The 55,076-nt window shown below is 72.2% G+C and carries 61 protein-coding genes and 3 pseudogenes (1 of these 64 cut by a window edge); 36 read left to right on the top strand and 28 right to left on the bottom strand.

Annotation, left to right across the window (positions count from 1 at the left end):
- From ACFYPG_RS21805 to ACFYPG_RS21820, 4 genes and pseudogenes are all read right to left on the bottom strand, one after another.
- Positions 1-750, bottom strand: the 5' portion of a protein-coding gene (locus ACFYPG_RS21805) for an amylo-alpha-1,6-glucosidase (RefSeq protein ID WP_387353936.1). 714 nt of this gene lie to the left of the window's left edge; only the first 750 of its 1,464 coding nucleotides appear in the window; its start codon is at positions 748-750; its stop codon lies off the left edge, out of view.
- An 81-nt stretch (positions 751-831) separates the two neighbouring features.
- A pseudogene (locus ACFYPG_RS21810) lies at positions 832-1,475 on the bottom strand (glycogen debranching N-terminal domain-containing protein); the annotation flags it as partial.
- A gap of 70 nt (positions 1,476-1,545) precedes the next feature.
- The gene (locus ACFYPG_RS21815; protein WP_355009037.1) at positions 1,546-2,073 is read right to left on the bottom strand and encodes a GNAT family protein; all 528 of its coding nucleotides are present in this window, start codon (positions 2,071-2,073) and stop codon (positions 1,546-1,548) included.
- Positions 2,074-2,143: 70 nt separating this feature from the next.
- Complete coding sequence (locus ACFYPG_RS21820) at positions 2,144-2,878, bottom strand: VOC family protein (protein ID WP_387353682.1); 735 nt, start codon at positions 2,876-2,878, stop codon at positions 2,144-2,146.
- A gap of 123 nt (positions 2,879-3,001) precedes the next feature.
- Between ACFYPG_RS21820 and ACFYPG_RS21825 the strand changes: the two genes are divergently transcribed.
- A complete protein-coding gene (locus tag ACFYPG_RS21825; protein WP_355009038.1) occupies positions 3,002-3,409 on the top strand; it encodes a pyridoxamine 5'-phosphate oxidase family protein in 408 nt (135 codons plus the stop codon).
- 225 nt (positions 3,410-3,634) lie between these two features.
- Here ACFYPG_RS21825 and ACFYPG_RS21830 read toward each other — a convergent pair whose 3' ends face one another.
- From ACFYPG_RS21830 to ACFYPG_RS21850, 5 genes are all read right to left on the bottom strand, one after another.
- Complete coding sequence (locus tag ACFYPG_RS21830; protein ID WP_355009041.1) at positions 3,635-3,928, bottom strand: DUF6510 family protein; 294 nt, start codon at positions 3,926-3,928, stop codon at positions 3,635-3,637.
- Between the two features lie 34 nt (positions 3,929-3,962).
- Positions 3,963-4,727, bottom strand: a complete 765-nt coding sequence (locus ACFYPG_RS21835; protein WP_387353937.1) for a ferredoxin reductase — start codon at positions 4,725-4,727, stop codon at positions 3,963-3,965.
- Positions 4,728-4,734: 7 nt separating this feature from the next.
- On the bottom strand, positions 4,735-5,334 hold the full coding sequence (locus tag ACFYPG_RS21840) for a sulfite oxidase-like oxidoreductase (protein WP_357206186.1): 600 nt from the start codon (positions 5,332-5,334) through the stop codon (positions 4,735-4,737).
- A 75-nt stretch (positions 5,335-5,409) separates the two neighbouring features.
- On the bottom strand, positions 5,410-6,435 hold the full coding sequence (locus tag ACFYPG_RS21845) for a TerC/Alx family metal homeostasis membrane protein (RefSeq protein ID WP_387353683.1): 1,026 nt from the start codon (positions 6,433-6,435) through the stop codon (positions 5,410-5,412).
- A 217-nt stretch (positions 6,436-6,652) separates the two neighbouring features.
- The gene (locus ACFYPG_RS21850; protein WP_355009044.1) at positions 6,653-7,063 is read right to left on the bottom strand and encodes a DUF2267 domain-containing protein; all 411 of its coding nucleotides are present in this window, start codon (positions 7,061-7,063) and stop codon (positions 6,653-6,655) included.
- A 155-nt stretch (positions 7,064-7,218) separates the two neighbouring features.
- On the opposite strand from ACFYPG_RS21850, the gene ACFYPG_RS21855 reads away from it, so the two are divergent.
- Together ACFYPG_RS21855 and ACFYPG_RS21860 are read left to right on the top strand one after the other, a co-directional pair.
- Entirely contained in the window at positions 7,219-7,491 is a 273-nt protein-coding gene (locus ACFYPG_RS21855) for a DUF2795 domain-containing protein (protein ID WP_184186396.1), read from the top strand.
- A gap of 42 nt (positions 7,492-7,533) precedes the next feature.
- Entirely contained in the window at positions 7,534-8,199 is a 666-nt protein-coding gene (locus ACFYPG_RS21860) for a DUF1345 domain-containing protein (protein ID WP_355009045.1), read from the top strand.
- A 407-nt stretch (positions 8,200-8,606) separates the two neighbouring features.
- Here ACFYPG_RS21860 and ACFYPG_RS21865 read toward each other — a convergent pair whose 3' ends face one another.
- The 4 genes from ACFYPG_RS21865 to ACFYPG_RS21880 all read right to left on the bottom strand — a co-directional run bounded on the left by ACFYPG_RS21865 (position 8,607) and on the right by ACFYPG_RS21880 (position 11,692).
- Entirely contained in the window at positions 8,607-9,581 is a 975-nt protein-coding gene (locus ACFYPG_RS21865; protein ID WP_355009046.1) for a pirin family protein, read from the bottom strand.
- Between the two features lie 112 nt (positions 9,582-9,693).
- On the bottom strand, positions 9,694-9,837 hold the full coding sequence (locus tag ACFYPG_RS21870) for a hypothetical protein (protein WP_355009047.1): 144 nt from the start codon (positions 9,835-9,837) through the stop codon (positions 9,694-9,696).
- 515 nt (positions 9,838-10,352) lie between these two features.
- Positions 10,353-10,937: a hypothetical protein gene (locus ACFYPG_RS21875; RefSeq protein WP_387353684.1), complete on the bottom strand. Its 585-nt coding sequence runs from the start codon at positions 10,935-10,937 to the stop codon at positions 10,353-10,355.
- Positions 10,938-11,377: 440 nt separating this feature from the next.
- The gene (locus ACFYPG_RS21880; protein WP_355009049.1) at positions 11,378-11,692 is read right to left on the bottom strand and encodes a MazG-like family protein; all 315 of its coding nucleotides are present in this window, start codon (positions 11,690-11,692) and stop codon (positions 11,378-11,380) included.
- A gap of 189 nt (positions 11,693-11,881) precedes the next feature.
- On the opposite strand from ACFYPG_RS21880, the gene ACFYPG_RS21885 reads away from it, so the two are divergent.
- On the top strand, positions 11,882-13,252 hold the full coding sequence (locus ACFYPG_RS21885) for an alpha/beta hydrolase family protein (protein ID WP_387353685.1): 1,371 nt from the start codon (positions 11,882-11,884) through the stop codon (positions 13,250-13,252).
- A 61-nt stretch (positions 13,253-13,313) separates the two neighbouring features.
- Here the strand turns inward: ACFYPG_RS21885 and ACFYPG_RS21890 are convergent, their stop codons facing one another.
- Entirely contained in the window at positions 13,314-14,027 is a 714-nt protein-coding gene (locus ACFYPG_RS21890; protein WP_355009051.1) for a hypothetical protein, read from the bottom strand.
- 462 nt (positions 14,028-14,489) lie between these two features.
- Positions 14,490-14,948 carry a VOC family protein gene (locus tag ACFYPG_RS21895; RefSeq protein WP_387353686.1) on the bottom strand — a complete coding sequence of 153 codons (459 nt, stop codon included), beginning with the start codon at positions 14,946-14,948 and terminating at the stop codon, positions 14,490-14,492.
- Positions 14,949-15,103: 155 nt separating this feature from the next.
- Between ACFYPG_RS21895 and ACFYPG_RS21900 the strand changes: the two are divergent.
- A pseudogene (locus tag ACFYPG_RS21900) lies at positions 15,104-15,271 on the top strand (TrmO family methyltransferase); the annotation flags it as partial.
- 37 nt (positions 15,272-15,308) lie between these two features.
- Here the strand turns inward: ACFYPG_RS21900 and ACFYPG_RS21905 are convergent.
- Together ACFYPG_RS21905 and ACFYPG_RS21910 are read right to left on the bottom strand one after the other, a co-directional pair.
- Positions 15,309-15,938: an MBL fold metallo-hydrolase gene (locus ACFYPG_RS21905; protein WP_355009054.1), complete on the bottom strand. Its 630-nt coding sequence runs from the start codon at positions 15,936-15,938 to the stop codon at positions 15,309-15,311.
- Positions 15,935-17,023 carry an S-(hydroxymethyl)mycothiol dehydrogenase gene (locus tag ACFYPG_RS21910; RefSeq protein WP_203117359.1) on the bottom strand — a complete coding sequence of 363 codons (1,089 nt, stop codon included), beginning with the start codon at positions 17,021-17,023 and terminating at the stop codon, positions 15,935-15,937. Before ACFYPG_RS21910 ends, ACFYPG_RS21905 begins: the two co-directional genes overlap by 4 nt.
- Before the next feature lie 184 nt (positions 17,024-17,207).
- Here ACFYPG_RS21910 and ACFYPG_RS21915 point away from each other — a divergent pair, with 184 nt between their 5' ends.
- Positions 17,208-17,627, top strand: a complete 420-nt coding sequence (locus ACFYPG_RS21915; protein ID WP_387353687.1) for a hypothetical protein — start codon at positions 17,208-17,210, stop codon at positions 17,625-17,627.
- Between the two features lie 26 nt (positions 17,628-17,653).
- Positions 17,654-18,826, top strand: coding sequence for a low temperature requirement protein A (locus tag ACFYPG_RS21920; RefSeq protein WP_387353688.1), 1,173 nt, complete (start codon positions 17,654-17,656; stop codon positions 18,824-18,826).
- A gap of 41 nt (positions 18,827-18,867) precedes the next feature.
- Here ACFYPG_RS21920 and ACFYPG_RS21925 read toward each other — a convergent pair whose 3' ends face one another.
- Together ACFYPG_RS21925 and ACFYPG_RS21930 are read right to left on the bottom strand one after the other, a co-directional pair.
- Positions 18,868-19,326, bottom strand: a complete 459-nt coding sequence (locus ACFYPG_RS21925) for a hypothetical protein (RefSeq protein WP_355009057.1) — start codon at positions 19,324-19,326, stop codon at positions 18,868-18,870.
- On the bottom strand, positions 19,326-19,805 hold the full coding sequence (locus ACFYPG_RS21930; protein WP_387353689.1) for a hypothetical protein: 480 nt from the start codon (positions 19,803-19,805) through the stop codon (positions 19,326-19,328). Before ACFYPG_RS21930 ends, ACFYPG_RS21925 begins: the two co-directional genes overlap by 1 nt.
- Before the next feature lie 44 nt (positions 19,806-19,849).
- Between ACFYPG_RS21930 and ACFYPG_RS21935 the strand changes: the two genes are divergently transcribed.
- The 8 genes from ACFYPG_RS21935 (at position 19,850) to ACFYPG_RS21970 (ending at position 29,780) form a co-directional block, all read left to right on the top strand.
- Entirely contained in the window at positions 19,850-20,827 is a 978-nt protein-coding gene (locus ACFYPG_RS21935) for a WYL domain-containing protein (protein WP_355009059.1), read from the top strand.
- A 92-nt stretch (positions 20,828-20,919) separates the two neighbouring features.
- Positions 20,920-21,552, top strand: coding sequence for an ATP-binding cassette domain-containing protein (locus ACFYPG_RS21940; protein ID WP_355009060.1), 633 nt, complete (start codon positions 20,920-20,922; stop codon positions 21,550-21,552).
- Positions 21,549-22,826, top strand: a complete 1,278-nt coding sequence (locus tag ACFYPG_RS21945) for an extracellular solute-binding protein (protein ID WP_387353690.1) — start codon at positions 21,549-21,551, stop codon at positions 22,824-22,826. Before ACFYPG_RS21940 ends, ACFYPG_RS21945 begins: the two co-directional genes overlap by 4 nt.
- Positions 22,823-24,589: a hypothetical protein gene (locus ACFYPG_RS21950; RefSeq protein ID WP_387353691.1), complete on the top strand. Its 1,767-nt coding sequence runs from the start codon at positions 22,823-22,825 to the stop codon at positions 24,587-24,589. Before ACFYPG_RS21945 ends, ACFYPG_RS21950 begins: the two co-directional genes overlap by 4 nt.
- Positions 24,586-26,970, top strand: coding sequence for a hypothetical protein (locus ACFYPG_RS21955; RefSeq protein WP_387353692.1), 2,385 nt, complete (start codon positions 24,586-24,588; stop codon positions 26,968-26,970). The genes ACFYPG_RS21950 and ACFYPG_RS21955 overlap by 4 nt, the downstream gene beginning before the upstream one ends.
- 40 nt (positions 26,971-27,010) lie before the next feature.
- Positions 27,011-27,634: an ABC transporter ATP-binding protein gene (locus tag ACFYPG_RS21960; RefSeq protein ID WP_112602474.1), complete on the top strand. Its 624-nt coding sequence runs from the start codon at positions 27,011-27,013 to the stop codon at positions 27,632-27,634.
- Entirely contained in the window at positions 27,631-29,052 is a 1,422-nt protein-coding gene (locus ACFYPG_RS21965) for a DUF6297 family protein (RefSeq protein WP_387353693.1), read from the top strand. The genes ACFYPG_RS21960 and ACFYPG_RS21965 overlap by 4 nt, the downstream gene beginning before the upstream one ends.
- Before the next feature lie 149 nt (positions 29,053-29,201).
- Positions 29,202-29,780: a dihydrofolate reductase family protein gene (locus tag ACFYPG_RS21970; RefSeq protein WP_387353694.1), complete on the top strand. Its 579-nt coding sequence runs from the start codon at positions 29,202-29,204 to the stop codon at positions 29,778-29,780.
- Here ACFYPG_RS21970 and ACFYPG_RS21975 read toward each other — a convergent pair.
- The gene (locus ACFYPG_RS21975; RefSeq protein ID WP_387353695.1) at positions 29,770-31,272 is read right to left on the bottom strand and encodes a PLP-dependent aminotransferase family protein; all 1,503 of its coding nucleotides are present in this window, start codon (positions 31,270-31,272) and stop codon (positions 29,770-29,772) included. The two genes, ACFYPG_RS21970 and ACFYPG_RS21975, sit on opposite strands and share 11 nt — an antisense overlap.
- A 62-nt stretch (positions 31,273-31,334) precedes the next feature.
- Between ACFYPG_RS21975 and ACFYPG_RS21980 the strand changes: the two genes are divergently transcribed.
- Positions 31,335-31,946: a LysE family translocator gene (locus ACFYPG_RS21980; protein ID WP_355009067.1), complete on the top strand. Its 612-nt coding sequence runs from the start codon at positions 31,335-31,337 to the stop codon at positions 31,944-31,946.
- A gap of 7 nt (positions 31,947-31,953) precedes the next feature.
- Entirely contained in the window at positions 31,954-32,694 is a 741-nt protein-coding gene (locus ACFYPG_RS21985; protein ID WP_387353696.1) for a B3/4 domain-containing protein, read from the top strand.
- Here the strand turns inward: ACFYPG_RS21985 and ACFYPG_RS21990 are convergent.
- Both ACFYPG_RS21990 and ACFYPG_RS21995 read right to left on the bottom strand, forming a co-directional pair.
- On the bottom strand, positions 32,667-33,269 hold the full coding sequence (locus tag ACFYPG_RS21990) for an MBL fold metallo-hydrolase (RefSeq protein ID WP_387353697.1): 603 nt from the start codon (positions 33,267-33,269) through the stop codon (positions 32,667-32,669). The genes ACFYPG_RS21985 and ACFYPG_RS21990 overlap by 28 nt on opposite strands.
- A 55-nt stretch (positions 33,270-33,324) precedes the next feature.
- Positions 33,325-33,933 (bottom strand): hypothetical protein, encoded by a 609-nt coding sequence (locus ACFYPG_RS21995; protein ID WP_387353698.1) that lies wholly within the window; start codon positions 33,931-33,933, stop codon positions 33,325-33,327.
- 43 nt (positions 33,934-33,976) lie between these two features.
- Between ACFYPG_RS21995 and ACFYPG_RS22000 the strand changes: the two genes are divergently transcribed.
- From ACFYPG_RS22000 to ACFYPG_RS22010, 3 genes are all read left to right on the top strand, one after another.
- Positions 33,977-35,104 (top strand): DUF5919 domain-containing protein, encoded by a 1,128-nt coding sequence (locus ACFYPG_RS22000; protein WP_387353699.1) that lies wholly within the window; start codon positions 33,977-33,979, stop codon positions 35,102-35,104.
- Positions 35,105-35,180: 76 nt separating this feature from the next.
- Positions 35,181-36,065: a pentapeptide repeat-containing protein gene (locus tag ACFYPG_RS22005; RefSeq protein ID WP_387353938.1), complete on the top strand. Its 885-nt coding sequence runs from the start codon at positions 35,181-35,183 to the stop codon at positions 36,063-36,065.
- 73 nt (positions 36,066-36,138) lie between these two features.
- On the top strand, positions 36,139-36,375 hold the full coding sequence (locus ACFYPG_RS22010) for a preprotein translocase YidC (RefSeq protein ID WP_355009073.1): 237 nt from the start codon (positions 36,139-36,141) through the stop codon (positions 36,373-36,375).
- A gap of 7 nt (positions 36,376-36,382) precedes the next feature.
- On the opposite strand, the gene rnhA is transcribed toward ACFYPG_RS22010, so the two are convergent.
- From rnhA to ACFYPG_RS22025, 3 genes are read right to left on the bottom strand one after another with little or no spacing between them, the layout of a single operon-like run.
- A complete protein-coding gene (gene rnhA / locus ACFYPG_RS22015) occupies positions 36,383-36,856 on the bottom strand; it encodes a ribonuclease HI (RefSeq protein ID WP_091406604.1) in 474 nt (157 codons plus the stop codon).
- A gap of 10 nt (positions 36,857-36,866) precedes the next feature.
- Positions 36,867-38,147 (bottom strand): lycopene cyclase family protein, encoded by a 1,281-nt coding sequence (locus tag ACFYPG_RS22020; protein ID WP_387353700.1) that lies wholly within the window; start codon positions 38,145-38,147, stop codon positions 36,867-36,869.
- 55 nt (positions 38,148-38,202) lie between these two features.
- Positions 38,203-38,424 (bottom strand): hypothetical protein, encoded by a 222-nt coding sequence (locus ACFYPG_RS22025; RefSeq protein ID WP_387353701.1) that lies wholly within the window; start codon positions 38,422-38,424, stop codon positions 38,203-38,205.
- Positions 38,425-38,536: 112 nt separating this feature from the next.
- On the opposite strand from ACFYPG_RS22025, the gene ACFYPG_RS22030 reads away from it, so the two are divergent.
- From ACFYPG_RS22030 to ACFYPG_RS22065, 8 genes are all read left to right on the top strand, one after another.
- Positions 38,537-39,364, top strand: coding sequence for an ArsR/SmtB family transcription factor (locus ACFYPG_RS22030; protein ID WP_387353702.1), 828 nt, complete (start codon positions 38,537-38,539; stop codon positions 39,362-39,364).
- Between the two features lie 303 nt (positions 39,365-39,667).
- The gene (locus ACFYPG_RS22035; protein WP_091406610.1) at positions 39,668-40,153 is read left to right on the top strand and encodes a hypothetical protein; all 486 of its coding nucleotides are present in this window, start codon (positions 39,668-39,670) and stop codon (positions 40,151-40,153) included.
- 86 nt (positions 40,154-40,239) lie between these two features.
- Positions 40,240-40,851, top strand: a complete 612-nt coding sequence (locus tag ACFYPG_RS22040) for a class F sortase (RefSeq protein WP_387353703.1) — start codon at positions 40,240-40,242, stop codon at positions 40,849-40,851.
- A gap of 133 nt (positions 40,852-40,984) precedes the next feature.
- Positions 40,985-42,085 (top strand): magnesium and cobalt transport protein CorA, encoded by a 1,101-nt coding sequence (locus ACFYPG_RS22045; protein ID WP_355009078.1) that lies wholly within the window; start codon positions 40,985-40,987, stop codon positions 42,083-42,085.
- A 47-nt stretch (positions 42,086-42,132) separates the two neighbouring features.
- Positions 42,133-42,900, top strand: coding sequence for an SGNH/GDSL hydrolase family protein (locus ACFYPG_RS22050; protein WP_355009141.1), 768 nt, complete (start codon positions 42,133-42,135; stop codon positions 42,898-42,900).
- A gap of 104 nt (positions 42,901-43,004) precedes the next feature.
- On the top strand, positions 43,005-43,421 hold the full coding sequence (locus tag ACFYPG_RS22055) for a YchJ family metal-binding protein (protein ID WP_355009079.1): 417 nt from the start codon (positions 43,005-43,007) through the stop codon (positions 43,419-43,421).
- 3 nt (positions 43,422-43,424) lie between these two features.
- The gene (locus tag ACFYPG_RS22060) at positions 43,425-43,595 is read left to right on the top strand and encodes a hypothetical protein (RefSeq protein ID WP_387353704.1); all 171 of its coding nucleotides are present in this window, start codon (positions 43,425-43,427) and stop codon (positions 43,593-43,595) included.
- Between the two features lie 31 nt (positions 43,596-43,626).
- Positions 43,627-44,013 (top strand): VOC family protein, encoded by a 387-nt coding sequence (locus ACFYPG_RS22065; protein ID WP_387353705.1) that lies wholly within the window; start codon positions 43,627-43,629, stop codon positions 44,011-44,013.
- 46 nt (positions 44,014-44,059) lie between these two features.
- Here ACFYPG_RS22065 and ACFYPG_RS22070 read toward each other — a convergent pair whose 3' ends face one another.
- Both ACFYPG_RS22070 and ACFYPG_RS22075 read right to left on the bottom strand, forming a co-directional pair.
- A complete protein-coding gene (locus ACFYPG_RS22070) occupies positions 44,060-45,385 on the bottom strand; it encodes an MFS transporter (RefSeq protein ID WP_355009082.1) in 1,326 nt (441 codons plus the stop codon).
- A 252-nt stretch (positions 45,386-45,637) separates the two neighbouring features.
- Positions 45,638-46,750 carry a hypothetical protein gene (locus ACFYPG_RS22075; RefSeq protein WP_355009083.1) on the bottom strand — a complete coding sequence of 371 codons (1,113 nt, stop codon included), beginning with the start codon at positions 46,748-46,750 and terminating at the stop codon, positions 45,638-45,640.
- Between the two features lie 195 nt (positions 46,751-46,945).
- On the opposite strand from ACFYPG_RS22075, the gene ACFYPG_RS22080 reads away from it, so the two are divergent.
- The 4 genes and pseudogenes from ACFYPG_RS22080 to ACFYPG_RS22095 all read left to right on the top strand — a co-directional run.
- On the top strand, positions 46,946-48,076 hold the full coding sequence (locus ACFYPG_RS22080) for an N-acetylmuramoyl-L-alanine amidase (RefSeq protein ID WP_355009084.1): 1,131 nt from the start codon (positions 46,946-46,948) through the stop codon (positions 48,074-48,076).
- A gap of 94 nt (positions 48,077-48,170) precedes the next feature.
- A complete protein-coding gene (locus tag ACFYPG_RS22085) occupies positions 48,171-49,745 on the top strand; it encodes an FMN-binding glutamate synthase family protein (RefSeq protein WP_387353706.1) in 1,575 nt (524 codons plus the stop codon).
- 361 nt (positions 49,746-50,106) lie between these two features.
- Entirely contained in the window at positions 50,107-50,631 is a 525-nt protein-coding gene (locus ACFYPG_RS22090) for a GNAT family N-acetyltransferase (protein WP_387353707.1), read from the top strand.
- Positions 50,628-51,029, top strand: a pseudogene (locus tag ACFYPG_RS22095) (GNAT family N-acetyltransferase); the annotation flags it as partial. The gene ACFYPG_RS22090 and the pseudogene ACFYPG_RS22095, both read left to right, overlap by 4 nt.
- A 74-nt stretch (positions 51,030-51,103) precedes the next feature.
- Here the strand turns inward: ACFYPG_RS22095 and ACFYPG_RS22100 are convergent.
- Complete coding sequence (locus ACFYPG_RS22100) at positions 51,104-52,093, bottom strand: helix-turn-helix transcriptional regulator (protein WP_387353708.1); 990 nt, start codon at positions 52,091-52,093, stop codon at positions 51,104-51,106.
- Positions 52,094-52,154: 61 nt separating this feature from the next.
- Between ACFYPG_RS22100 and ACFYPG_RS22105 the strand changes: the two genes are divergently transcribed.
- The 4 genes from ACFYPG_RS22105 (at position 52,155) to ACFYPG_RS22120 (ending at position 55,001) form a co-directional block, all read left to right on the top strand.
- Positions 52,155-52,625, top strand: coding sequence for a VOC family protein (locus ACFYPG_RS22105; RefSeq protein WP_355009088.1), 471 nt, complete (start codon positions 52,155-52,157; stop codon positions 52,623-52,625).
- A gap of 57 nt (positions 52,626-52,682) precedes the next feature.
- Positions 52,683-53,870: a DNA polymerase IV gene (gene dinB / locus ACFYPG_RS22110; protein WP_355009089.1), complete on the top strand. Its 1,188-nt coding sequence runs from the start codon at positions 52,683-52,685 to the stop codon at positions 53,868-53,870.
- 121 nt (positions 53,871-53,991) lie between these two features.
- Entirely contained in the window at positions 53,992-54,360 is a 369-nt protein-coding gene (locus tag ACFYPG_RS22115) for a hypothetical protein (RefSeq protein WP_387353709.1), read from the top strand.
- Between the two features lie 158 nt (positions 54,361-54,518).
- The gene (locus tag ACFYPG_RS22120; RefSeq protein WP_357203749.1) at positions 54,519-55,001 is read left to right on the top strand and encodes a peptidoglycan-binding domain-containing protein; all 483 of its coding nucleotides are present in this window, start codon (positions 54,519-54,521) and stop codon (positions 54,999-55,001) included.
- The last annotated feature ends 75 nt before the right edge of the window (positions 55,002-55,076 follow it).

Consider the following 55,076-nt stretch of genomic DNA (forward strand, 5'->3'; position numbering starts at 1 on the left):
CAACTCAGCCAGCCGCAGCTTGGCGTCGTAGGTGTAGCCCTGGAGGTCGCTGGTGGCCAGCGGGAGCACGGGGATTCGGCCGTCGGCGAAGCACACCCCGTCCGGGGAGTCCCGCCAGCACTGGTTGCCCAGCCCTTCGGGCGAGCGGGTCGCGTACTCGACGTAGCCGTCGCCGTCCCGGTCGCCGTACTCGTCGATCCAGCGCAACGCGGCCATCGCGTTGTCCCGCAGGTGCCGGACAGTTTCGTCGTCGCCGGTCCAGCGCCAGTACTCAGAGAGCAGGATCAGCCAGAGTTGGGTGGCATCGGCGCTGCCGTAGTACGGCCCGAACGGCTTCTCGCCACTGCGGGTCAACTCGCCGCTGCGCACCTCGTGCAGGATCTTTCCGGGCTCTTCGTCGGTAAAGTCGTCGCACGTCTCACCCTGTAGCCGGGCCAGGGCGAGCAAGGCCCCCTTCGCCAGCGCGGGTCCGGCGACCAGCGTCTGATACGCGGTGATCAGGGTGTCCCGGCCGAAGACGGCGAGAAACCAGGGCAGGCCGGCACCGGGCAGCATGATCCGCTGGCCCTTGACCTCCAGGTCGAGCCGCAGTGCCGCCAGGTCGTTGCGGGACTGCCGCACGGTGCGCTCCAACGCCGCGTTGTCACTGCGCAGCTCCGCCCGGTCCTCAACCCACCGGCGCAGCGGGTCGTCGGCCCGACCGTGGATGACGTCGGCGATGTCGCCCCGGACCGGCTCGACCACCCCCATACCGGACGGCAGTGGCACGTCCAGGTCGACGTGCCACTCCTCGCGAGGGCCCAGCTCCAGCTCCCAGACCAGGTCATCACCCTCGATGCGGTCAGCGGGCTTCGCGCAGCACACCCGGGTCTGCGCGGAGAAGTCACCGCGCTGGTAGGAGAAGCACAGCTCGGACCCGTCGGCGGCGTGGTTCCGGCTGATCTCGGCGGAGCGGTCCCGGACCCTCGACTTGACCTCGAACAGGTCGGCGAAGTCGGCGGCGACGGCCAGCCGCAGCTCCACCGGACCGGCTCCAGTCGGTAGGAGACTAGTTCCACGCGTTCGTGAAGCCCGTCGCCGACGTAGCGCAGGCGCCGCAGGCCCAGGGTGTTCGGCGGCAGCCCGGGCAGTTCCGGGTTGGTGAGCACGTACTGCGCCGAATAGTGTTCGATGGTCTTGGCGCGCAGCACCAGCAGCGCACTACCGTTGACGGTCAGGCTCCAGCCGCTGATCAGGCGGGTGTCCAGGTGGACGAGCCCACCGATGCTGCCCGTCGGTACGTCTCCGCACGCGTTGGAGTACAGGAACGTCGGTCCGCTGAGTACCGCGAGCGAGTCGGGGCCCAACTCGGGCGGGATGGCGCGCTGGTCGGCGCTGTCCGCGTCCGCGACGGACAGACCGGGCATGGGGTTGGTAGGGGTCGCGCGAACGGCAGCCATGAAACCCACCGTAGGAAGAAGGGTACGGATCGTCATCACCCGGTCCGGGTGAAAGGCCCGATGCTGACCCCCTGACTCGTCGGTCCGGCACGGCCGGGCCGACCACTCAGGTGGGGGTTGGTGCGGTGATCGCCCAACGCTCGTGGTCGCGCCAGGCGCCGTCGATGAACAGGTAGTCCGGCGAGAAACCCTCCAACCGGAAACCCAGCTTGCGGGCCACCCGCCGCGACGGCTCGTTGCCCGGTTGGATGTTCGCCTCCAGCCGGTGCAACCCGGCCGAGGTGAACGCGTGGTCGATCACCAGGGCGACGCCCGCCGAGGCGTGACCGGTCCCGCTGTACGGCAGGAACGCCGCGTACCCCAGGTAGCCACCGCGCAGCGCGCCGAGAACGATCCCGCTGATGTTCACGTAGCCGGCGATCTCGCCGCTGGCCCGGTCACAGATCAGGTAGCCGGCGCTGTCGCGGCGACGGATCCGGCGCAGATAGAGCTCGTACTCCTCCGGGCTGGCCGGCGCGGCCAACCAGGGATGGTGCAGGTCCCGACTGCGCAGCACGGCGGCGACGAACTCGTCCGAGTCGGTGGGCCGGGGTCGCCGGATCGCGGCGGCACCACCGGTACGCAGGTATCTCACGGCGGACCACTCTGACCGACCGGCGCCGCTGTTGTCCAACCGGCTGCCGCGTGACCGGGGCGTTTACGGGCTAACGGGACGTCCGCAGGCTGAACTCCTGACCATCGGGGTCAGCCAGCACCAGCCGGCCTGTCCCATCCTGGTCGGCGTCGACCCGGGTGGCCCCGAGCGACAGCAGACGGTCGACCTCGACCTGCCAGTCGACGCCAACACCCGGCGCGAGGTCGAAACGCACCCGGTCCCTGCCCCCGTTCGGCATGTACGGCGGACCACCCCAGGAGATCTTCGTGCCACCGTGCGGCGACTGGATCGCCGTCTCCTCGTCCTGGTCCCAGACGAGCGGCCAGCCCAGCGCGGCACTCCAGAAGTAGCCGACCTTCTGCGAACCGTCGCAGGCCAGCGCACCAACGAAGCCGCAGCCGTCGAGGAAGTTGTTGCCCGGCCCGATCACGTCGAACTCGTTGCCCTCGGGATCGGCGAGCACCACATGATCGATCTCCGGGCCCTGCCCGATGTCGGCGTGCCGCGCGCCCAGCTCCAACGCCCGGGCCACCGTCTGCCGCTGGTCCTCCAGCGAACTGCTGGTCAGATCGAAGTGCATCCGGTTCTGGACGACCTTCGGCTGGTCAGACGGCACGAAGCGCAGCCGGAGCTCGGGGTCGGCCCCCGGCAGGACCAGGACGCCGTCGCGCGGATCCTCCACCATGTCCCGACCAAGAAGCCCGGACCAGAACCGACCGAGGCGTACGGGCTGGGCTGCGTCATAGGTGATCGCGAACAGGTGAGCCGTCATCGCGCGGGTCATCTCCGATCCGACCGGATGCCATACGGTCCTTGGGGCGCAAAGCCTAGGGACGAGCCGGGCCAGCCGCATCCGAGTATTCGACGGCCACCGCCGGCACAGGCAGGCTCGTGATCCACTTGCCCGATGAACCGAACCCCCTCGCCCCCTTCAGCCGACGTCGAGGAACGACTGTCACGGGAGCTGAACATCTGGCTGTGCACGGTCCGACGCGACGGGTCCCCGCACCTCACGCCCGTCTGGTTCGTCTACCTCTCCGCGACGTTCTGGGTCGGTTGCGGGAGCCGCAGCGTCAAGGCCCGCAATGTCCTGGCCGACCCACGGGTGTCCCTGGCTCTGGAAAGCGGCAACGCTCCGGTGGTGGCGGAGGGCGCCGCCCACCTGCACCGAAGTGGATTCCCGGGCACGGTCGTCGAGGCGTTCGCGGGCAAGTACGACGGCTGGGCCGTCGGCCGGCAGGTCGGCCCGGACGGCGAGCGGGTACTGCTGGAGATTCCCGTCCGGCGGTGGCTGCTCGCGGGCACCGCCCAGTGAGTCGTCGATGAGAGAATCGGCCGGTGGAGAACGAGCTGACGACGGCCCTGGCCGGCGTACGGGAGGCGTTCGCCAGGTATCCGCGCCGCGCGGTGCTCGACGGCTGCCCGCACTGTGACGGCTCGGTGCTGGTCGACGAGGACGACCTGTTCTCGCTGACCATCAGCCTCACGCCATCGTCCGGCGCTCATCCGGCCATCCTGCCTCAGCCGGGCGAGCGTTTCGTCAGAGCGGGCCGGGGAACGTCTGCTCCATCGGCATCGGCACCTGGAGGAAGGTGGTGCCACGCATGTCCAGCCAGGCCCGGTCCGGCCCGCGCACCAGGCGCACCATCACCTCCTCGCAGGAGGGGCAGCGGGCGACGAGGCCCGGGGCGTTCGAGTAGACGTGCAGGCTGGCCATCGAACCGGTCGTCCCGCAGTTCTCACAGCGGCCCATCGCGCTGCTCAGGTCGACGGTGAACAGCTCACGCATCGGGCCGTCGAGCATGTTGCCGTCCAGGTACGACATCTCGGTCATCGAATCTCCTCGACACTGCGTGAGTGAGCGGTGGTCAGCCGGTGGGGCCGAACCGTTCGGTCTTGACCCGACGCGACGGGTGACCCAGCCCCACCAGCAGGTCGGCCACGGTCTCCACGAACGCGGTCGGGCCACAGACGTAGGTGAGTGGTTCCAGGTCCGGTGGCCACCCGTGCGTGTTGACGTCGGCCAGCCCGATCCGGTGCGGCTCGCCGCGCCAACCCTCGGGCGCCTCCCGGGTGTAGACGTACGCGACGTCGAGGCCGAAGTCGTCGCGGACCCGGCGGCGCAGCTCGCCGGCGTAGATCACGTCGCCCGGGGTGCGCACCGAGTAGATCAGCCGGAACGGTGCCTTGCTGCCGACCGCCCGCCGTGCCCGGATCATCGCCATCAGCGGCACGACGCCGGAGCCGCCGGCGACCAGTTGCACCGGCGCGGTCTCCTCGGGTCGCCAGATGAACCAGCCGCCGAGTGGTCCGCGGACCTCGATCGGGTCACCCTCCCCAAAGACATCAATGAGGTACGGCGACACCTCGCCGTCGTGCACCCGCTGCACTGTCACCTCGATGCGCGGTCCTCCCGGCCCGTCCACGGCCGGCCCGGCGATCGAATACGACCGTGCCGCCTGGTAACCGTCCGGAGCGGTGAGTCGCAGGTCGACGTGCTGCCCCGGCAGGTGCCCCGGCCAGTCCGGCACCTCCAGCACCAGGGTCTGCGCGGACGGTGTCTCCACCCGGCGCTCCACCAGCCGGCCCACCTGCCAACGGTTGGGGGTCCGACGCTGGGTGCTCGTCGCCACCGCGCGCTCAGTCACCCTGGTACCGCTGTTCGCGCCACGGGTCGCCGTAGTCGTGGTACCCGGCGGTCTCCCAGAACCCTGGCTCGTCCATCGTCTTGAGTCGGAGGCCGCGCACCCACTTGGCGGACTTCCAGAAGTACAGGTGCGGCACCAGCAGTCGCGCCGGCCCGCCGTGCTCAGCGGGCAGCGGGGCGCCGTCGAAGGTGTGCACCACCCAGGCCTGACCGCCGCGCAGGTCGTCGAGCGGCAGGTTGGTGGTGTACCCGCCGTAGGAGTGCGCCAGCGCGAAGTGCGCCCCCGTGTCCACGTCGGCGAGCAGCGTGTCCAGTGAGACACCCTTCCAGTTGGTGCCGAGCTTGGACCAGCGGGTGACGCAGTGGATGTCGACAGTCGGCGTCTCCTGCGGCAGGGCCATCAACTCCTGCCACGACCACCGGTGGTCGCTGCCGTTCTCGGCGGAGATGACGAACTCCCAGGTGTCCAGTGACACCCGGGGCGTCGGACCGGCCGAGAGCACCGGAAAGTCCTCGGTCAGATACTGACCGGGCGGCAGGGCCGGCTCCTGAGTTCGGGGCCGACCCTGAAAGCCCGGTGACACGATTCCCATTGCACAGTCGTACCACCCGCGCCGGTGGGGGCGGGAGCTTTCCCGCGTACCCCGTCGTGAGCCGGCGCGGCGCGGTCAGTGCCGCTCCGCGACGACAGTGCGGTCCTCGGGCAGGTCGCCGCCCCGGGTGGCGCGCAGGCTGGTCACCGTGACCACCACCAGCACACCGATGATCACGCCGAGCGAGGCCAGGGTGGGGATCTGCGGCACGCTGTCCCAGATGCCGTGCGCCCAGTGCAGACCCAGCTTGAGGCCGATGAACGCCAGGATGATGGCCAGGCCGTAGCTGAGGTGGACCAGCCGGCTCAGCGCCGCGTGCAGGACGAAGTAGAGCGCCCGCAGGCCGAGCAGGGCGAACGCGTTGGTGGCGAACACCAGGTACGGGTCCTCGGTGATGCCGTAGACGGCCGGCACCGAGTCGACAGCGAAGACGATGTCGGTGGCCAGGACCGCGACCACCACAAGGGCGAACGGCGTGAGTGCGCGCTTCGCGCCCTGCCGGACGGTCATCTTGGTGCCGTGGTAGTCGTTGACCACCGGCATGACCTTGCGCAGCAGCTTCACCGAACGCATCTTGTTGATGTCGACCTCCTGCTGATGCCCGGACAGGGCATCGCGCAGCAGCTTCACCGCGGTGGCGATCAGGATGATCGCGAAGAGCAGGAAGGCGAAGTCGAGGGTCTGCAACGCTGCCGCGCCGAGGGCGATGAAGACGGCCCGCAGCACCAGCGCACCGGCGATGCCGTAGAGCAGCACCCGCTGGGCGAGCACCGCCGGCACCGCGAACGCCGCCAGCAGCAACATGAAGACGAAGAGGTTGTCGACCGAGAGCGACTTCTCCACCAGGTAACCGGTCAGGTATTCGACGCCCTGCTGGGAGCCGAAGCGGGCCCAGATCCAGGCGCCGAACGCCAGCGGCAGCGCTATGTAGAACGCCGACCAGCCGATGGCCTCCCGCATGGACACCTCGTGCGGGCGGCGGGTGACCAGGAAGTCCAGCACCAACAGCAGGAGGACCCCGATGATGGTGACCGCCCACAGCGTGGGAGTGCCCACCGACGACAGGTCACTGGCGGCGGACAGATACGACACATGATCCATGTTGGGTCTCCTCGAACACCGTCATGTTCGAGGTCTCCTTCACCCACCACCTGGTGGGCAACCACCCGAGGCGCGCCGGGCGCGCCGTACTGACCGGAATGGTTCGTGGGAAGTACTCCCCTCGCACGACAAGGTTAGGCCAGGTGGAATCGCGACGCCAAGCGGGACATCGATGGTTGCCCTGGTAAACCGCTGTGTACGCCCGGTACGAGCACTGTCAACCGCGGCGAAGCGTCGCCCCCGGGGCCATCGCCTGCTCGACCAGGCCCCGATAGTCACGCGGGAGTTGCGTCGCCACGTCGTCGAACTCACCGCCGGTGATCGCCTCCCGCAGTGTGGTGAAGACCGCCCGACTGGCGTCCCGGGCGGCCGGCTCGTCCACCCCGGCGCGCAGAGCGACCCGGGCGACGAACTCGGCCGCACCGAACCGGTCAGCCTGCTCGGTACTAGGGCTCGGCTTGAGCACCAGTTGCAACGGCTGCGGCAGCTGAGCGGCCAGGTCCAGATTCTCACCGCCGGTCAACCGCTCAGCGAACGTCTCCAACACGGCCCGGGTCAGCTCGACCGCCCGCTCGGACGACGTCGTGGTGCGCTGGGAAACCTGGTCGATGAAGGTGTCGTAGTTCATCGCGTACTCCCTTGGCTCGCGTCGGCGCCTGCGGGTACCCGCGGCGGCCGAGGAGAAACGGCACCGGGTTTCCTGCGCCGGGCGGGCGTGACCGGCCGGCGGGCGGGTAACCGCCGCCGGTCGTCACCACATCGATGCCCGAGGGAGCCCACGCCATGGCGAGCTACGCCGACGTCCTGCAGTACCTGTCGAGCCTGGACTACCCGGCCGAGAAGAACGACGTGGTCCGCGAGGCCGAGCGGGAGGGTGCCCCGCCGGACGTGCTGAAGGCGCTGCGCGCCCTGCCGCCGGTCGACTACGCCAACGGGACCGAGGTGGCCCGGTCGGCCGGGATCGAGGCCGCGCCCGAGGTCGGCCCCGCCCAGCGGGCCGAGCAGGCCCGGGACAAGAAGCACAACCGGGTCTCGCAGCACCTGCGCGGCATCTGACCCGGCGGTGACGCCCAGCACCCCGACCCGGGAGCGTCCCGAATGACCCAGACCGGTCCCGACCGGCCAGCGGACGTGCGTTTCCCGGCTGCGAAGCAGCTCGCCGTCGTGGCGGTGGCCGGCGTCGTCGCCGGCTGCGTCTTCGCGCTGCTGCTTCCCCTGCCGCTCGCCGCGCTGGCCGGCTGGGACGTGGGCGCGCTGAGCTGGCTCGTGCTGGTCTGGCACAAAATCTGGCCGATGGACGCCCTGCGGACCGCCCAGCTGGCCGTCCACGAGGACCCGAACCGGGCGATCCGGGACGCCCTGTTGCTCGTCGCCTGCCTGGCCAGCCTGCTGGCCGTCGGGTTGGTCGTGGCCAGCGCGCAGAGCGCGCCCCCCGGGCCGACCCGGGAGCTGCACAGCGGCCTGGGCGTGCTCAGCGTGGTGCTCTCCTGGTTCGTGGTCCACACCGTGTTCGCCGCCCGGTACGCCCGGATCTACTACACCGGCCCGGACGGCGGGGTGAACTTCAACCAGCCCGAGCCGCCGTGCTACTCCGACTTCGCGTACGTCGCGTTCACCGTCGGGACGACGTTCCAGATCTCCGACACCAACCTGACCAGCAACGAGATGCGTCGTACGGTGCTGCGCCACTCGATGGTGTCGTACCTGTTCGGCGCGTTCATCATCGCCGTGACGGTGAACCTGCTGGCGGGTCTGGCGGGATGACGGCTGGTGACGCTCCGGGCCGCTCAGTCCCCCGGGAGCGCGACACGGGGCGGGGCCGACCGAAGAGCCCGGGACAGGCGGGCGCCCCTGGTCACGAACCGCGACCCAGGGCGCCACGCAAGCCTGCCCAGGCGGTGAACCGCATCCGAACCGGTCGCGGTCACCAGGCGGTGGAGGCTCGCTCGAACCGAGCGGCCAGCACTGCCGGGTCCAACCATACGGCAGAACATCCTCCGTTTGGTCAGAATTTGGGGAAGTGTGGGCCAGGGCACGTCACGGCCGACCGGTCACCTACGGCGCGCCCGGCCCGGCCCGGCCCGGCGATCTTGCAGTTTCTGTCGCGACAAAAGCCCGCAGATTCCGCATTCCGGGGACCGAAACTGCAAGATCGACGAGATGCGGGGGCGTCAGCCGTGCAGGCCACCCGTGCGGTCGCGGGCCTTCAGGCGGGTCGTGGGCAGGGCGGGCGCCGGCAGCGGCGGCGCCGAGTCGTCGGCGACCACACCGAAGCGCCCGTCACCGGCCATCCAGTCTTCCCGGGCGGCGGCGATCTCCTCGTGGGACCGACCCACGAAGTTCCACCACATCACCAACGGCTCCTCGAACGGCGTACCGCCCAGCAGCAGCAACCGGGCCCCGGCCCCGCCCCGCACCGTCAGCTCCCGGCGGCCCGAGCCCAGATACAGCAGCGCCCCCGGCTCGAACCCGACCCCGGCCGCCTCCGCGGACCCGGACATCGCCAGCACGGCGTACTCGAAATCGGGCCGCAACGCCATCGTCGCCGGCGCCTCACCGCTCAACTCCAGCTGCACCCCCACCAACGGGGTGTGCACCACCGCCGGTGACCGCTCCCCGGCGAACTCGCCGACCAGCACCGTGCCGTCCAGATCGCCGTCCCGCCAGCGCGGCAGGTCGGCGTGGTGCGCGAAGTCGGCCGCTCCGGCCCGCGCCGGATCCGGCAGAGCCACCCAGAGCTGCACACCGTGCATCACCGGCGGATGGGTGGCCGGCGAGCGCTCGGAGTGGGCGATACCGTTCCCGGAGGTCATCACATTCAGTTGGCCGGGCACGATCGGCTGCACGTTGCCGAGGCTGTCCCGGTGCAGAATCTCGCCGTCGAGCAGCCAGGTCACCGTCTGCAGCCCGGTGTGCGGGTGCGGCGGCACCTCCATACCGGGCCGCTGCGCCACATCGTCCGGGCCGAAATGATCCACGAAACACCACGCGCCGACCATCCGGCGCGCGCGCTGCGGAAGCAGCCGCCGCACAGTGGTGTACCGGCCCAACGGCACGTCGTGGCCGGGCAACAACACACTGCCGGGATCGACGTCGGCCACGCCAGGCGGTCGGGTCTGCGCCAGCATTGATTCAGTACGCTCCACCGCCCGACTGTACGCGCACGCCGGCTCGCGACCGCGGCGCTTCCAGCCAGGGCGAGCGCGGTTCACCAGCCCGTGGTTGGCTGGCCCGGCGTGCGCTGGCCCGGGCCTTGGTTCACCGGTTGCTGGAGGAGACCAGCACGCTGTTGGCACCGGCGACCAGGTCCAGGTACAGGCGCTCCGGCGACCGGTCCCAACCCGGCGTACCCAGCACCGAGCCCGCGGCCACCCCGTCCCAGCGGTCGTCGCGTACCACCACCGAGCCGGCTCCGGCTCCCGCCCGAACCGTACCGGAGTCTCCCCCGGGATCCGGACGTCGAGCTGGCTGGTCCCACCGGTGAGCCGTACGGTCAGGATGCTGGCGGGCTGGTCGGAACGCGGGCCGGTCGGGTTACCGGGACCGCCGGCGGTGATCGGCGGCAGGAGAATCTCGGTACGGCTGGAGCCTCCGGCGATTTCCACGCCCAGCAGACGGGCCCGGGTCAGGTCCAACACCTGACTGCTCACCCCGCCAACGAGGTGGACACGCCAGGCGACCCGCTCGTTGAGCAACACCCGCACCGCCCGTGGCCCGCGCGTACCGGACTCCACGAGGTCGAGCCGCACGGTCTCCCCCCGCACCGCCGGTCGGCCCGCCACACCCGAGCCGGCCGGGGCACTGATCCGGTACAGGTCGTCGTCCGCCTGGCGGCAGCAGAAAGGCCGCTGGCCGGCACCCCGGTTGCGGGTGCCGGCCAGCGGCCGATGCTGTCGTGCTGTGTGCCGCGACGCGGGTCAGCTGTTCCAGTACTGGCCGACCAGGTCGGCGGCCTGCTGCTCCCACTGGGCGTAGGCGTCCGGGTAAGCCGACACCTGCACGGTCTGCGCCGCCTCGGTCAGCGCCATGTCCTGCCACCCATCAACCTGCTTCAGACCCTTCAGGAACGCCGTCGTCGAGTACTCAGGATCGGTGATCTGCTCCGGCGTACCCCAACCACTGGTCGGGCGCTGCTGGAACAGGCCCAGCGAGTCGTGGTCGTTGGCGTCGCCCAGGTGGCCCAGGTTCTCCAGCTTGGACTCCTGCAGGCTCGTCGCGATCGAGATGACCGCGGCCCGCTCCGGCAGACCGGCCTTCTTCGTGGCGGCGATGATCGCCTTCACGTTGGCGGTCTGCTCGTCGTTGAGGCTGATCCGGGACTGGTCGCCCTGGGTGCCGTGCGGGATCAACTTGCTGGTGTCGGGCTTGTCGGCCTGCACCGCAACCGCGACGGGCTTGGCGTCGACGGGGTTGGCCACGTGCGCGATGGGGCCGGCGAAGACACCACCGGCGAACGCGAGACCAGCAACGGACAGGACGCTCTTACGCATGATCGTGTTCATGGGGGTAGCTCCTTCGGGGGTAGGACACCCGCACCGCCAAAGGGGAACGGCAGTTACGGGTGTGAGCACCTCGTCCGGCGCTGCACAAACAAAGGGGAAAGTCTGAGGGGGTGACGCCACCTGATCGGGCGTCGGAGTCGGCGACCTGCCGAGCGGGGGCTCGTGGCGCCGGGTCCATGTGTAACGACCGGGTGGAGGCTGTCATTCCGACCTGCGTGACCAGCCCGCAGGGGCCGGGCGGCGGGTCGGTGGTGCTGCGATCGTCAGAGTGTGTAACGGCCCCGGCCCGGCCATGATTCCGGCCCGGGAGTGCACCCGGCCACAACCCAGAAACGGACACAACGCCCACACGGCACCGGGCCTGCGGCGTCGGAGCACCGGTCAACCACGTGATCCACTCGGGCTCACGGAAGTCGGGGCATCCCGGACGTCAGGGCGGTTTACTGCCCCGTCAGGCGGGAGCGCACCTTTGTGGCGCAGGCGTCCAGAGCCGTCTGCGCGTCCAGCCCGAGGCTTTCGATGGCCACCAGCGCGGTGAAGGCGACGTCAGCCAACTCCGCCGCGACGTCCTCGCGGGTGTGGGTGACACCCTTGCGCGGATTCTGCCCGAGCAACCCGATCCAGGCAGCCGAAGCCTCCCCCGCCTCCTCGGTGAGCTTGAGGATGCGGCAGGTCAGTTCGGTCTGCCCGGTGCCGTTCGCCGCGTCAAGCCAGCCGCGTGACGCTCTGGCCGCCTCCCAGATCGACTCGTCCACGGCGACCAGTCAACCCGATCGGCCCACCGGCCTGAACGACCGGGTAGGGCTGGATCGTCGTGTTGACCGGCGGATCAGCGAACCCATTGACACTGGTCGACGGCGGTTCTAGGTTCAGGACGCTACCGACCGGTAGGCAACCGTCCCGCTGGTCGCCCCCGGGCGACAACCGCCCGATGGGGAGCATCGATGCTGTCCACACCCGTTCGTCACCTCCGCCGTCTGCTCGCCGCCGCCGCGACGCTGACCCTCGCATTCGGGTTGGCCGGTGCGGCGCCGGCCAGCGCCACCGGTCGCGACGCGAGGGGCGGCGAGCCACTGCCCGGCTACACCATCGAGAATCCGGCGTTGGCGCCGCTGGTGGTGGGCGGCCGGCCGACGACGGTACGCCAGGGCGTGCACCGCCACGCCGGGTACATCATCGAGGTCCCCGCCCGGTGGAACGGCGACCTGGTGTTGTGGGCGCACGGCTACCGCGGCCAGGGCACTGTGCTCTCGCCGGAACCGCCAGCCTTCGGGCTGCGCCAGCGCCTGCTGGAGCAGGGGTACGCGTGGGCGTCGTCCTCGTACGACCGGAACGGCTTCGACATCCGCTCCGGGGTGCTGGGGACGAAGGATCTCGCCGACCACTTCGGGCGGACGGTCCGCCGACCGCAGCACACCTACGTCGCCGGGGTGTCGATGGGTGGGTACGTCATCGGTCGTTCACTGGAGCAGTACCCCGGCTTCTACGACGGCGCGTTGCCGATGTGCGGTGTGCTCGGTGATCAGACGCTGCTCGACTTCTACCTGGACTACAACCTGGTCGCGCAGACACTTTCCGGGGTGCCGGCGTATCCCACGCCGGCCGACTATCTGACCAACGCGGTGCCCCGCATCCAGGTGGCGCTCGGTCTGGCCGGGCTGACCCCCACCGGGCCGGACACCACAACGGACCGGGGCAAGCAGCTGCGGGCGATCACGGTGAACCGTTCCGGCGGGCCGCGTCCTGGCGCCGACGCGGCGTTCGCGGTCTGGAAGGACTTCCTCTTCTCGATCAGCGTGCCCACCGGGAGCGGCAACTCCCCCGCCCAGCGGCCCGGCCAGCTGTCCACCAACCTGCTCACCCGCTACACCCCGAACAGCCCGGTGAACGTCAACGCGACGGTGCAGCGGGTCGCCCCGGAGAACCTGCGGCAGCGGCTGCTGCCGACGCTGACCGAGGTGCCGCGCATCGCCGGCCGCCCGACCGCGCCGGTACTCAGCCTGCACGGTCTCGGTGACCTGTTCGTACCGTTCAGCATGGAGCAGGCGTACGCCACCGACGTGGCGCGCAACGGTCGCAGCAGGCTGGTGGTTCAACGGGCTATCCGGGCGACGCAGCACTGTGAGTTCACCCCGGCGGAGGCCGGCACCGCCTGGGACGACCTGGTCTCCTGGGTACGCACCGGCAAGCGCCCGGCCGGCGACACCGTGACCGACCCGGCGGTGGTGGCCCGACCCGACTACGGCTGCCGGTTCAGCGACCGGGACGCGTACGCGGCCGGGGTCGGCACCCGCCGCCTCTACCCGGCCTGCTGAGCGGACACACAGAACCGGCCGGCTCCCGTCGAAGGGAGCCGGCCGGCCTCGTGTGCGGGTGTCACCACATCTGCTGGACGATGTCCGCCGCCTGCTCCTCCCACTGCGCGTACGCGTAGGGGAAGGCGGAGACCTGCACGGTCTGCGCGGCGGCGGTCAGCGGCAGGTCCTGCCAGCCGCCGACGTTCTTGAGTGCGGTGAAGAACGCCGTGGCGGCGTACTCCGGGTCGGTGATCTGGTCGGGCGTGCCCCAACCGGACGACGGACGCTGCTGGAACAGGCCCTGCGAATCGTGGTCGTTGTACGCGCCGAGGTGGCCGAGGTTGTACAGCTTCGACTCCTGCAACGAGGTGGCGACGCCGATCACCGCGCCCCGGTCACCGACGCCGGTCTTCTTGGCGGCGTCGACGATGGCCCGGGCGTTGGCCAACTGCGCGTCGTCGAGCGGTACGCGCGACTGTGCGCCCTCGATGCCGTGCGGGATCAGTTGGGCTCGGCTCGGCTTGCCGGCCGGCGGCTTGCCGGTCGCGGAGCCGGTGGTGAGGCCCGACTCGACGGGCTGGTCGTCCTGGCGGGCCGTGGTGGCGGCCTTTCCGGTGGCGCGGTCGATGGCGGCGACGGCACCCTGGTGCGGTCCGGAGGTGACCGGTGCGGCGACCGCGGTCGGCGCGAGGGCCAGACCACCGAGAGCAGCCACACCCGCCACGCTCAGCGCGGTCTTGCGGTACGAGTCCTTAGCGATGGCGGGGAGCCATCGAGTGAAGTCGACCTTCACGATGGTTGCCCTTTCGATCGTGCGGAGCGCTCCGGGGTGAACACTCCTCGGGAGATGACCGCGGAAACGGGTTTGGGCTCCGGCGGTACGGGGGACACAACCGGGTTCACGTGTCGGGCATTCCGGAATTGCCCGAACCCCGGCTGGCTGCGGCCCTGGTCACGCGCAGAGTCGGACACCGGGGCCCTGCCGGCATCAGACCAGACGGCCGTGACACAGGGTGTTTTCGGAGCGCGAGAGCGATGTGCGAACGTCAGCCTTTGCTCTGCTTACCTATATGCACCGGTCACGTTTCGTGACCACGAGGACGGACCGCGGTAGCTGGCGGAAAGGGCGTATGCGCAGCTGACGCGACGTGGTGCAGATAGGTAAGCAGAGCAAAGGGCCGTGCGGGATGTTGGGGAGGCAGGCAGGTGGCGGTTGCTCGCTACGGTGAGTGAGCGTCGAGGCCAGCACGGTGGGTCAGGCTGCGGGCCCCGCATCGCGCGTCCCGACGCCCTCGTTCGGCCCGAGGAGTTCCTGGAAGATGGTGATCTGAAGCCCGGCGGGCGCGTCGAGGCGGGAGTTGAGCGACTGCCATGGCGTACGCGTCGGCGGCGCGATCTCGCCCGCCCCGGCGGCCACCAGTCGGACGGTCGTCGCCTCCGTGTCGTCCACCTCGAAGGCCACCCGGATGCGCGGCGCGACCTGCCGGCCCACCTCAACCTCGTCGATCAGGCGTTTCTGCGCCGGGTTGGCGATCTCCAGCGTGGCGCGGCCGGCGTCCAGGATCACCACCCGCGCATCCCCCTCGCCGCTGAACGCCGCCTCCTCCGGCAGGCCCAGCGCGTCGCGGAAGAACGCGACGGCGGCCTCGTGGTCGGCGGCCTCCACCACGAGGCGCAACTGACGGACGGCGGGGACGGGCGAGTCGGCGGCCATGAGCGGGATCCTAGCGTCGCGGCCGGGTTAGGTTGGAACGTCCAGGAGGGAGCGCCGATGGTCCAGGCAGCGAGTGACGATGGCTACCTGCTGCACCCGGTCGGCCGGGTCGCCTCGCCGCTGACCGACGCGGCGACGCGAACCGTCCGGAGACCGGGGTGTTCAGCACCCGCTCACCGCACCGGCCCAACCCGATCGGCCTGCACCGGGTGCGGGTCCTGACGGTGGACGGGTCGCGCGTCGAGGTGGCCGACCTGGAGGCCCTCGACGGCACCCCGATCCTGGACGTCAAACCGGTGCTGGGCGCGGCCGACGAACGCTGAGCCCGTCGACCGCGCCCAGCAGGCCGGTGTGCTGGGCTCAGTGGCCGCGGTCCAGCCACTCCTGCAGGTGCGGTGCCTCCGCGCCGATCGTCGTGTCGTCGCCGTGGCCGGTGTGCACGACCGTCTCCGCGGGAAGTGTCAGCAGACGGGTGCGGATCGACCGGACGATGGTGTCGAAGTCGCTGTACGAGCGGCCCGTCGCGCCGGGACCACCGGCGAAGAGCGTGTCGCCGGTGAACACCGCGCCCAACTCCGGCACGTGGAAGCTGCACGCCCCGGGGCTGTGCCCGGGGGTGTGCAGCACCTGCAGCGTGGTACCGCCCACCTTGATGATCTGCCCGTCGTGCACTTCGCCGTTGGGCGGCAGGTGCGGGTGGACCATGTCCCAGAGGACCCGGTCGGCGGCGTGCAGCAGCACCGGCGCGCCGGTGGCCTCGGCCAGCTCGGGCGCCACCCGTACGTGATCGTCGTGGGCGTGGGTGGCCAGGATCGCCCGGACCTGCCGGTCGCCCACCAGGGCGAGGATCGCGGCCACGTCGTGGGGCGCGTCCAGGACGACGCACTCGCGGTCGTCACCGATCACCCAGACGTTGTTGTCCACGTCGAAGGTCTGCCCGTCGAGGGAGAACGTGCCCGAGGTGACCGCGTGGTCGACGCGGGCGGTCACGGGAACACCACCACCGAGCGGAGCACGTCGCCGTGGTGCATCCGGTCGAAGGCATTCTCGACCTGGTCGAGCGCGATCTCCTCGGTGACGAACGCGTCCAGGTCGAGCCGGCCCTGCAGGTACAGCTCGGTGAGCATCGGGAAGTCCCGGCTGGGCAGGCAGTCGCCGTACCAGCTGGACTTCAGCGCCCCGCCGCGCCCGAAGACGTCCAGCAACGGCAGCTCGATCTGCATCTGCGGGGTCGGTACGCCGACCAGCACGACGGTGCCGGCCAGGTCGCGGGCGTAGAACGCCTGCTTCCACGTCTCCGGTCGGCCCACCGCGTCGATCACCACGTCGGCGCCGAAGCCACCGGTGGCGGCACGGATCGCCTCGACCGGGTCGGTCTCGGACGCGTTCACTGTGTGCGTGGCGCCGAACTTGCGGGCCCAGTCGAGCTTGCGGCTGTCGGTGTCCACAGCGACGATCGTGGTGGCGCCGGCGAGGACCGCGCCGGCGACCGCCGCGTCCCCGACGCCGCCGCAGCCGATCACCGCGACCGAGTCGCCCCTGGTGACGTTTCCGGTGTTCATCGCCGCACCCAGCCCGGCCATCACCCCGCAACCCAGCAGGCCCACGGCGGCGGGTCGGGCCGCGGGGTCGACCTTGGTGCACTGCCCGGCGTGCACCAGGGTCTTCTCGGCGAACGCCCCGATGCCGAGAGCCGGTGCGAGTTCAGTGCCGTCGGTGAGGGTCATCCGCTGGGTGGCGTTGTGGGTGTTGAAGCAGTACCAGGGGCGCCCGCGACGGCAGGCGCGGCAGACCCCGCAGACCGCGCGCCAGTTGAGGACGACGAAGTCACCCGGGGCGACGTCGGTGACGCCCTCGCCGACCTGCTCGACGATGCCCGCCGCCTCGTGACCGAGCAGGAACGGGTAGTCGTCGTTGATGCCACCCTCGCGGTAGTGCAGATCGGTGTGGCAGACCCCGCACGACTGAATCCGGACGATCGCCTCACCGGGCCCGGGATCGGGCACCACGATGGTGGTGACCTCGACCGGTGCGCCCTTGCTGCGGGAGATGACTCCCCGGACTTCCTGGCTCACTGCGCCTCCTGCTGGTGGTCTGCGGCGGGGCCGCGTGCCGGGTGGGCGGGTGTGCCACGGGCTCGGCGGTGGGCCCCTGGCGAACCTACCGCGACCACCACGGCCAGCCCAGCCGGCCCGGCGGGTTATCGCGGGCGGTGCGGGGTACGCGGGCCGCATTCGACCACGGCCAACGGGAGTGACAATGAAATTCGCGCACCTGCCGCTACGGGTCAGCATCGGCGCGTACTTCCTCAACTCGGGTCTGGGCAAGCGCACTCTGGAGGGGACCGCCGCAGAGAGCTTGCACGGGATGGCGGTCGCCGCCATGCCCCAGCTCGGTCAACTGGAGCCGACGCGATTCGCCAAGCTGCTGTCGTACTCGGAGATCGCCCTGGGGGCCGCGCTGCTCGCGCCGTTCGTCCCGGCGCCCCTGGCCGGGCTCGGCCTGACCGCGTTCGGCGCGGGCCTGGTGCAGCTCTACCTGAAGACGCCGGGGATGCGCGAACCCGGCAGCATCCGCCCGACCCAGCAGGGCGCGGGGCTGGCCAAGGACGTCTGGCTGGTCGGCGCGGGGCTGACCCTGGTGTTGGAGGGGCTGACCCACGGCCGTCGGCGCGGCTGACCCGGCGGGCGGTCTGAGGAGTTTCGGTGACCCAGCCCCGGTCGGTGCGGCCGTTCTACCGGCCGATGCGGCCACGTCGTCGCGACGAGCCGCACCGCTCGGCCACGCCGCTGGAGCTCTTCTTCGACCTGTGTTTCGTGGTGGCGGTGTCGCAGGCCGCCGCCAACCTGCACCACGCCGTCTCCGAGGATCAGCTCGGCCACGCGCTGACCAGGTACCTGTTGGTCTTCTTCGCGATCTGGTGGTCGTGGATGAACTTCACCTGGTTCGCCTCGGCCTACGACACTGACGACGACCTCTACCGGATCGCGACGCTGGTGCAGATCGCCGGCGCGTTGATCATCGCCGCCGGCGTGCCTCGCGCGTTCAACGACGGCGATTTCAGCGTCATCACGTACGGCTACGTGGTGATGCGGATCGCGCTCGTCGTGCAGTGGTGCCGGGCCGCCGCCGGTGACCCGGCGCACCGCCCGGCGGCCCGGCGGTACGCGATCGGCGTCACCGTCGTCCAGATCGGCTGGCTGCTCCGACTGGCCCTGCCGCAGGCGTGGGGGACCGCGGCGTTGCTGCTGCTGGTCGTGGCCGACCTGCTGGTGCCGGCGGTGGCCGAGCGCCCGGGCATGACCCCCTGGCATCCGCGACACATCACCGAACGGTACGGGCTGTTCACCCTGATCGTGCTCGGTGACGTGGTGCTGGCCACGTCGGTGGCCATCCAGACCGGAGTGGACGCCGGTGACCGTCACCTCTGGTCGCTCGCGGCGGCGGCCGCCGTGATCGTGTTCGCCCTGTGGTGGCTCTACTTCGACCGGCCCATCGACGCGCCCGACCGTATGCCGTACACGCTGGTCTGGGGCTACGGCCACTACCTGATCTTCGCGGCGGTAGCCGCGGTCGGCGCGGGTCTGAGCGTGTCGGTGGACCACGAGCGGCACCTCGCGCACATCTCGGGAAGGGTCGCCGGGTACGCGGTGGCCGTCCCGATCGCCGTCTTCCTGCTCACGGTCTGGATGCTGCACGTGCGCCGCCAGCAGCACGGCGCGGTGGTCGTCGCCTTCCCGGTCGTCGCGCTGCTGGCACTGCTCGCACCGCTCGGTCCGGCCCCGGTGTACGCGATGGCGGCCCTGCTGGTCGTCCTCGTGGCGTTGACCATCCTGTTGCGCCGCCGCGACGTGGGCCCGAGCACGCCGCTGACCTGACGTCGCTCACGGATCACCCACCGGACGTCAGCGCGAGACCACTAGTCCGATGCTCGGGTGAACTCCATGATCCAGTTGGTCTCCCAGGTCTGTTCGCCGTCGACCGAGAACGCCTGCTCCCACCGGGCGGTGGTCGCGCTGATGCCCGACCAGATGAACCGGCACCGGACCGGACGCCCCTCGTGCTGGTCGTCGGCGTAGAAGTGGCCGACCCCGTCGACGAAGCGGCCCACCATCGGCGGCAGCCCCAGCACCCCGGTGTCGCTGCTCGTCCAGTAGATCGACCACTCCTGCCGGGCCGGATCGAAGACCCGGATCGTGGCGCCGGCGGATCCCTTGGTCGGGAAGGTGATCTCGTCGAAGTGACCGCCGCCGGCGAAGAAGCCGTGCGCCACCGACACCCCGGGGAACTCCTCCCACTCGTCGGAGCCGACCAGCCGCTTGCGCAGCCGCCGGTTGACGACGTTCCAGGTGCCCACAAAGAAGTCGAAGTCGCCCATCAGCGGCCCACCGGCCCTTCCGCTCGCGTGTCACGCAGATATTCGGTCAGATTCGGACTCTCCGGCAGCAGCATGTGCCGGACCCAGGCGGCCCGCTCGTGTTCCAGTACCGCCAACTCCCAGACGCAGCCCACCGCCGGGCGGCGTAGGTGGACGAAGTGTGCCGGGTCGTCGTCGGGACAGTCCAGCGCCGGCTGCCCGGCCGCGGCGACGCGGATCTCCAGCGCGTTGTCCCACACCCAGGTGTACGCCAGCAGATAGGCGCCGGTGTCCGCGCCCCGGTGCAGCACCACCCACCCGGCGGCCGGGGTGCCGTGGTCGACGACGTCGGCCAGCAGGTCGGGCAGCAGGTCGTACGCGGCCTTCTCCACCTCGGGTTCGATCGGCCGCTCCGGCTGGTCCATGTGGTAGCGCTTGAGTTGCCGGCCGCCGATCAGCACTGGCCCGGGCGTTCGTAGTTCCTTGTCGCGAAATGCCATGCCGGGACGGTAGGACGGGTCCCCTGACAACTAGTGTCAGTGAAGTGCGGGCCTCTCGACTTCTCTCCGTCCTGCTGCTGCTCCAGTCGCACGGGCGGTTGACCGCCGCGCAGCTCGCCGAGCGGTTGGCCGTCTCCCCCCGCACCATCTACCGGGACGTCGAGTCGCTGCACGCCGCCGGCATCCCGCTCTACGGCGAGGCCGGGCACGCCGGCGGCTACCAACTGGTCGACGGCTGGCGGACCCGACTGACCGGGCTGACCGCCGAGGAGGCCGACCGGCTGTTCCTCGCCGGTCTGCCCGGCCCCGCCGACGAGTTGGGCTACGGCGACGTGGTGGCGGCGCTGCAACTCAAGCTGCATGCCGCGCTCCCCGCGCCGCTGCGCGACCGGGCGACCCGACTGCAACAACGCTTCCACCTGGACACTCCCGGGTGGTACGCCGACGGCGACGCCTCCCCCGAGCTGGCCCGCACGGCCGAGGCGGTCTGGCGCCAGCACCGCGTCGAGGTGCGCTACCGCGGCTGGAACGGCGAGGTGACCCGGGTCCTGGAGCCGTACGGCCTGGTCCTCAAGGGCGGCCGTTGGTATGTGGTGGCCGACCAGCCCGGCCGGGGCGCGCCGGCGACCTACCGGGTCAACCAGATCCTCGCGTTGACCCCGCTGGCGCAGGAGTTCGACCGCCCGGACGACTTCGACCTGCCGTCCTGGTGGCGGGCGCACGTGGTGCAGTTCCGGGCCCGACTGCACCGCGACGAGGCCCACGTCCGGCTCTCCCCCGCCGGGCGGGAGCGGTTGCGCGAGATCGGCAGCGATCCGGTGGTGACAGCGATGGACACCAGCGCCGGGCCACCGGACGCGCGGGGGTGGGTGACAGCGGTGCTGCCCATCGAGTCGCTCACCCACGCCCACGGTGACCTGCTGCGCCTCGGTGCCGACGTCGAGGTACTGACCCCGGTGGCGCTGCGCGAACGGCTGGCCGCCACGGCGGCCGGGCTCGCCGCGCTCTACTCCCCCGCCTGAACAGCCCCGACCGTCTCCACAGTGGAAAGGTCGGGGGCGTCGGTTGTCGGCACGGTATGCCACCCTGGGACGGTCATCAATGGTCACCGGAGGTGAGGGCCACGTTACGGCTACGCGCACTGGTCGCCGTCCCCGGCACCGGGCCGGTGACCCTCGACGTTCCCGCCGGCACACTCGCCGCCCTGGTGGCGCCGCCTCGGTTCGGCACGGCGGTCGCCCGGGTGCTGGCCGGGCTGGCCCCGCCGGTGACCGGCCGCGTCCTCGTCGGCGACCGGGACGTCACCAGCCTGCCGCCGCCGCGCCGGCAGATCGGCTACGTGCCCGCCGGTGGCGCGCTGCTGCCGCAGCTCACCGTGCGGCGCAACATCGAGTACGGCCAGCGCAAACGCGAACGGGTGCACGAGGTGGCCAACGACTGGACGGCCACAGTGGTCGACCGGCTCGAGTTGGCGCTCTCCCTCGCCCTGCTGCCGCACCAGATCTCCGACGCCCAGCGGTTCCGGGTGGCGCTCGCCCGAGCGGCGGCCTGCCTGCCGGAGGTGCTGGTGGTCGACCTGCCCGCTGGTTCGGCGGGCGACAGCCGCCTCGGTGATCTGATGCCTCGCCTCTCGCCGCCGGACGCCCCCGGGGTGGCGGTGCTGGTCTGCACCGCCGACCCGGCCACCCTCGCCGAGATACCGGTGCGGCACGAGCTGGTCACCGAGCCGAGCGAGGCGGCCCGATGACGCCGGCCGCCCGGGTGGGTCGCCGTACGCTGCTGCGCGCCGCCGCCGCGGGCGCCACCGCCCTGGCCGCCGGCTGCTCCGGCGGAACCCGGTCGGTGCAGGTCGCCGTGGTGTGGAGCACCAGCGAGCTGGACCGGTTCCGCGAGGTCGTCGCCGGCTACCCCGCCCCGGTGCAGGTGATCAGCGCCGGCAACGACATCGACGCGTTCCTGCGCGCCCGGCACCTCGCCGGCACCATCCCGGACGTGGCGATCCTGCCGCGCCCCGGCCTGGTCACCGAGTACGCCCAGCGCGGCTGGCTGAGCCCGGTGCGCCCGTCCACCGACTATGCCGTGCGCGTCGAGCTGAGCGATCTGCTGATGACCGAGGGCGAACGCTACGGCGTCTGGGTCAAGGCGGCGCACAAGTCGCTGGTCTGGCACCTGCCCTCCATGTTGCCCGCGCCGCCGACCACCTGGGACGAACTGCTCCACCAGACCAGGGAGCTGGCCGCTCGTGCCCGACGCGACAGCGGTCCGGCGCCCCTGGCCATCGGCGCCGCGGACGGCTGGGTGCTCACCGACTGGTTCGAGAACGTTCTGGCCGACATGGCACCCGGGAGCTACTACGCCCTCGCCCAACAGGGTGCCGACTGGCAGGACACGCCGGTACGCGACGCCCTGGACCGCCTCGCCGGGCTGTGGAGCATCGGGGGCGCGTTCGTCGGTGGCGGCCGTCGTGCCCTGCTCACCCAGTACGAGGAGTCGGTGATCCAGGTGGTGCACACGAAGCGGGCGGTGATGCTCCTGGGAGCCGACTTCACCGCCGACGTCGTTCGTCCGTTCCGGCGCGGCACGGAGGCACCTGTCACGTTCCGGTTCCCGGGCACCCAGCCGGGCGGGGGTCCCCTGATCGTCGGTGGGGACGCGGCAGTGGCGTTCGCCGACGCCCGGGGCGGGGTCGAGTTGGTCGAATGGCTGGCCAGGGCCGACTCGTTCCAGCCGTGGCTACGCGAAGGCGGTTACCTGTCGCCCAACACCAACGTCTCGATCACCAGCTACACCGACGGCGTCGGCAAGCAGCTCGCCACGGAGATGCGGGCCCCCGGCACCCTGCGTTTCGACCTTTCCGACCAACTGCGCGGGGCGTTCACCGGCTCGGACGGGGTCGGCATCTGGCGGATCATGCAGGGCTTCTTCGCCGACGTCACCGACGGGGTCCGCGCCGGCGAGGCGATCCGCCGGGCCACCGGCCTGCTCGCCGCGGCGGCCCGCAGCGCGGGGGGCGGCCGATGAGCCAGGTGCGGGTCCTCGGCGAGCTGGCGGTCCTCGACGACGTCGGTCCAGCCCGGCGCGGTCGGGCCTATCCGGCGGCGGGGGCCACGTCGGCCCTGCTGCTGCCGGCCGCGGTGCTGCTCGGCGGGCTGGTGCTGTGGCCAGTGCTGCGGACCATGCACGCCAGCGTCACCACCGACGGTCGCTGGGTCGGCGCGGCGCACTTCCGGACCGCGCTCGCCGCCCCGGGCACCGGCGCGGTGGTCGGTCGGACGGTCCTCTGGGCGCTGCTGGTGCCGGCGGTGGTGACGGCACTGGGCTATCTGCTCGCCGCCGCGTCCCGCCGCTCCCAGGAGGGCGGCCTGGTCCGGTTGATCCTCCTGGTGCCGGTGGCGTTGCCGTTGGTCGTCACCGGGGTCACCTTCCGGCTGATGTACGACCCGGACCCGAGCCGAGGGCTGGCCACCCTGGTCGCGACCCGGCTGGCCGGCCGCCCGGTCGAGGACGCCCCGCAGTTGCTCGGGCCGGGAATGGTCACCGTCGCGTTGATGTCGGCGTTCGTCTGGGCCTGGGTCGGGTTGGCGGTGCTGGTCTTCCGCTCCGCGCTGGACGCGGTGCCGCCGAGCCTCGCCGACGCGGTCCGCGCCTACGGCGGTACGCGTCGTCACGTGCTGTGGGACGCGCAGTGGCGGCCACTGCTGCTGCGTACGACCGCTGTGGTCTTCGCGTTGGTGGCGGTGGGCACCAGCCGTACGTTCGACCTCATCCTGGTGATGACGCCCGGTTCGGTCCGCGACGAGGCCTCGGTGCTGGCGCTGCGGATCTGGCAGACGTCCGGGGGCACCACCACCGGCGACGGCGCCGCGCTCGGCGTGGTGTGGCTGGTGGCGGTGATCGGCGGGATCATGGTGGCCGCGCTCTTCGTCCGGCAGGCCTGGCCCCCGCCGCGCGTCGAGGCGGCACCGGAGCCCGCCCCGGTCGCCCCGCCCCGACGGGTGTTCCGGCTGCTCGCGGCGGGTGCCGCGATCGCCTGGCTGGTGCCGCTGGTGGTGCTGGTCGCCACGTCGGCCCACGGCCAGGTGGACGCGGCCGCTCGCGGTTGGTGGTCGGCGCCGCCGAATGGCGAGTCCTACCGCGACCTGATCACGGGCACCGAGCTGTGGCGCACGCTGGGCTTCACCCTGCTGCTGGCCACCGCGGTGACCGCCACGGTGCTGGTGGTGGCGCTGCTGGCCGCGTACCCGTTGGCCTGGTTGACCGGTCCGGCCGCGCAGGCCACCGGGCTGCTGCTGCTGGCGGCCAGCGTCGTGCCGATCCAGGTCATCGCCGGGCCGGTCAACGAGGTGCTGGGCCTGGTGCTCTCCTCCGGTACGGCCCAGGGCCTGGCCCTGGTGCACATCGCGCTGGGCGTGCCGTTCGCGGTGCTGGTGCTGCGCAACGCGTTCGCGGACCTGCCGGTGGAGCAGGTCCGCGACGCCCGGTTGGGCGGACGTCGGTGGTGGCACACACTGCGCCGGTTGGCCCGGCACAACCTGTCGGCGGTGGTGGCGGTGTCCGTGCTGGAGTTCGTCCAGGTCTGGAACGACCTGGTGGTGGGGCGGCTGTTCAGCGCGTCGGGGTCCTCGCCGCTCGGGCCGTTCCTGGCCGAGCAGACCCGCAGTTTCGTGAGCAACAGTGGCGCGCTGGCCGCCAGCTCGGTGCTCGCCTCGGTGCTGCCGGTGGTGCTGGTGGTCCTCTCGCGGCGGCACCTGGTCGCCGGGCTCGTCTCCGGGGGCGTGCGGTGACCGGGCCGGGTGGTGGGCGCGGCGGCTCACGCTGGCCGGCGTTGATCGCGATCGGCGGCGTGGTCGGCAGCGTCCTCGCCAACGTGGCCAGCAACCTGGCCGGCAATGTCCTCTCCGAGCTGGCGGCCAGCGTGCTCGGGCCGGTGACCATCGTCCTGGCCTCCGGCGGCGTCGTCGGTTACGTGGTGTACGAGGTGCGCCGCCGCCGGACCGGCCGGGAGGTCGACCCCGAGCCGACGGAGGTGCTCACCACCCCGGCCGCCGGGGCTCCCAACCTGCCCTACACGGCCGAGTTCACAGGTCGTGAGGAGCACGTCGACGCCCTGGTCGGTCTGCTCGCCCGGGAGCACGCGGTGGCGGTTCTGGGCCGGCGTGCGGTGGGCACCTCCGCGTGCGCTGTGCAGGCCGCGAACGAGTGCCGGGAGGATTTCCCCGACGGTCAGTACTACCTGGACCTGCGGCGGCGCGGCCGACCCCGCACGGCCCGGCAGGTGCTCACCGCGCTGGCCCGGATCCTGGGCACCGCCCCGCCGACCTCCGGCCGGCCGGACGCGCTCGCCGCCGCCGCCGACGCGCTGCGCGGTCAGCTCGACGGTCGCAAGATCGTGCTGGTGCTGGACAACGTCGACCGTCCCGACCAGGTGCGACCTCTGTTGCCGCCCACCGCGCGCACCTGCCGCCTGTTGCTCGCCGGTGGTCCGGCGCTGGTCGGTCTGGAGGGTGTGGTCGCGCACTGGATCGCCGAACCGGGCACGTCCGAGGCGGTGGAGCTGTTCGCGACGGCGGGTGGGGCCGCGCCCGCCGCCCGGGTCCGTCGCGCCGACCCACGCACCGACCCGGCGGTACGCGAGATCGTCGACCTGTGCGGGCGGCAACCGCGTACCGTCCGGGCGCTCGGTTACCGCACCGCTCAGCACGGCTGGCGGCACTCCGACGTGCTGGACGCGCTGCGCCGCGCGGTGCAGACGCCACCGCACCAGCGGCTCGCCGTCTCACCGGCGGCCCGCCTGGTCACCGAACGGGACATCGCGTACCGGGTGTTGCCCCGCCAGGCCCGACGGTTGTACCGGCTGATGTCGCTGGTCCCCGCCCCGGTGGACCGGCCCAGCATCGCCGCGCTGGCCGGACGGCACCCCGAGCTGGTGACCGCACTGCTCGACCGGTTGGCCGCGGCGGCGTTCGTGGTCGGCGCGCCCGGCGACCGGTACGAGATCCGCCCCCTGCTGGCCGGCAGCGCCCGGCTGCACCTGCGGGACGCGGATCCGGTCCGGGCCCGGGTCGCCGCGCAGGCCCGGCTGACCCGGCACCTGGCCCGTCGGGCCGAACGGCACGCGGCCAACCTGGCGGTGCTCGGCTCCTCACCCGACCGGGAGTGGTCGCTGCCGTTGGACGACGACCCGTACGGCTGGTTCGACCTGCACCAGGAGCTGCTGCTGGCGGTGGTGCGGGTGCCGGCCGGCGCGAAGGAGACCCTGCCCCGGCGGGTGCGCCGGTGGTGGTTCCGGTTGGCGGTGGCGCTGTGCGGGTGGCTGGCGTACGCCGAGCGGCTCGACGAGTGGGAGCAGGTCTGCCGCACCGTGCTGGCCACCCCGACCGCCGACGACCGTCCGGAGATCGCCGGGTGGGCGCACAACGAGTTGGGGGTGCTGCGTCGACGCCGGCACGACCCGCAGGGGGCGGCGGCGGCGCTCACCCTCGCCGTCAACGAGCGGGGGCGGCGGGGCAACGCCCAGGCGCGGATGAACCTCGGTCTGGCCCTGCTCGACCTGGGGCAGCTCGACGACGCGGTGGAGCACCTGGAAATGTCGCGCCGACACCGCTCCGGCGCCGACCGGGCCGGGCACGCCCTCACCGAGCTGGGCCTGGGCGCGGCCCAACTGGCCCGGGGCGAACCGGACACGGCACACCACCACCTGGTGCGGGCGGCCAACACGTTCCGGTCGGTGGGTGACGCGCGCGGGTACGCGGCGGCCCTGACGAACCTGGTTCTGGTGCACGCGGCGCTCGGCGAGCACCTGGACGCCGCCCAGGCGTGGCGGGCCGCACTGCGCGAGTACGAGTCCGTCAACGACCCGACCAGCCGGGCGACGGCGCTGCTCAACGCCGGGGCGACGCTGCTGAGCAGCACCCCCGGGCAGGCGCGCACGGCGTACGAGCTGCTGGCCGAGAGCCGCCGGCTGCGCGAGGAGACGCGGCCGACGGCCGGGTTGGCGCGTACCCTGCTCTACCTGGGTGACGCCTGCTCCGCGCTGGGCGACCAGGCCGACGCGCGGCGGCACTGGGCGGACGCGGCGGCCGTGGCCGAGGAGGTCGCCGACGCCCAGGGGCTGGCCGCCGCCGACGCCCGACTGGACAACGACGCCGACGGCCGGGTGACGTAGGTCGCTCGGGTTGGTCGGTGGCGTGGCTCTGGGAGACTCTGTGATCGTGGACGCGCTCTCGGTACGGGGACTCAGTCGCAACTTCGGCAACCTGGTCGTGCTCGACGAGGTGAGCTTCACGCTCCCGGCGGGCCGGATCGCGGTGGTGCTGGGCCCGAACGGCAGCGGCAAGACGACCCTGCTGCGGTGTGTCGTCGGCGCTGACCGGCCGGACGCGGGTGAGGTGCTGGTGCAGGGCCGCCGGGCCGACGAGACCGATCCTCAGGTGCGGGCGCTGGTGGCCGCTGCCCTGGACGACATCGACTTCTTCCCCGACCTGTCGGTGGTCGAGCACCTGGAGCTGGTCGCGTACGCCCACGGGGGTGACGCCGAGCCGGTCGAGGAGGTCCTCGCCGAGTTGGGTCTGGAGCCGGCCCGCGACCAGCTGCCGGTGACGCTGTCCAGCGGGCAGCGCCGCCGGCTGGCGCTGGCGTCCTGTTTCGTCCGGCCCCGCCGGGTGCTGATCCTGGACGAGCCCGAGCAGCGGCTCGACGTCCGCGGGCGACAGTGGCTCGCCGACCGACTCCTGCGGGAACGGGCGGCGGGCACTGCCGTGCTGTTGGCCTCGCACGACCCGGAGCTGATCGACGCGGTGGTCGACGAGCGCATCGAGATCGGCAAGTGACCGCCGCGCCGGCCACGATCGCCGACACGCCGGTCGGGGTGCCGACCGCCCGGCAGGTGCGAACGCACCTGCGTAAGGCACGCAGCCGGCACCACGACCATTCCCTCGGTGACGTGCTCGGCGACGCGTACGTCATGGTCCTGTTCGTGGGCATGTACGGCTGGTTCGCGATCAGCGCCAGCCGTGACCTGCTGGACTCCCCCACGGTGGGTCAGGCCGAGCCGGGCGTGCGGTGGTGGCTGGCGGTCGCCGCGCTGCTGGCGGGCGCGGGGCTGGCCTGGCGTGGTCTGCGCGCGCTCGGCCCGCTGCTGGTCACGCCGGCGACGCAGAGCTGGGCGACCAGCGCGCCGATCGACCGACGGGCCTGGCTGGCGCCGCGTTTCGTCCTGTTGCTGCTGGGCTCGGCGGCCGGCACCGCTGCGCTCGGAGTGGCGGTGGCGGCGCTCGGTGGGGTCAGCGAACCGTCCGCCCTGGGCTGGGCGGCGGCGGCCGGCGCGGGGTGGGGCGCGGCCGCGCTGGCGCTCAGCGTCGTCGCCCAGGGCAGTCGGTCGGGGCGGCGCTGGCCGACGGTGGTCGGGGCGGTGCCGATGGTGGCGGCGGCCGTGATCACCGCCCTGGTGGTGCTCGTCGGTCGCCTCGGCGACGGGCTGTCCCGGCCGGCGACGACGCCGACCGTCGCGTTGTTCGCCGCCGCGGTGCCGCTCGTGGGCGTGGGCGTGATCCTGGCGGTACGCGCGCTGCCCCGGGTCGACCGGGCCACCCTGACCACCGGCGCGCAGTTCGCCAACGCCGCCGCCACGGCCACGATCCTGCTGGATCCGAGCCTGCTCGCCGGCCTGGTGGAGAGCCGCCGCTGGCGCCGGATCGGCCGGGTTCGCAGCCGCCGGTTCCGGCCCGGCCCCGGCTGGTGGGCGCTGTTGCAGGCCGACGTACGCCGGTTGCGCCGCCACCCGAGCGCCGTGCTGATCTGGGCGGCGCTGATCGGGGTGCAGTACGCTGCCGCGCTCGCCCTGCCCGGGTTGGCCGGTGCCGCGCAGGTGGTGTTCGCGTACCTCGCCGCCAATCGGCTGACCGGTGGTCTGCGGTCGGTCAGTCGCTCCCCCGGCCTGCGCCGGGCGCTCGGTGGCAGCGACAACCTGCTGCGCGGGATCCACGTGGTGGTGCCGGCTGTCGGCGCGGGAGTGTGGTGGTTGCTGACCCTGCCGACAGTCCACCCGGGGCCGCCCTGGCTGGCGCCGACGCTGGCGCTGGGGGTGGTGGCCGCCGCGTTCCGGGCCGGCACCCGCCCGCCGATCGACTACGGCGGCGCGACGGTGAACACACCCTTCGGGATGATCCCGGTCGACCTGATGCGTCAGGGGTCACGGGGGCCGGCGCTGCTCGCCGTGCTGGTCCTCGTCCAGCTGTTCCTGGGCTGAGGATCCGCCCGGTCGGCCGGAGCCTGATCGCGGCACCACCAGATCCGGCGGCGCGTTCGGGCCGACTGTCGCTTCCGTCCAAGACAGCGCCGCGACAGCGATCTAGCGTGAACCCGGCAGCCTGCTTCCAAGCCTGAGGAGACAACACAATGCGCGACCTGGTCTACACCGGTTTCATGTCGCTCGACGGCGTCGTCGACTCGCCCGGCGGCGGGCCGGGTGAGGAGCACCGCAGCGGCGGTTGGGTGTTCAAGGACCTCGAGTTCGTCCCGGAGGCCTGGTCGCTGAAGGGCGAGGAGCTCGCCGACACGACGGCGTTGATGTTCGGCCGCCGCAGCTACGAGGCGTTCGCGCGGGTCTGGCCCGGTTCGGAGGACCACGCCGACTACAAGGAGCTGCCCAAGTACGTGGTGTCGAGCACGCTGTCCGACGACGCGCTCGTCGACGGGTGGGGGCCGACCACGATCCTGCGCTCGACCGGGGACATCGCCGCGCTCAAGCAGGGCGAGGGCGGAGCGATCTTCATCCACGGCAGCGCGGAGCTGGCCCGGCGGCTGTCCGATGAGGGGCTGATCGACCGGTACAACCTGCTCGTCTTCCCCGTGCTGCTCGGTGCCGGCAAGAGCCTGTTCGGCCGGGCCGACCGCGACAAGCACATGCTGACGCTGCGGGAGTCGGAGAGCTACCCGAACGGGATCCTCAAGGTGATCTACGACGTCAAGCGCTGATCGAGGTCGAGGCCGACGGCGCCGCGCGGGCGAGCGCGGCGGCGACGGCGGCGACGCCGGCATCGATCTCGGTGGGAGTACGGGCCGCGTAGCCGAGCACGAGGCCGGGCCGGTACGGCCGCTGGCAGTGCCAGGACAGCGGTTGCACCTTCACCCCGAGTGCCAGCGTCGCCGCCGCCAACTCGGTGTCGACAACGGTGTCGTCCAGCGTGATCATCAGGTGCAGCCCGGCGGCGGCGCCGTGCACTGTCGCCGACGGCAACGTGCGGGCCAGCGCGGCGATCATGGCGTCCCGCCGGCGGATGTGTCGCCGGCGCAGCAGCCGCAGATGCCGCTCGAAGGCGCCGGAGGTCATCAACTCCGCCAGCACCAGTTGCGGCAGCACGGCGTTGCCCAGGTCGGCGTTGCGCTTGGCGGCCATCACTGCCTCGCGCAGCCGCGCCGGCACGAGCAGCCAGCCGACCCGCAGGGCGGGGGCCAGCAGTTTGGACACGCTGCCGGCGTAGCAGACCTGCTCGGGCAGCAGACCCCGCAGGGCCGGCACCGGAGGGCGGTCGTAGCGGTGCTCGGCGTCGTAGTCGTCCTCGATGATCAATCCGCCGGCCCGCGCCCAGGCGACGAGTTGGCGGCGGCGGTCACCGTCGAGCACCACGCCGGTCGGGAACTGGTGCGCGGGGGTGAGCATCACCGCCGGCACGCCGCTGGCGATCAACTCGTCGATCCGCAGCCCGGCGTCGTCGACGCTGATCGGCGGGGTGTCCATCCGCCAGTTGTTCAGGTGCTGGCGTACCCCGAGCGAGCCCGGGTCCTCGACGGCGATCCTGGCGACGCCGGCAGCGGCGAGTGCCTGGGCGAGCAGCCCGAGCGCCTGGGAGACGCCGGCCACGATGATCACCTCGGCGGGGTCGACGCTGATGCCGCGGTTGCGGGCCAGCCAGGCGGCGACGGCCTGTCGCAGCACGGGCGTGCCACAGGGGTCTCCGTAGCCGAGGTCGGCTGCGGCGAGGCGGCGCAGCACGCTCCGTTCGGCACGCAGCCAGTCCGCGCGGGGAAAGGCGGCCAGATCGGGTACGCCGGGCGTCAGGTCGATCGACGCGTGCGCCGCGCGTAACGCCTCGAAGATGTCGGTGCCCGGTACCGGCGGGAAGGTCGTGACCGGTGCCGGCGCCGCGGTCGCTGTGGATGTGGGCGCGGCCGGCGCGGCGACGACGACAGTGCCGGCCCGGCCCCGGCCGGCGATGTGCCCCTCCTCGGTCAGGCGCTGGTACGCCTCGGTGACCACGCCGCGGGAGACACCGAGGTCGGCGGCGAGCACCCGGGTCGGAGGCAGCCGGTCACCGACCGGCACCCGCCCCTCGGCGATGGCCTGCCGCAGCCGGTCGGTCAGCCAGTCGGCGCGCCCGCCCGGCGTCGCGTCGGTGATGGTCAGGTGCAGGAAGTCGGAGCCGGCCGATATGGACCTCTCGGACGCAGTCGGTTTGGCTCTGCCCATCGGACCATTGTGGCAGCAGAGTGAGCAGGAGCCAGACCTGCCGACTCCGCCGGAGGACGATCGTGACCATCCCGTTCCTGATCACCACGCTGATCGTGGTGGTCACCCCCGGCACCGGGGTGATCTTCACGCTCTCCGCCGGCCTGTCGCGGGGCGCGCGGGCCGGGGTGCTGGCCGCGTTCGCCTGCACCCTGGGAACGTTGCCGCATCTGCTGGCCGCGATGACCGGGCTGGCTGCGCTGATGCAGACCAGCGCCGTGGCGTTCGAGACCGTCCGCTACCTCGGCGTCGGCTACCTGCTCTACCTGGCCTGGTCCATGGCGCGGGACCGCGACGCCTTCGCGGTGACCACCGACGCCCCACCCCGCTCGGCGATCCGGGTGATCGTCTCCGGGGTGCTGGTCAACCTGCTCAACCCGAAGCCGACGATGTTCTTCGTCGCGTTCCTGCCGCAGTTCGTGGACACCACGGCACCGGGCTCGACCCGGGCGATGCTCGGCTGCGGCGCGGTGTTCATGCTGCTCACCATGGTGGTGTTCAGCGGCTACGGAATCTTCGCGGCCCGGGTGCGCGACCGGGTGCTGACCCGCCCCCGGGTCACCGACTGGCTGCGCCGATCCGCCGCCGGCACCTTCGTCGCGCTCGGCGTGACCCTCGCCCTCACCGAACGATAGGAGCACAGTGCAGTTCGAACATTCTCCTCGGCTTCGCGACGCGTACCCCGATCTGGTCGCTGGTGTGGTGCAGGTCGCCGGGATCACCGCCACCGCCGACGTGGCGGCACGCACGGCCGCCCACCTCGGCGAGGCGCGGCGGCGGTTGGCCGGTGGGGCCGAGAGCGGGTTCCCGGAGATCCAGGCGTGGCGGCGGGCGTACGCGGCGATGGGGCTGCGGCCCACCAGGTACCGGTGCGCCTCCGAGGCGCTGCTGCGTCGGCTGCGCCTCGACGGCGAACTGCCCCGGGTGCACCCGCTCGTCGATCTCTGCAACGCCGTCTCGGCCGCGTACGCCATCCCGGTCGCGGCGCTCGACCTGGACCGGGTCGACGGCGACCTGGTGGTCCGGCCGGCACACGGGAACGAGGCGTACCTGAGCTTCGCGGGCGACACCGAGCATCCCGAACCGGGCGAGGTGACCTTCGTCGACTCCGCCGGGCGGGCCCACGCCCGACGATGGACCAACCGGCAGAGCGGCTGGTCGGCCGTGCGGGCGGGCACCTCGTCGGTGCTGATCGTCGCCGAGGCGCTGCACCCGGGCGGCGAGCCGGCCGTGACCCGGCTGGTCGCCGACCTCGTGACAGAGCTGACCGAGGTGTGGTCCGCCCCGACGACCGCCGCGGTGCTCACCGCCGCCACGCCGCGTTTCCGCACCCCGGCGGCGGATGACGACCGGGGTCAGGCGGTGTCGCCGGGCAGCAGGTGACGGTAGCCGGGGATCGTCTCGGCGAACCAACCCGCGACACTGGCCAGACCACGGTCGTTGAGCTGCGCGTCGTGGATCGGGTACGCCGCCGCCGCGCCCACGGCGCCGGCGAAGCGGATCGCCTCGTCCAGGCGCAGCCAGGACCCCTGGGCCGGGACGAGCAGGGTGCGCACCGGCTCGTCCGGCACGTGCAGGGCGTCGCCCGGGTGGTACAGCTCGTTGCCGATCAGGTAGCCGAGGTTCGGGCAGTCGGGCTGCCCTTCGTGGATCGCGGCGTGCCGGCCGCCGTGCGCGCTGACCGGAATGCCGGCCGCCGTGAATCGCTCGCCCGCACGGACCCGGGTCACCGGTAGCGGGGCGAGATCCGGCAGTCGGGCGCCCTCCGGCGCGTACACGGGGACACCGAGACCGGCGAGCCGCAACACGTCAATGTGGTCGGTGTGCTCGTGGGTGACCAGGACGGCGTCCGCGCCGACCAGGGCCCGCGGCTCGCTCCACGTCCCCGGGTCGACGACCAGAACCCCGCCGTCGTGCTCGACGCGCACGCAGGCGTGCGTGAACCGAATGATCCGCATCAGCCGACCGTACGCCGCCGCGCTGGCGATCGACCTCAGTGGCACCGGCGGGCCGTCAGCGCATCCGTGCGGCCGACGCCCGGAGGATGTAGACGAACTGCACACTGAACGCCACCACCGCGACCAGCACCCCGACCAGGACCGTCCACACGCCCCCGGCACCGACGGTCGAGGCCACCAGGGCGATGCCGAGACCGCTCAGAACGGCGTTGACCGCGCCCACGAGTGCGGCCGTGGTCAGCAGGAACTCCCACCGCCCGGGACGCGTGCCGACCAGGTTCCACGCCGTGCTCATGGCGTCGTCGGCCCCCACCGCGTCGGCGAAGAAGTCGTGCTCGCCGGCGAGCTGATGGTGGTAATAGGCCCGGATGCGCTGGATCCGCAGCAGGTCCAACGAGTTCTCCACGGTGGTCTCCACCAGGCGCAGAAACGTCAGCACCCCGATGATGACAAGCGTCGGCAGCACCGCGGCAAGGTACGGCCGGACCAGCCTGTCGTTGCTGGCGACGAAGCCGAGGCCGATCAGCGCCGCCGACAGGACGGACAGGAAGATGGTGGCGCGACCGGTGGCCTCGGCGATGGTGCCGGCGCGGGACGTCTGCAACGCGTAGTGCTCGGTGGTCAGGACGGTAAGAAGCGCCTGCTCGCGTTCACTCTCGTCCACCCCGCCACCCTCCGTGGTCGCACGACTCCGTTACCGTCAGCCTATGAGCGGTGGATCGGGTCCGAGCGGCGAAATGCTCGGGTGGGCTGGTCGGGGCGGGCGGCAACGACGGGCCTTCGTCGTCGGTGGGGCGCTCTTCGCGATCGCCGTCGTCATGCTGCTGGCCGCCTGGCGCAGCACCGGCTTCCTCAGCGACCTGCTGCTCAACCTCGGGGCCAGCGTGGTCCTCGCGGCCATCTCGTACGTCATCTTCGACCCGTTGTTCGAGGAGGCCCGCAAGGCGCGGGTGCAGGAGCACCTCAGCTTCGACCAGCAGGCGTTCGTGACACGGCTGCACCGCTCCGGGCGTCGGGTGCGCATCCTCGACACCTGGACGATCCTGTTGGAGCAACGGCACCGGGAGGAGACGCTGAGCGCTGTGCGAGCGGCGCTCGCCAACGGCGCCCAGGTGCAGTTGCTCCTGCTCGACCCCGACTGCACCGCCGCCCAGCAACGCTCCGAGGAGCTGGAACGGCAACGGGTGGACGTGCCCCGGCAGATCCGCACCAACCTGCGCCACCTGGCCGCGTTCGCCGACGCGCTCGACTCGCGGCTGCGCCACCGCCTTCAGGTCCGGCTCTACGACGCGTCTCCGTCGATCCAGCTCTACCAGTGGGACGGGCGGGCGCTGATCTCGTTCTTCCCGATCGGGAAGTTGTCGTTCAACGTGCCGCAGCTCGAGGTGGACATGGACAGCCCGTGGGGCGGGTTCGTGCACGCCCGGTTCGAGGAGCTGTGGGAGCACGAGCAGGCCACCCTCGACCTGGAGCGGTACTGGTCGGTCATGGTCACGCTGCGCCACGACGAGTCGGACGTGGTCGAGGTACGCGTGCCGTTCGTGACGGTGGACGGGCAGCACTACGTCGACTGCCGGGGGTTCCGGGTGACCGGTCCGCTGACGGTGCGAGCCGTGCTGCCGCCCCGCGCGCCCGGGGCGACGCCCGGCGTGTTCGCGCTGGCCGAGCCCGCCGACGAGGACCGCACCCCGGTCGCCGTCGTGAAACGGCACTTCGACCAGAAGTACGGGCACGACGACGGCGAGCGGGACGTCCGCCGGCTCGTGCCGCCACCGGGCGATGCCCGTACCCCGGCGCCCCGCACCGCGCCGGCCGGCGACACACACGCACGGTGACCCCCCGACCGACCTGTGGTTTCGACACACGAAACAATGGTGGTCCACCCTGATCGCCAGGAGGACCGTCGGCGTGTTGCACCGCACCGCACCGCCGTCCGGGGCGGCGCAGCTGCGCGCCGACTGCGGACGCTGCTTCGGGCTGTGCTGCGTGGTGCCCGCCTTCGCCGCGTCGGCGGACTTCGCCATCGACAAGCCGGCCGGCTCGCCCTGCCCCAACCTGCGCCCCGACCACCGCTGCGGCATCCACACCGAGCTGCGGCAGCGTGGTTTTCCCGGCTGCACGGTGTTCGACTGCTTCGGGGCCGGGCAGCAGGTCGCCCAGGTGACCTTCGGCGGGCGGGACTGGCGGGACGCGCCGGAGACGTTGCCGGCGATGGCGGAGGCGTTCGCGGTGCTGCGACCGCTGCACGAGCTGCTCTGGTACCTCACCGAGGCGGTGGCGCTGCGCCCACCGGCCGACCTGCGCGCCGAGCTGGAACGCGCCCGCGCCGAGACGCTGACGCTCACCGAGGGTGACCCGGCGCAACTTCGCGCGGTGAACGTCGCCGACCAACGCAACCGGGTCAACCCGCTGCTGTCCCGGGCCGGCGACGTGGCCCGCGCCCCCGGCGGCGCCGACCGGCGGGGCGCGCACCTGCTCGGGGTGGACCTGCGCCGCGTCGATCTCCGCCGGGCCAACCTGCGCGGGGCGCTGCTCATCGGCGCCGACCTGCGCGGAGCGGACCTCGGTCTGGCCGACGTCACCGGTGCGGACCTGCGCGGCGCCGACCTGCGGGGCGCGGACCTGCGGCGCACGCTCTTCCTGCACCAGACCCAACTGGACGCCGCCCGAGGCGACACCCACACGGGCCTGCCACCGACGCTCACCCGGCCGGCGCACTGGACGGCGCTGCCGCTCACCCCGGTCCGTCAGCCCGCCCGGTCTCCCGCACCCGCCCGTCGGGGCCGGCGTCGCTGACCGCGAGGTTTCGGCCGGGACGACGCCGGGTAGCCAGCGCCGACGTGAACCGGCATCGACGGGGGGGCACGGCGTGGGCTACCGAAAGCGCGACGGTGAGCTGCCGGGCGACCCGCAGCACAGTGAGGACGAAGCCGGCCAGGTGCCACTGGTGCAGGTCGAGGCGGACACCGAGGTCCCCGCACCGGCGGACACCGACGTCCGGCCGGACATCGTGACCGAGCCCGACAACTCGGGCGTCGCCGGTGGTTCATCCGGCAGCAGCGGCGGCGGTTCCAGCATGCCGGGGCACCCCGACGCGGCCCGCTGACCCGGGATCAGCGGCTGGTCAGCGCGCCCCGGGCCTCGGTCATGCCCTTGTTGGCGAGCCCGTCGGCCCGCTCGTTCTCCGGGTGGCCGTTGTGCCCCTTGACCCACAGCCAGGTGACCTCGTGCCGTTCGCAGGCCGCCTCCAGCCGCTGCCACAGGTCGGCGTTCTTCACCGGCTGCTTCGCGGCGGTCCGCCAACCGTTGCGCTTCCACGACGCCAGCCAACTGGTGATGCCGTTGCGCACGTACGTGCTGTCGGTGTGCAGCTCCACGGTGACCGGCCGGTTCAGGCTCTCCAACGCCTGGATGGCCGCCATCAGCTCCATCCGGTTGTTGGTGGTGGGCGTGGCCTCACCGCCGCACAGCTCCCGCTCGTGATCGCCGTAGCGCAGCAGCGCACCCCAACCACCCGGACCGGGGTTGCCACTGCACGCCCCGTCGGTCCAGATCTGCACGCCCCTGCCGGCCGCCGCGTCCACCATGCCCGGCAACCTACCGGGAGCGGACGTCGTCCTCCCCGCTCAGGGGGCCGGCGCGCCGAGCCGTCGGCGTCGAACCCACCACCGCGGGTGGGATGGCCGGCGCCGGCCGGGTGGGGCGCAGCCGGTCGCGGACCCGGTCTGCGGCGTCGCCGGCGGTCGCGGCGATCATCGGCAACAGCCGGGTCGAATTCATGATGGCGACCTCCTCGGCCACAGTGGTGCCGCCGTCGAGGAAGCGCAGCACCCGCTCGGCCGGGTTGCGGTCGAAGAGCCGATCGAAGAAATCAGGACCGCCCACCCCGCCCCGGTCCAGCGCGCGCAGCGCCACCGCGTCCATCCAGCGGTGCCGGCGCGGGTACGCCGGCTCGGGCACCGGAGCGCCGCCCGCGGCGAGGGCGCGGGCCACCTGGTCGGCCTGGCGGTACATGGCGGAGAAGGTGAAGCCGGTGGAGGGGCGGGTCGCGCCGCCGGCCGTGCCGAGCCGGACCACGCGGGGGGTGGGCCGGGCGGGGAACGGCGCGTCGGTCATCGGGATCACCCCGTTCTCCACCTCGCGCACCCGCAGCCCGGTCGGGTCCAGTCCGAGCAGATCCCGGTAGCCGGCCAACGCCGCGTCGTACCCGGCGTCGGTGAGCAGGTCCGGCGAGAACTCGGTGTACTCGACCAGGGCGTAGCGGTCGCTCACCGGCAGCACGTAACCGAAGGAGACGCCCCGGGGCGGCTGCGGGGTGCGGAAGTCCATCAGCACCGCGCTGGTCGGGTCGAACACCGGCCGGTCAGCCTCCAGCCACCACCCCCGGAAGTGCTGCAACCAGGTGGTTCGCCCCGCTCGTGCCGGCGGGCGGGGGCGGGAGTCGAGCACCCAGCCGGCCCGTACGCCGCGCCCGTCGCCGGTGCCCACCAGCACCCGGTCGCCGTCGTCACGCACCGTCTCGGCGGGCGCGACGATCCGTTTGGCGTCGAGGCGACGCTCGGCGTCGGCAGCCCGGTCGTAGACCGGGCCGGAGCGGAGCATGGCGTACCGCAGCGGGGTGAGGTCCAGGACGCGGCGTCGCGCCGCCGTCGCCACCTCGACCTGCTGCCAGCTCGCGCTGAGCAACGGGTCCAGGTCGCCGTCGGGGTGACCCCAGAACGCCCAGGTGCGGTCCTGACCGCGTCGGCGCACCGGGTCGACGATGGCGACCCGCAGATCCCGGACGCCGTGGCGGTCCAGTGCGGCGAGCAGCAACGAGGCGGCGCCGCCGCCACCGAGCAGCGCGAGGTCGACGTCGAGCGGCGCGGAGTCGGTCACCCGCACCACGCTGCCACACCGACGCGCGCCACCACCCGATGGGCCGCCACGGCGCTCAGGCCACCGGCGCGGGCGACTCGACCGGGGGCGGGTCGGCATAGGCGCGCGCGACCGCGGCGCGGTTGAAGACCCGCCAGGTGGCGGCGGAGACGCCGATCGCCACCACCAATCCGACCCAGTACGGCGCTGTGATGCCGAATCGGGCGGCCAGCAGCCCGCCCAGCAGTGCGCCCGCGCAGTTGCCGCCCGCCGCCACGAAGAGGTTCGTGCTGGCCACCCGGCCCTGCAGGTTCGCTGGGGTGAGGGCCCCCACGGCCAGGTTGACAGGCAACCCTTTGGTTGCCTAAATTGACCGGCAACCGAATGATTGCCTGTTGTGGAGAGGGTCGATGGACGACGCGTTCCGGGCGCTGGCCGACCCCAGCAGGCGTCGACTGCTGGACCGGCTCAACGAGCGCAACGGCCAGACCCTGCGGGAGCTGTGCGACGGGCTGGCCGGCACCCGACAGGCCGTCAGCAAGCACCTGTCGGTGTTGGAGGCGGCCGATCTCGTCACGACCGTGCGACGCGGCCGGGAGAAGCTGCACTACCTCAACGCCGCCCCGATCAACGCCATCGCCGACCGGTGGCTCAGCCGCTACGACCGCGAACGCGCCGCCACGCTGGCCGACCTGACCACCGCATTGGAGCGACAAGCCATGGAGAGCCCGACCTTCGTCTACACCACCTACGTGACCACTACCGCGCAACGACTGTGGTCCGCGCTCACCGAACCGGCGTTCACCCGTCGCTACTGGGGTGGAGTCGCGCTGGTCTCGGACTGGCAGGTCGGGTCACCCGTGCTGTGGCAGGACGCACCGGACGTCGAGCCGCGCGACCTCGGCCAGCGGGTGCTCGTCGCCGAGCCGTACCGTCGCCTCTCCTACGGCTGGCACGGCTTCCAACCCGAGCACGCCGAGCACTTCGGCTGGTCCGACGAGGAGCTGGCCGCGCGGCTCGGTGAGCGCCGCTCGAAGGTGACCTTCGAGATCGAGCCGCACAGCGGGTCGACCGTCCGGCTGACAGTCATCCACGACGACTTCTCCCCCGACAGCGAGATGCACCGGGCGATCAGCGGCCAACTCGACGGCAGCGGCGGCTGGCCGGAGCTGCTGGCCAGCCTCAAGACCCTGCTGGAGACCGGCGAGCCGATGCCCGACCCGAGCCCGGCCGGCTGACCCGAGGGCGCACCGCCCGGCGGTGCATTTCCGCCGTCTCCGGCAATACCTCGCCATCGACCCAGCGACGACAGCCCGACCGGATGGACATCGATCGGAGCACCGGTGCCGGTCGGGCCGTCCGGGCCTTTCGGCAGCTCTCCCCGCCTTCGGGTGGACACGTGACGGCAACGAGGATTTCTCATTTTCACCTGATCGAGGACCCAACCCACCTAGTGTTGGGCACACCGGTGCTAGTCACGGAGTTGGCCACCCGAACGACGTCCCACGCAGTCAGCGGACGAAAAGTGAGGGAAGACGCGTATGAAGGTCTCAACAGCACTCTGCTCGGCGGCGCTCGGCGTGGGCCTCGGCACGCTCCTGCTGCCAGGCGCCGCACTGGCCGACACCACTGTGTCACCGGCCACCACCCCGGTCGGTGGGACCGTCGTGCTCACCGCGACGACCTGCAACCCGAAGTCGGGTGACGCCCTCTTCCGGGTCACCGGCCCCAACCGCGACCAGAACGTCCGATCCACCACGGCCGCCGCCGGAGGCGGGCTGAGCGCCGAACTCTTCACCGCCGGATTCACCCTGGGCACGTACACGGTGGCGGCGACCTGCGGCGACGGCAGCTCGGCCGGCACCGCCACGTTCGCCGTCACCCCGATCGGCGGCGCGCCGGCCGGCTCCGGCGGCGACAACCGTGACACCGGCGCTCTCGCCGCCGGCGGCACGCTGCTCGGCACCGCCCTCGCCGGCGCGGTGATCCTGATCCGCCGGCGCCGTCCGGTGTCCACTGTCGCCTGATCGGCGACCGTTCCATCCCTGAGACGGGTGCCCGCGCCGGTGACACCGGCGCGGGCACCCCGACAATCCGGTGCGGAGGTGCAAACGTGCGGTGGCGGCGGACCCTACCGGCAGTGGTGGCCCTGCTCGGCGTGACCGGGCTCGGGCTGATCACCGTCGGCCTCACCGCCGATCCGGCGCGGCCACCACAAGCGTCGGCCGACGCGCCGACCCGCACCCACCCCGCACCGGACCTGGCTCCGCTGCCACCCGCCGCGCCGGTCCGGGTGCAGATCCCCGCCATCGATGTACGCGCCGACATCGTCCCCGTCGGCGCCGACGCCGCCGGGGTGCTGGAGGTGCCGCCACTGGACCGGCCCACCCTCGCCGGCTGGTACCGGTACGGGGTCAGCCCCGGTGAGACCGGCAACGCTGTCCTGGTCGGACACGTCGACGCGCCGTCCGGCCCGGCGGTCTTCTTCGACCTCGGTCGGCTCCGGGCCGGGCAACAGGTGCAGGTCACCCGCGCCGACGCGCGCGTCGCCACCTTCACAGTGGACGACGTGCGGGCGTACCCGAAGGAGCACTTCCCCACCGCCCTGGTCTACGGCCCGGCGGACGCCGCCGGGCTGCGCCTGATCACCTGCGGAGGCCGGTTCGACGCGGCGACCGGCAACTACGTCGACAACGTCGTCGTCTTCGCCACCCGCACCGCCTGAACCGGACCGCCTGCCCGAGCCACCCACGCCGCCCACGCCGCCTCCCCGCTGTCGGGAGCCGGACCCTCGTCGGCAGAATGCGGTGGCACCATCCCCTGATCGGGACGGTACGCCGGCGACGGGGAGGCACGCGGTGGATCAGCGACCGGTACGGGACCGGACCGGTCGAGGCGTACGCGCCCTGGCCCGTCGACTGCTCGGACGGGTCGAGGGCGACTCCCCCACCCTCCGCCGGTCCAACCCGGACGCCGTGGTCGACTGCGCCGTCTACGTCAAGGGCCGCCGGGAACCCGGTCAACCGCACTACGCCGACGCGTACGCCCGGGCGCGGCACGGCCGCGACGCCTTCGTGTGGCTGGGACTGCACGATCCCGGCCCGGCAGTGCTCGCCGCAGTCGGCCAGACCTTCGGCCTCGACGAACTGACAGTCGAACAGGCGCTCGCCGACGGGCACCGGCCCACCGTGCAGCGCCACGGGCCGGTCACGCTGCTGGTCCTGCGCACCGCCGGGTACGTGGAGCACGACGAGCTGACCGAGACCTCCGAGGTGATCGACACCGGGGACGTCATGGTGCTGCTCGGTGACCGCTTCGCCATCACGGTGCGGCACGGTGCCGCCGGGGCGCTGCGCAGCGTTCGCGCCGACATCGAGCGCCGCCCCGCGCTGCTGGCAGCCGGCCCGTGGGCGGTGGCGTACGCGGTCTGCGCCCGCATGGTCGACTCCTACCTCGAGGTGGCCGGCCACGTGGAACGGGACCTGGAGCGGGTCGAGGAGGCGGTGTTCGCCCGCGACCGCACCGCCGACATTCAGCACATCTACCAGCTCAAACGGGAGGTGGTGGAGTTCAAGCGCGCGGTCCTGCCGTTGCAGGGGCCGATGCGTACGCTGCTCGAACCCGACGGCCCGCCGCGCGCCCTGCACCGCTGGTTCGTCGACGTCGACGGCCGGCTGAGCCGGGCGGTGGACCGGGTGGCCGCGTACGACGACCTGCTCACCTCGATCGTCCAGTCGCGGCTGGCGCAGCTCGCCGTCGAGCAGAACAACGACATGCGCAAGATCGCCGCCTGGGCGGCCATCGCAGCCACCCAGACCGGCATCGCCGGCATCTACGGCATGAACTTCAACCACATGCCCGAGCTGGCCTGGCGCTACGGCTACGCCGGGGCCCTCACCCTGATGGCGGCGGCGGCCCTGTTCCTGTACCGGCTGTTCCGCCGCTCCGGCTGGCTGTGAGGTCGGTGGTCCGCCCGAGCTGACCGAGGGCTAACCTCGCGCGGGTGATGTGGCAGCGGTACGTGGCGATCGGCGACAGCACCACCGAAGGGCTCGACGACCCGGACGGCATCGGTGGCTACCGGGGCTGGGCCGACCGGTTCGCCCTGGCGGTGGCCCGCGCCCAGGGCGGTCTGGAATACGCGAACCTGGCCATCCGGGGCCGGACCACCGCGTTGATCCGCGCCGAGCAGCTCCAGCCCGCCCTCGACCTGGCGCCCGACCTGGCCACCGTGGTCGCCGGCATGAACGACGTGCTGCGCCCCTCCTTCGACGCGGACCAGGTCGCCGGGGATGTGGCGGCGATGCAGCAGGCACTGGTCGAGCAGGGGGCCACGGTGCTGACCTTCACGATGCCGGATCCGGCGCCCGTGATGCCGTTGGCCCGGCCGCTGCGTGGTCGCATGCTGGCGCTCAACGAGGCGCTGAGGGCCGCCACCGCACGGACCGGCGCCACCCTCCTCGACCTGGGCGCCCACCCGGTCTCCTCCGATCCGCGGCTGTGGAGCGACGACCGGCTGCACGCCAACAGCGCCGGGCACGAGCGCATCGCCGCCGCCCTGGCGTACACGGCGGGTCTGCCCGGGTTCGACGACTCCTGGACGCGGCCGTTGCCGCCGGCACCCCGGCGGCGCCGCGGCGAGGTGTTCGGCGCCGAACTGGCCTGGACCCGCCGGCACCTGCTGCCCTGGCTGGCCCGGCACCTGCGGGGCCAGTCGTCGGGCGACGACCGGGTGGCCAAGCGTCCGGTGCCGCTGCCGGTGCCGCTGGACTAGGCCCTGTGCGGCGACAGTCGTCGGTCGAGCCGAGGCAGGGTCCAGACGGCGGCGGACCAGGGGCTCTGACGCAGGCCCTGGAGCGGGTGCGGCAGGATGGCGACGTGGGTAAGGGTGCGGGACGTCGGCGGGCGAACGCGACAACGGGACGGGCGTGCCCGTGCGGTTCCGGCCGGGCGTACACGGACTGCTGCGCGCCGGCGCACGGCGGCGACGCCCCGGCGACGGCCGAGGCGTTGATGCGCTCCCGGTTCAGCGCCTTCGCCCTCGGCGACTCGGGTTACCTGCTGCGCAGCTGGCACTCCTCGACCCGGCCCGCCTCCCTGGAGCTTGACCCGGGGCAGCGGTGGACCCAACTGGAGATCGTGGAGACCGAGCGGGGCGGCCTGCTCGACACCGCCGGCACTGTGACCTTCCACGCCCACTACCGGGACGCGGGCCGGCCCGGCACGTTGACCGAACACAGCCGGTTCGTCCGCGAGGACGGCCGCTGGGTCTACCTCGACGGTGACCAACCCTGACGGGTGCGCGTCCGCACCGCCACCGCGCCGCGCAGCTTCCGGGCCGACTGGGCCGGGGGCTCCACCAGGATCGTCGTCGGCATCGACGCTGTCGGCGAGTCGAAGGCCGGGGTCAACGTCCTGCACGAGAAGCTGACCGGAGCCGAGCAGGCCGCGGAGCTGAAGGCGTACTGAAGGTGTTGCTCGAGACGGACGGAGACCACCGATGACCATGACACTCATCAACCTGCCGGTGCGCGACCTGACCACCGCGACCGAGTTCTACCGGGCGATCGGCTTCACCAGCGACCAGGCCCAGCCGGACGGTGACAGCACCGTGCTCACCATCTCCGACACCACCCGGCTGGTGCTGCACCTCCGCTCGGGTTTCGAGGCGTACACGGGTGTCGCCGCCACGGACACGGCGACCAGCCGCGAGGTGATCGTCGGGCTGTCGGCGTCGAGCCGGGGGCAGGTCGACGAACTGGTCGACCAGGCGGCCGTCGCCGGTGGGGAGTCGCTCGGGCCGGGGATGGCCAACGGGCCGATGTACATGCGCGGCTTCCGGGACCTCGACGGGCACCAGTGGTCGTTCCTGCACATGGCCGGCTGAACGTGCGGCCCGGCGGCGGCCCGCGGAGGCCGCCGCCGGGCCCCGGTCAGTCCGGGCCGCCCGGCACAGCCGCAGCCACGACGGTGGGCACTGTCGTCCGGTGCCGGCGGCGGGTCAGCAGCACCAGCGCCACCACGAGGTACGCCCCGGCGGTCAGCGCGAACGCCACCGCGTTGCCGGCCGCCGTGGCGAGCAGGCCGTAGGCGGCGTACGTCACGATGATCAGCACGTCCGTGGCCATCCCGGCCAGGGAGGTGACGGTGGCCCGGCTGCTGCCGACGATCCGGGCCTGGAGCCGCGCGTCGGCCAGCACGGTGGCCAACTGCGCAGCGCCGAACGCCACCGCCAGCAGCACGAACCCCGCCGGGTGCCGCAACAGGGCGCCTCCGGCCAGCGCGACGCCGACCAGCCCCAACAACCCGGCGTAACCTCGGCTGCCCAGCCGCTCCCCCGCCGGGGCGAGCAGCCCACCGACTGTCACTCCGACCCAGAGCAGCAGGAGCAGCAGGGGTACGGCCTGCGCCCCGACGCCGGTGTCCAGGGCGAGCAGCGGGGTGTACTCGTCCAGGGCACCCCAGTCGGCGGCGACCACGGCCACCAGCAGCACGGCGGCCCGTACCGGCGGACGGGTGCGGACCTGCGAGACCCCGGCCCGCAGCGTGTCCCACCACCCCAGGTCACCATCGTCGTCCGGGCTCACGGGCTCGTCCTGCCGGGGTGGTGCGGCACCCACCGGCCGGACGACCGCCGCCGGCTCGGCGACCGGAACGCCGACGGCGGCGGGCGCGCGGTGTTCCGGGAAGCGGGTGGCGACGATCGTGGCGAGCAGGCAGGCGAGCACGCTGGCCGCGCCGACCACCGGGTATCCGCCGACGGCGAGCACCGGGCCGGCGAGCACTCCGGAGACCACCACGCCCAGCACACCGGCCGTCCGCGCCCGCCCGAGCACCCGGGCGTACCGGTCGACAGCGCCGAGCCGGTCCAACTCGGTCCAGACCAACGCCTCCAGCGCACCGGAGACCAGTGCGCCACCAGCGCCCCAGAGCAGGAAGCCGACAGCGAAGGCCGGGTACGACGGCAGCAGCACCCAGAGCGCGAAACCGGCGGCGGCCACCAGCGGGGCGAGGCACAGCAGCAGTCGGCGGGACAGCACGTCGGCCCAGGCGCCGGAGGGCACCTCGAACAGGATTCCGGCGGCGGACCAGATGACGAAGAGCGACGCGATCTGCCCCACCGACAGCCCGGTGTCGGCGAAGAACACCACGTACAGGGGGTAGAGCAGGACCAGGTCACTGAGGAACGCGTACCCGTAGAGGGTCGCCGTCAGCCGACGGACCGCCGGCTCGGGCACGCGCGAAGCGATGAGGGTCATGGGGCCTTCCCGTGGGAGTGGAGACGGACACCGGACGTGCGGTGACCGTGGTGGCCCACGGGATCGGCAGACGCTGCTGGATCAATGTCGCCAGGTCATGCCCGCGATGCTAGACAACCGGCGCGGCCTCGGCCAGCGCTTTCGGCGCGCCGGGCAGCGCGAACCGGGCCGGGTGGGCGGGGCGGGGCGGGGCGGACAACGAGAGGCGGGGCGGGATCGAATCGGTCCCGCCCCGCCGCCGTACCGCTGGTGTCAGCGCCGGTCGAGCGGCGGAATGACGGTGGTGGTCTCGCTGTCGTCGCTGGTGCGCTGCCCGGGCACCGCGCGATCGGTGCCGCCCGTGACCACCTGGGTGGTGTCGGGGTCGACGCCGGCGCCCACCGCCTGCGTGACGTCCGAATCGGCCGAGCCGCTGACCACCTGCGTCGTGTGGTCGGTCGCTGAGGGCCGGGCCGGCGTCGGCGTCGGCTCGTCGGCGGCGCTGCGGTTGGCCACCTGGGTGGCGTCGGAGCTGACCGGGAAGTGGACGACCTGGGTGGCCTCCGGGTCGGTGGGCCGGGTCACCACCTGGGTGGCGTCGGCGTCGGTGGGCCGGGTCACCACCTGGGTGGCCTCCGCGTCGCTGGTGGTGGCCGACCGGCGGGCCAGCGCGGCCTCGGCGTCGCGGCGACTGGCCCGGTACGCCTGGGCGTGCTCGGCGATCAGCTGCGACTCCCGCTCGGCGCGGGTCAGCCACGACTCCCAACGGCTCTGCATCGGACGGATCAGACCGCCGCCGACACCGACGACGAGGATGCCGCCGATAGTGGCCAGCACGGCGATCAGCACGGGGGTGGTGACCGCGGTGGCCACGCCGATCTGGTTGAGCGCCGCGATGACGCCGAGGCCGAGGATGAACACCGAGGCGATGGTGGCCAGCACCCGGCCGTACGACAGGCCGCCGAGCGCGCCGCTGATGATGTCCTTGACCGCGTTGGCGATGGCGGCGGCGACCACGACGATGACGATCGCGACGAAGGCGCGGGGCAGCCACGCGATCACCGCGCCGAGAAGGTCGGAGATCGGGTTCGGGCCCCAGATGCCGAAGGCGAGCTGAAGGGTGAACAGCAGCACCGCGTAGTAGACGAGCTTCGCGACGATGTCACTGGCGTCGTACCGGGAGCGGCTCAACGCGCGGCGGATGCCGCCGCGTTCGACGGCGCGGTCGAAGCCCACCCGTTCGAGGACCTTCTCCACGATCTTCAGTACGGCCTTGGCGATCAGCCATCCGGCCACCAGGATCGCCAGGAAGGCGACGGCCTTGGGCAGGAAGAGCATCACCGAGCGGAGAGCGTCGCCCACCGCGTCGCTGACGTTGTCACTCATCTGGTCATTCCTTAAATGGGGCAGCCGGAACGGTCCGCCCCGACCTACCCCCGACCCGACACGCGGAAACACAAGTGATCATCAGGCCTGTCGGCCCTCTGGCGCGCGGGCGAGTTTTGGCAATATTCTCCGGAGTGCGTGCGGCCACTGGAGCTACTTTTCATCCCCCCGCCGTCGGCCGCAGGAGGAGATGCAATGCACGTCGACTATTCCGAAGTGGATCGCCGGACGCTGCTGCGGGCCGGTCTCGGCGCCGCCACGGTCGCCGTCGTCGGGAGCGAACTCGCCTTCCCGGGCGCGGCGCAGGCCGCGCCGGGCACCGACCTGGACTGGATCATCAGCTGTGACGAGTGGGCCGCCCGCCCGCCGAAGGACCCGCTGTCGGTGAGCGCCATCGCCACCAACAAGATCATCGTGCACCACATGGCGTTCCCGAACGTCACCGACTACTCCCGTGAGCAGGCGGTCAAGCTGGCCCACGACTGCCAGGACCTGCACATGGACGGCAACGGTTGGTCGGACACCGGCCAGCACTTCACAGTGAGCCGTGGCGGGTACGTGCTGGAGGGCCGCCGGGGCAGCCTGGAGCGCCTCGAAGCCGGCGACCGGCAGATGATCTCGGCGCACTGTCCGGGTGAGAACGGCCGGGCCATCGGCATCGAGAACGAGGGTACGTACGTCACCGAGACGCCACCGGAGGCATTGACCGACTCGCTGGTCAAGCTCTGCGTCGCGATCTGCCGGCAGTACGGGCTGCACGCGTACGACATCTTCGGCCACTGGGACTTCCGCACCACCGAGTGCCCGGGCGCCGCCTTCTACCGACAGTTCCCCGAGCTGCGGCGGCGGGTGCACGCCGCGCTGGGCACCAAACTCGGTGACGTGCCGGCGCGCCGCTGGCCGGACCTGTGGCGTTTCGTCAACTCCCCCTCGGTCCGGGTGGTGCAGCACCTGCTCGCCTACCGGGGCTACCCGGTGACGGTCAGCGGCACGTTCGACGCCGCGACAGTGGCGGCCGTGCAGGACTGGCAGGCCCGCAACGGCATCGCGGTCGACGTGGACGCCACCCTCACCACGCCGACCTGGGAGACGCTCGCGCCGGAGTTGGACCAGCACGCCGCCGGAGCGCCGGTCACCGCCGTGCAGGAGATCCTCGCCACCAAGGGGTACGCGGTCACCGTCACCGGGGCGTACGACCACGCCACCCGCACTGCGGTGCAGGACCTGCAGGCGCTGCACGGGCTGCCCCGCAACGGCAAGCTCAGTACGAGCACGTGGTGCACCGTCGTCGGCGGGTCGGTCCGCGAGTCGTTCCGGCACCGCTGAGCCCGTAGTGGTGGTGGTGGTGCGGGGGCGCACCCGCACCGCCACCAGCACGCTCACCGGTTTGATCCGCGGCCCCGGCGGAAAGAGTTGCGGCATGACCTGGGCCCGTCGAGCCGTACCCGCCGTCGCCGCCGCCGTCGCGGCACTCGCCGCGCGGGATCTGATCCAGCGTGACCACGCGCTGCTGCGCAACTTCCCGGTCCTCGGCCGGGCCCGCTACCTGTTGGAGACGATCGGGCCGGAGCTTCGGCAGTACATCGTGGCCGGCAACAACGAGGAACGGCCCTTCACCCGCGACCAGCGCCGCTGGGTGTACGCGTCGGCCAAGCAGGAGAACAACTACTTCGGTTTCGGCACCGACAACGACATCGAATACACCGCCGGGTACCCGATCATCAAGCACCGTACGTTCGGTCGTGCCGTGCCGCCGTCGGCACCGACCGCCGGACAGGACGTACGGGTGCCGTGCGCGAAGGTGCTCGGCGCGGCACGGGGACGAGCCCGGGCGTTCCGACCGGAGTCGGTCGTCAACATCTCCGGAATGAGCTTCGGCTCGCTCTCCGGCAACGCCATCACCGCCCTCAACAAGGGAGCAGCCCTCGCCGGCTGCCTGCAGAACACCGGCGAGGGCGGCCTGTCGCCGTACCATCGCAACGGTGGTGAGCTGGTCTTCCAACTCGGCACGGCGTACTTCGGCTGCCGGGACGAGCACGGCCGGTTCAGCCTCGACCGGCTGAAGGACCTGGTCGCCGGCGCACCGGTGCGGGCGCTGGAGATCAAGCTGAGCCAGGGCGCCAAGCCGAGCCTCGGTGGGCTGCTGCCGGGGGCGAAGGTGTCCGCCGAGATCGCCGCCACTAGGGGCATCCCGGCCGGTCAGGACTGCGTCAGCCCGTCCCGGCACGCCGAGTTCTCCGACTGCGACAGCCTGCTCGACTGGGTGGAGTTGCTGGCCGCCGAGACGGGCCTGCCGGTCGGCATCAAGTCGGCGGTCGGTGACCTGAGCTTCTGGGAGGAGCTGGCCACCCTCATGCGGGACACCGGCCGGGGTGTGGACTTCGTGACGATCGACGGCGGCGAGGGAGGCACCGGAGCCGCGCCACTGATCTTCACCGACTCGGTGTCGCTCCCGTTCCAGCAGGGCTTCTCCCGGGTCTACAAGATCTTCGCCGAGCACGGTCTGCACGAGCAGGTGGTCTTCGTCGGCGGCGGCAAGCTCGGCCTTCCGGACAACGCCATCGTGGCGTTCGCCCTCGGCTGCGACATGGTCAACGTCGGCAGGGAGGCGATGCTGGCGGTCGGCTGCATCCAGGCGCAGAAGTGCCACACCGACACCTGCCCCACCGGCGTCGCCACCCAGAACGCGTGGCTCGCCCGTGGGCTGGACCCGGCGTTGAAGTCGGTCCGGGCGGCCAACTACCTGCGGACGCTACGCCGGGACCTGACCAAGGTCGCCGAGGCCTGCGGCGTCGAACACCCCGGCCTGATCGGCACCGACGCCGTGGAGATCCTGGACGGCCGCACCGCCTCAACCCCACTGCACCAGGTGTACGGCTACCGACCGGAATGGGGACTGCCCTCGCCCGCCGACCAGGCGGAGATCATCCGGCTGATGGTCCCGGAGGCACGCCAGGGCGGCAGCGCCCCGCCCTCCGCCACTGCCGTCGGTTGAGATCACGCCCCACCCGGCTGCGAGACCCGCAGGCGCGGAGCAGGGACGTACCAGGCCCGCGGATCGCGGATCGCGGATCGCGGATCGCGGATCGCGGATCGCGGATCGCGGATCGCGGATCGCGATGAGCTTGATGACTGGGCGACATCTTGATGACTCACAGACATCAAGCGTTTCCCCGCCATGTCCGCGAAGCCGCCCGCCACCCACCACGACCGCCACCCACCACAACCGCCAGCCGCGACGACCGCCGGCAGATCGAGAAGTCGGCGGCGGCGGCGCAGGCGGCCAGCGCAGGGTTGTGTCCCGTGCCGGCGATAAACGCGTGGAGCCGGCAACTCACCGCGTCTATGGTGGCGCGGTGCTGATCAGACGCGAGACACCCGCCGACGTCGACGCGATTCGCGCGGTGCACTCCGCGGCCTTCGCCCAGGCCGATGGCGGTGACGGCGTACCGGTCGAGGCGACCCTCGTCGACGCGCTGCGCGTCGACGAGGGCTGGCTGCCCGCGTACTCCCTGGTGGCGACCGATTCGGACGGCCAGGTGGTCGGGCACGTGGTGGCCACCCGCGGCCGGGTGGGTGGCGCTCCGGTGGCGTTGGGCCTGGGGCCGCTGGGCGTGTTGCCCGACTGGCAGCGGCGCGGTGTTGGCAGCGCGCTGATGCACGCGGTCCTTGGCGCGGCTGACGCGCGGGACGAACCGCTGGTGGTCCTGCTCGGGCATCCCGACTACTACCCGCGCTTCGGGTTCCGGCCGGCCGTCGAGCTGGGCGTCACTCCACCGCAGCCGTGGGGGCCGCAGTACTTCATGGCTCGGCCAATGCACGCGTGGCGCGAGTCCATCCGGGGCGAGTTCCGCTACGCCGGCCCGTTCGACGACCTGTGAACCGGCCCGCCATCCGTCGGCGGCGCGCCACCGACCTGGACGGCTGCGTCGCGGCGCTCGCCGAGGTCCACCAGGTCGACGCGTACCCGCTGAACTGGCCCGTCGACCCGCACCGCTGGCTGCGCGAGCCGCACCCGGCGCGGGCGTGGGTCGCCGTCGACGCCGACGCGGCCGTTGTCGGACACGTCGCTGTGCATCGGATCCCCGATCAGGTGGACGGGCCGCCCGGCCGGCCGACGGCTGAGGTGGCTCGTCTCTTCGTGGTGCCGAGAGCCCGGGGGTTGGCGCTGGGCAGCGCGCTGCTGGACCGGGCCCGCCAGTGGGCGGGCAAACGCGGGACGGACCTGGTGCTGGAGTTGGCCGCCGACGGCGCTGCGGCCGCCGCTCTGTACGAACGCGCGGGATGGCGGTGTGTCGGCACCAGCACGGCACCATGGACCGCTCCCGACGGCGGCCCGGTGTCGCTGCGCCACTACACGCTGCGGCACCGCGCGCCGGGCTCCGACGTCGCACCCGCCAGCACGGCGAGGCGACGGGCGAGCCGGCCTGCGGCCTCGCGCAGCTCGGGAGGCTCCAGCACCTCCATCTCGTGATCCAGGCGGGCGAGGTGCGCGGCGAGCCAGTCCAGGCTGTCGCCGCCGACGACCAGCACCGACCATCCTTCGCTGTCATCCTCGACCCGCCCCACCTGTGGTGGGACCACCTCCCGCAACCGCTCCGGTTGGGCGTGCACCCGCACCCGGGCGAGGTATCGGTACGGTGCCCCGGTCACGGCGCGCTGCACGAAGGCGACCGGATCCGGGTGTTCGCGCGCCGGGAAACGCCAGGTCGTCGCGACCGCAGCCCGGATCCGATCCAGCCGGAACGTCCGCCAGTCGGCGCGGTCGACGTCCCAGGCCATCAGATACCAGCGGCGGCCGGTCGTGACCATCCGGATCGGCTCGACCGTCCGCTCCTGCTCACCAGCGCCCCGGCCGGGATAGTGGAATCGGACGCGTACCCCGTCCCGACAGGCGCGGGCGAGTGTCACCAGCAGTTCCGCGTCGATCTCGGCGACCGGGCCGATGAGGGTGTCGGTGGCACCGTGCACCGCCCGGACCTCGGCGCGGAGCCGCGATGGCATCACCTGATCGAGTTTCGCGAGTGCCCGCAACGCGGCCTCACTCGCCCCGGCGACAGTGCCCCCGGCGGCGAGCCGCAGGGACACCGCCGTGGCGATTGCCTCCTCGTCGTCGAGGAGCAGCGGCGGCAACCGGGTGCCGGCACCGAGTCGGTAGCCGCCGCCGACGCCCGACACCGCGTGCACCGGGTAGCCGAGCGCCCGCAGACGCTGCACGTCGCGGCGCACGCAACGGCCGGTGACCCCCAGCTCCGCGGCCAGTTCGGCAGCCGTCCAGGACAGTCGTCGTTGCAGCAGCGCCAGCAGGCGCAACACCCGCTCGGTCGTCGCCTCGACGGTCACTCGTCGATCGTTGCACGGATAGCGGAACAGCCCTGTCCGCTATCCGCGAGAGGCTGGGATCATGACCGACCAGACCAGGAAGCAGGGATCCGCCGTGATCCGCGACGTCCAGATCACGTTCGACTGCGCCGACCCGGCGAGGTTGGCCACCTTCTGGGCCGAGACGCTCGGCTACCAGGTACAGGCCCCACCCGGAGACTTCGAGTCCTGGGATCAGGCGCTGGAGGCGATGGGTGTGCCGCCGGAGAACCGCAACGACGCGTCAGCGGTGGTCGACCCCGAGGGCTCGCGACCACGGCTGTTCTTTCAGCGAGTGCCGGAGCACAAGCAGGTGAAGAACCGCGTCCACCTCGACGTCCGCGCGGCCCCCGGGCTGGAGGGTGACGAGCGGATGGCGGCCCTGGAGGCCGAGGCCGAACGGCTCGTCTCGCATGGTGCCAAGCGACTCGATCGGCACGAGCCCACTCCCCCGTTGGGCGCCGGTCATCTCATCATGGCCGACCCGGAGGGCAACGAGTTCTGCCTCGACTGACGGGGCGTCTGCCCAGCTCACTGCCGCACCAGGCCGGCGTCATGCGAACATGTGTACGTGTCGCCCGGCGCCAGCATCCTGCACGCCGACCTGGACGCGTTCTACGCGTCGGTCGAGCAGCGCGACGACCCGCGCCTGCGCGGGCGACCGGTGATCGTCGGTGGTGGTGTGGTGCTCGCGGCCAGCTACGAGGCGAAGGCGCGGGGCGTCCGCAGCGCGATGGGCGGCCAGCAGGCGCGTCGGCTCTGTCCGGACGCGATCGTCGTGCCGCCGCGGATGTCGGCGTACACGGCAGCGAGCCGCGCGGTCTTCGAGATCTTCCGGGAGACCACACCGCTGGTCGAGGGGCTCTCCATCGACGAGGCGTTTCTCGACGTGGGGGGTCTGCGGCGGCTGGTCGGGCCACCGGTCGAGATCGCCGAACGACTACGCCGGGAGGTCCGCGACCGAGTCCACCTGCCGATCACCGTGGGGGTGGCCCGCACGAAGTTCCTGGCCAAGGTGGCCAGCGGCGTGGCGAAACCGGACGGCCTGCTGGTGGTCGCACCGGACGCCGAGCTGGCGTTCCTGCACCCGCTGCCGGTGGAACGGCTCTGGGGCGTCGGCCCGGTCACGGCCACCAAGCTGCGCGAACGCCGGATCCGTACCGTCGGGGAGGTGGCCCGCCTCGGGGAGGCGGCGCTGGTGTCGCTGCTCGGTGCGGGCTCCGGCCGGCACCTGCACGCGTTGGCGCACAATCGCGACCCTCGGGCGGTGCAGGTGGGGCGCCGGCGCGGTTCGATGGGCGCGCAGCACGCGCTCAGTCGTGCCCCGCACGCCTCCACGGAGCTGGACGCCATCCTCGCCGGCCTGGTCGACCGGGTCAGCCGGCGGATGAGGGCGGCCGGGCGGTCCGGCCGCACTGTGGTGTTGCGGCTGCGCTTCGGCGACTACACCCGGGCGACCCGGTCGCACACGGTGCGTAAGGCGACGGCGGACACGACGCCGCTACTCGCCGCCGCGCGTGCGCTACTGCGCGCGGCGCTGCCCGAGATCGATCGGCGTGGCATCACGTTGATCGGTGTCTCCGTGGGCAACCTCGACGACAACCCGGTCCAGCCTGAGCTGCCGTTCCAGCCGGACTCCGGGTCCGATCTGGACGTTGCGGTCGACGCGGTCCGCGACCGGTTCGGATCAGCGGCGCTCACGCGTGCGGTGTTGCTCGGTCGGGAGCCGGGCGTGGAGATGCCGCTTCTGCCGGATTGACCGATAAGCGTGCGGCGTCCGCGGCCGAGCTGCGATCAGAGACACATCACAGCAGGTCGGCGGTTTAGCCGGCGGCTGACGGGTGACCCTTGTGGGGTACAGCCTGACGAGGGGGGCCACCATGTCCGACGACACCAGCAACCGACCGAGTCGCACCGCCGAGCGTCCGCACGACGTGACCGACCCGCTGCTGTGGCAGTTGGCGATCGATGTGTTGAGCGCACACGAGCCGGACGACGAGGGCCAGTGCCGCAACCTCCAGTGCGCCGGGCAGTCCTGGCCGTGCGCGGCCCGCACCGGCGCCGAGCACTCGCTGCGACTGGCGCGCGGCGCCTCCGCCTCGGTCGAGGGGACCATTGACGGAACCGACAGCGACGACATCGACACGGATGGGCGTCGCGAGGCGGCGGTACCCGCCCCCCGCTGGGGCTGGAACGCCGGCCCGGTGGCGACGCACCGAGGGTCGAAGGCGTCCGCTTCGGCGGCATGACCCCGACCTGCGTACCGAACCGCACACGCGGGAACGCTCGGCCGGTGATCCGGCCGAGCGTTCGCAATTGACGTTCGAGCAGGAATTCGTAGATCGATGGTCGCGATGCTTCGAGGCACACGGGGTCGACCCCGGTAGCCCATCCTCAGGAGGAGAGCATGCCGATCCATCGAAGCAACCTCGGCCGCCGCAGCGCCGCCGCCATTCTCGCGACAGTGCTCGCCAGCGCCGGCCTGGCCCTGGCCGCGCCGACCGCCGCGCAGGCCGCCACCACCTGCACCAGCCTGACCTACTACAAGGTCGGTGGTTACCCGGGTGAGATGCACGTGCCAACCGTCGGCTGGCAGGACCGCAACAAGACCTGCTACCTGAAATACGGCAACTCCAACAGCGCGGTCAAGGTGTTGCAGGAGGCGCTGAACAACTGCTACTCGCAGTCGCTGCGGCTCGACGGTCAGTACGGCACCAACACCCGCAACGCCGTCTTGTACGCACAGCGCGTGATCAACGACACCTGGTCGTGGGCGGACATCGCCGAGGACGGCGAGTACGGCCCGCAGACCCGGGCGTGGATGGGCTTCGCGACCTTCGGGGTCAACGGTGGTCCGGTCATCCCGAACGTCTGCTACTACCCGGGCTGACCGCACGACGGCGCCGGTCGGAATCCCCGTTGGATTCCGACCGGCGCCGTCGTGGCGTCTCCGACTTCTCTCCCC

It is taken from the genome of Micromonospora sp. NPDC005553 (assembly GCF_042871765.1).
In the GTDB taxonomy this organism is placed as follows: Bacteria; Actinomycetota; Actinomycetes; order Mycobacteriales; family Micromonosporaceae; genus Micromonospora.

Coding starts and splice junctions, on each gene's coding strand:
- ACFYPG_RS21840 (WP_357206186.1), bottom strand. CDS start 5,334: ATGGGAATCGTGTCACCGGGCTTTCAGGGTCGGCCCCGAACTCAGGAG.
- ACFYPG_RS21855 (WP_184186396.1), top strand. CDS start 7,219: ATGGCGAGCTACGCCGACGTCCTGCAGTACCTGTCGAGCCTGGACTAC.
- ACFYPG_RS22000 (WP_387353699.1), top strand. CDS start 33,977: ATGAGCGGTGGATCGGGTCCGAGCGGCGAAATGCTCGGGTGGGCTGGT.
- ACFYPG_RS22080 (WP_355009084.1), top strand. CDS start 46,946: ATGCACGTCGACTATTCCGAAGTGGATCGCCGGACGCTGCTGCGGGCC.
- ACFYPG_RS21915 (WP_387353687.1), top strand. CDS start 17,208: ATGAAATTCGCGCACCTGCCGCTACGGGTCAGCATCGGCGCGTACTTC.
- ACFYPG_RS22070 (WP_355009082.1), bottom strand. CDS start 45,385: ATGACCCTCATCGCTTCGCGCGTGCCCGAGCCGGCGGTCCGTCGGCTG.
- ACFYPG_RS21990 (WP_387353697.1), bottom strand. CDS start 33,269: ATGCGGATCATTCGGTTCACGCACGCCTGCGTGCGCGTCGAGCACGAC.
- ACFYPG_RS22050 (WP_355009141.1), top strand. CDS start 42,133: ATGTGGCAGCGGTACGTGGCGATCGGCGACAGCACCACCGAAGGGCTC.
- ACFYPG_RS21925 (WP_355009057.1), bottom strand. CDS start 19,326: ATGGGCGACTTCGACTTCTTTGTGGGCACCTGGAACGTCGTCAACCGG.
- ACFYPG_RS22115 (WP_387353709.1), top strand. CDS start 53,992: ATGTCCGACGACACCAGCAACCGACCGAGTCGCACCGCCGAGCGTCCG.
- ACFYPG_RS21950 (WP_387353691.1), top strand. CDS start 22,823: ATGAGCCAGGTGCGGGTCCTCGGCGAGCTGGCGGTCCTCGACGACGTC.
- ACFYPG_RS22065 (WP_387353705.1), top strand. CDS start 43,627: ATGACCATGACACTCATCAACCTGCCGGTGCGCGACCTGACCACCGCG.
- ACFYPG_RS21830 (WP_355009041.1), bottom strand. CDS start 3,928: ATGACCGAGATGTCGTACCTGGACGGCAACATGCTCGACGGCCCGATG.
- ACFYPG_RS22120 (WP_357203749.1), top strand. CDS start 54,519: ATGCCGATCCATCGAAGCAACCTCGGCCGCCGCAGCGCCGCCGCCATT.
- ACFYPG_RS22030 (WP_387353702.1), top strand. CDS start 38,537: ATGGACGACGCGTTCCGGGCGCTGGCCGACCCCAGCAGGCGTCGACTG.
- ACFYPG_RS21885 (WP_387353685.1), top strand. CDS start 11,882: ATGCTGTCCACACCCGTTCGTCACCTCCGCCGTCTGCTCGCCGCCGCC.
- ACFYPG_RS21850 (WP_355009044.1), bottom strand. CDS start 7,063: ATGAACTACGACACCTTCATCGACCAGGTTTCCCAGCGCACCACGACG.
- ACFYPG_RS21845 (WP_387353683.1), bottom strand. CDS start 6,435: ATGGATCATGTGTCGTATCTGTCCGCCGCCAGTGACCTGTCGTCGGTG.
- ACFYPG_RS21975 (WP_387353695.1), bottom strand. CDS start 31,272: ATGGGCAGAGCCAAACCGACTGCGTCCGAGAGGTCCATATCGGCCGGC.
- ACFYPG_RS21820 (WP_387353682.1), bottom strand. CDS start 2,878: ATGACCCGCGCGATGACGGCTCACCTGTTCGCGATCACCTATGACGCA.
- ACFYPG_RS21970 (WP_387353694.1), top strand. CDS start 29,202: ATGCGCGACCTGGTCTACACCGGTTTCATGTCGCTCGACGGCGTCGTC.
- ACFYPG_RS22105 (WP_355009088.1), top strand. CDS start 52,155: ATGACCGACCAGACCAGGAAGCAGGGATCCGCCGTGATCCGCGACGTC.
- ACFYPG_RS21895 (WP_387353686.1), bottom strand. CDS start 14,948: ATGGCCGCCGACTCGCCCGTCCCCGCCGTCCGTCAGTTGCGCCTCGTG.
- ACFYPG_RS22085 (WP_387353706.1), top strand. CDS start 48,171: ATGACCTGGGCCCGTCGAGCCGTACCCGCCGTCGCCGCCGCCGTCGCG.
- ACFYPG_RS22075 (WP_355009083.1), bottom strand. CDS start 46,750: ATGAGTGACAACGTCAGCGACGCGGTGGGCGACGCTCTCCGCTCGGTG.
- ACFYPG_RS21875 (WP_387353684.1), bottom strand. CDS start 10,937: ATGAACACGATCATGCGTAAGAGCGTCCTGTCCGTTGCTGGTCTCGCG.
- rnhA (WP_091406604.1), bottom strand. CDS start 36,856: ATGGTGGACGCGGCGGCCGGCAGGGGCGTGCAGATCTGGACCGACGGG.
- ACFYPG_RS21930 (WP_387353689.1), bottom strand. CDS start 19,805: ATGGCATTTCGCGACAAGGAACTACGAACGCCCGGGCCAGTGCTGATC.
- ACFYPG_RS22035 (WP_091406610.1), top strand. CDS start 39,668: ATGAAGGTCTCAACAGCACTCTGCTCGGCGGCGCTCGGCGTGGGCCTC.
- ACFYPG_RS21945 (WP_387353690.1), top strand. CDS start 21,549: ATGACGCCGGCCGCCCGGGTGGGTCGCCGTACGCTGCTGCGCGCCGCC.
- ACFYPG_RS21860 (WP_355009045.1), top strand. CDS start 7,534: ATGACCCAGACCGGTCCCGACCGGCCAGCGGACGTGCGTTTCCCGGCT.
- ACFYPG_RS21825 (WP_355009038.1), top strand. CDS start 3,002: ATGAACCGAACCCCCTCGCCCCCTTCAGCCGACGTCGAGGAACGACTG.